The organism is Pseudomonas sp. 8AS (assembly GCF_902506505.1).
GTDB lineage: Bacteria > Pseudomonadota > Gammaproteobacteria > Pseudomonadales > Pseudomonadaceae > Aquipseudomonas.
This window is the reverse complement of sequence record NZ_LR733406.1, coordinates 957,863-1,012,868: the sequence shown is the minus strand read 5'-3', so window position 1 is coordinate 1,012,868 and position 55,006 is coordinate 957,863. Positions and strand designations below refer to the sequence as shown.

54 protein-coding genes and 4 tRNA genes (2 of these 58 cut by a window edge) are annotated in these 55,006 nt (G+C 66.3%); 37 read left to right on the top strand and 21 right to left on the bottom strand.

What is annotated here, in order from left to right; genetic code table 11:
• From GV001_RS04680 to GV001_RS04665, 4 genes are all read left to right on the top strand, one after another.
• Positions 1 to 88: the 3' end of a cation diffusion facilitator family transporter gene (locus GV001_RS04680; protein ID WP_160078484.1), read on the top strand. The gene continues 797 nt to the left of window position 1, outside the view; the window shows 88 of its 885 coding nt (coding positions 798-885); its start codon lies off the left edge, out of view; it ends in the stop codon at positions 86 to 88.
• 348 nt (positions 89 to 436) lie between these two features.
• The gene (locus tag GV001_RS04675) at positions 437 to 916 is read left to right on the top strand and encodes an Lrp/AsnC family transcriptional regulator (RefSeq protein ID WP_160078483.1); all 480 of its coding nucleotides are present in this window, start codon (positions 437 to 439) and stop codon (positions 914 to 916) included.
• 96 nt (positions 917 to 1,012) lie between these two features.
• Positions 1,013 to 1,228, top strand: a complete 216-nt coding sequence (locus GV001_RS04670; protein ID WP_160078482.1) for a DUF2788 domain-containing protein — start codon at positions 1,013 to 1,015, stop codon at positions 1,226 to 1,228.
• An 86-nt stretch (positions 1,229 to 1,314) separates the two neighbouring features.
• Positions 1,315 to 1,707 carry a globin gene (locus GV001_RS04665; protein WP_160078481.1) on the top strand — a complete coding sequence of 131 codons (393 nt, stop codon included), beginning with the start codon at positions 1,315 to 1,317 and terminating at the stop codon, positions 1,705 to 1,707.
• 22 nt (positions 1,708 to 1,729) lie between these two features.
• On the opposite strand, the gene GV001_RS04660 is transcribed toward GV001_RS04665, so the two are convergent.
• On the bottom strand, positions 1,730 to 2,263 hold the full coding sequence (locus GV001_RS04660) for a pseudouridine synthase (protein WP_256664982.1): 534 nt from the start codon (positions 2,261 to 2,263) through the stop codon (positions 1,730 to 1,732).
• A 239-nt stretch (positions 2,264 to 2,502) separates the two neighbouring features.
• Between GV001_RS04660 and GV001_RS04655 the strand changes: the two genes are divergently transcribed.
• The gene (locus GV001_RS04655; RefSeq protein ID WP_160078479.1) at positions 2,503 to 3,528 is read left to right on the top strand and encodes an NAD(P)-dependent alcohol dehydrogenase; all 1,026 of its coding nucleotides are present in this window, start codon (positions 2,503 to 2,505) and stop codon (positions 3,526 to 3,528) included.
• On the top strand, positions 3,525 to 4,004 hold the full coding sequence (locus GV001_RS04650; RefSeq protein WP_372238506.1) for a GNAT family N-acetyltransferase: 480 nt from the start codon (positions 3,525 to 3,527) through the stop codon (positions 4,002 to 4,004). Before GV001_RS04655 ends, GV001_RS04650 begins: the two co-directional genes overlap by 4 nt.
• 186 nt (positions 4,005 to 4,190) lie before the next feature.
• Here GV001_RS04650 and amn read toward each other — a convergent pair whose 3' ends face one another.
• From amn to GV001_RS04630, 4 genes are all read right to left on the bottom strand, one after another.
• A complete protein-coding gene (gene amn, locus GV001_RS04645; protein WP_160078478.1) occupies positions 4,191 to 5,666 on the bottom strand; it encodes an AMP nucleosidase in 1,476 nt (491 codons plus the stop codon).
• Between the two features lie 111 nt (positions 5,667 to 5,777).
• A complete protein-coding gene (locus tag GV001_RS04640) occupies positions 5,778 to 7,427 on the bottom strand; it encodes an acyl-CoA dehydrogenase family protein (protein ID WP_160078477.1) in 1,650 nt (549 codons plus the stop codon).
• Position 7,428: 1 nt separating this feature from the next.
• Positions 7,429 to 8,064 (bottom strand): TetR/AcrR family transcriptional regulator, encoded by a 636-nt coding sequence (locus tag GV001_RS04635; protein WP_160078476.1) that lies wholly within the window; start codon positions 8,062 to 8,064, stop codon positions 7,429 to 7,431.
• A 107-nt stretch (positions 8,065 to 8,171) separates the two neighbouring features.
• Positions 8,172 to 10,574 carry a hybrid sensor histidine kinase/response regulator gene (locus tag GV001_RS04630; protein ID WP_160078475.1) on the bottom strand — a complete coding sequence of 801 codons (2,403 nt, stop codon included), beginning with the start codon at positions 10,572 to 10,574 and terminating at the stop codon, positions 8,172 to 8,174.
• Positions 10,575 to 10,775: 201 nt separating this feature from the next.
• On the opposite strand from GV001_RS04630, the gene GV001_RS04625 reads away from it, so the two are divergent.
• The 4 genes from GV001_RS04625 to GV001_RS04610 all read left to right on the top strand — a co-directional run bounded on the left by GV001_RS04625 (position 10,776) and on the right by GV001_RS04610 (position 14,231).
• Complete coding sequence (locus GV001_RS04625; protein WP_160078474.1) at positions 10,776 to 11,573, top strand: hydroxymethylpyrimidine/phosphomethylpyrimidine kinase; 798 nt, start codon at positions 10,776 to 10,778, stop codon at positions 11,571 to 11,573.
• A 10-nt stretch (positions 11,574 to 11,583) separates the two neighbouring features.
• The gene (gene thiE, locus GV001_RS04620; RefSeq protein WP_160078473.1) at positions 11,584 to 12,219 is read left to right on the top strand and encodes a thiamine phosphate synthase; all 636 of its coding nucleotides are present in this window, start codon (positions 11,584 to 11,586) and stop codon (positions 12,217 to 12,219) included.
• 17 nt (positions 12,220 to 12,236) lie between these two features.
• A complete protein-coding gene (gene hemL, locus GV001_RS04615; RefSeq protein WP_160078472.1) occupies positions 12,237 to 13,520 on the top strand; it encodes a glutamate-1-semialdehyde 2,1-aminomutase in 1,284 nt (427 codons plus the stop codon).
• A gap of 153 nt (positions 13,521 to 13,673) precedes the next feature.
• A complete protein-coding gene (locus GV001_RS04610; RefSeq protein ID WP_160078471.1) occupies positions 13,674 to 14,231 on the top strand; it encodes a tetratricopeptide repeat protein in 558 nt (185 codons plus the stop codon).
• A 27-nt stretch (positions 14,232 to 14,258) separates the two neighbouring features.
• Here the strand turns inward: GV001_RS04610 and GV001_RS04605 are convergent, their stop codons facing one another.
• Complete coding sequence (locus tag GV001_RS04605) at positions 14,259 to 14,582, bottom strand: DUF1820 family protein (RefSeq protein WP_160078470.1); 324 nt, start codon at positions 14,580 to 14,582, stop codon at positions 14,259 to 14,261.
• A gap of 133 nt (positions 14,583 to 14,715) precedes the next feature.
• Here GV001_RS04605 and miaB point away from each other — a divergent pair, with 133 nt between their 5' ends.
• From miaB to lnt, 5 genes are all read left to right on the top strand, one after another.
• Positions 14,716 to 16,044 (top strand): tRNA (N6-isopentenyl adenosine(37)-C2)-methylthiotransferase MiaB, encoded by a 1,329-nt coding sequence (gene miaB, locus GV001_RS04600; RefSeq protein WP_160078469.1) that lies wholly within the window; start codon positions 14,716 to 14,718, stop codon positions 16,042 to 16,044.
• 97 nt (positions 16,045 to 16,141) lie between these two features.
• Entirely contained in the window at positions 16,142 to 17,149 is a 1,008-nt protein-coding gene (locus GV001_RS04595) for a PhoH family protein (RefSeq protein WP_160078468.1), read from the top strand.
• On the top strand, positions 17,142 to 17,600 hold the full coding sequence (gene ybeY, locus GV001_RS04590) for an rRNA maturation RNase YbeY (protein ID WP_160078467.1): 459 nt from the start codon (positions 17,142 to 17,144) through the stop codon (positions 17,598 to 17,600). The genes GV001_RS04595 and ybeY overlap by 8 nt, the downstream gene beginning before the upstream one ends.
• A gap of 51 nt (positions 17,601 to 17,651) precedes the next feature.
• Positions 17,652 to 18,491, top strand: coding sequence for an HlyC/CorC family transporter (locus GV001_RS04585; protein WP_160078466.1), 840 nt, complete (start codon positions 17,652 to 17,654; stop codon positions 18,489 to 18,491).
• Positions 18,492 to 18,666: 175 nt separating this feature from the next.
• Positions 18,667 to 20,211 (top strand): apolipoprotein N-acyltransferase, encoded by a 1,545-nt coding sequence (gene lnt, locus GV001_RS04580; protein ID WP_160083174.1) that lies wholly within the window; start codon positions 18,667 to 18,669, stop codon positions 20,209 to 20,211.
• Between the two features lie 70 nt (positions 20,212 to 20,281).
• Here the strand turns inward: lnt and GV001_RS04575 are convergent, their stop codons facing one another.
• The gene (locus GV001_RS04575; RefSeq protein WP_160078465.1) at positions 20,282 to 21,043 is read right to left on the bottom strand and encodes a YdcF family protein; all 762 of its coding nucleotides are present in this window, start codon (positions 21,041 to 21,043) and stop codon (positions 20,282 to 20,284) included.
• Between the two features lie 45 nt (positions 21,044 to 21,088).
• A complete protein-coding gene (locus GV001_RS04570) occupies positions 21,089 to 21,544 on the bottom strand; it encodes a hypothetical protein (RefSeq protein ID WP_160078464.1) in 456 nt (151 codons plus the stop codon).
• Between the two features lie 177 nt (positions 21,545 to 21,721).
• Here GV001_RS04570 and leuS point away from each other — a divergent pair, with 177 nt between their 5' ends.
• From leuS to GV001_RS04545, 5 genes are all read left to right on the top strand, one after another.
• Positions 21,722 to 24,334, top strand: a complete 2,613-nt coding sequence (gene leuS, locus GV001_RS04565) for a leucine--tRNA ligase (protein WP_160078463.1) — start codon at positions 21,722 to 21,724, stop codon at positions 24,332 to 24,334.
• Positions 24,335 to 24,404: 70 nt separating this feature from the next.
• Entirely contained in the window at positions 24,405 to 25,016 is a 612-nt protein-coding gene (gene lptE / locus GV001_RS04560; RefSeq protein ID WP_160078462.1) for an LPS assembly lipoprotein LptE, read from the top strand.
• Positions 25,017 to 25,088: 72 nt separating this feature from the next.
• On the top strand, positions 25,089 to 26,123 hold the full coding sequence (holA, locus tag GV001_RS04555) for a DNA polymerase III subunit delta (protein ID WP_160078461.1): 1,035 nt from the start codon (positions 25,089 to 25,091) through the stop codon (positions 26,121 to 26,123).
• 107 nt (positions 26,124 to 26,230) lie between these two features.
• Positions 26,231 to 26,386 (top strand): alternative ribosome rescue factor ArfA, encoded by a 156-nt coding sequence (arfA, locus tag GV001_RS04550; protein ID WP_160078460.1) that lies wholly within the window; start codon positions 26,231 to 26,233, stop codon positions 26,384 to 26,386.
• Between the two features lie 45 nt (positions 26,387 to 26,431).
• Positions 26,432 to 27,715 (top strand): lytic murein transglycosylase, encoded by a 1,284-nt coding sequence (locus tag GV001_RS04545; protein ID WP_160078459.1) that lies wholly within the window; start codon positions 26,432 to 26,434, stop codon positions 27,713 to 27,715.
• A 101-nt stretch (positions 27,716 to 27,816) separates the two neighbouring features.
• On the opposite strand, the gene GV001_RS04540 is transcribed toward GV001_RS04545, so the two are convergent.
• Entirely contained in the window at positions 27,817 to 30,135 is a 2,319-nt protein-coding gene (locus tag GV001_RS04540) for a DUF1631 domain-containing protein (protein ID WP_160078458.1), read from the bottom strand.
• 311 nt (positions 30,136 to 30,446) lie between these two features.
• Between GV001_RS04540 and nadC the strand changes: the two genes are divergently transcribed.
• The gene (gene nadC / locus GV001_RS04535; RefSeq protein ID WP_160078457.1) at positions 30,447 to 31,295 is read left to right on the top strand and encodes a carboxylating nicotinate-nucleotide diphosphorylase; all 849 of its coding nucleotides are present in this window, start codon (positions 30,447 to 30,449) and stop codon (positions 31,293 to 31,295) included.
• 264 nt (positions 31,296 to 31,559) lie between these two features.
• On the opposite strand, the gene GV001_RS04530 is transcribed toward nadC, so the two are convergent.
• Positions 31,560 to 31,635, bottom strand: a tRNA-Thr gene (locus GV001_RS04530).
• 34 nt (positions 31,636 to 31,669) lie between these two features.
• A complete protein-coding gene (locus tag GV001_RS04525; protein ID WP_160078456.1) occupies positions 31,670 to 33,364 on the bottom strand; it encodes a PglL family O-oligosaccharyltransferase in 1,695 nt (564 codons plus the stop codon).
• A 172-nt stretch (positions 33,365 to 33,536) separates the two neighbouring features.
• Between GV001_RS04525 and GV001_RS04520 the strand changes: the two genes are divergently transcribed.
• From GV001_RS04520 to yacG, 6 genes are all read left to right on the top strand, one after another.
• Complete coding sequence (locus GV001_RS04520; protein ID WP_160078455.1) at positions 33,537 to 33,956, top strand: pilin; 420 nt, start codon at positions 33,537 to 33,539, stop codon at positions 33,954 to 33,956.
• A 110-nt stretch (positions 33,957 to 34,066) separates the two neighbouring features.
• Positions 34,067 to 35,770 (top strand): type IV-A pilus assembly ATPase PilB, encoded by a 1,704-nt coding sequence (gene pilB, locus GV001_RS04515; RefSeq protein WP_160078454.1) that lies wholly within the window; start codon positions 34,067 to 34,069, stop codon positions 35,768 to 35,770.
• 3 nt (positions 35,771 to 35,773) lie between these two features.
• Positions 35,774 to 36,991 (top strand): type II secretion system F family protein, encoded by a 1,218-nt coding sequence (locus GV001_RS04510; protein ID WP_160078453.1) that lies wholly within the window; start codon positions 35,774 to 35,776, stop codon positions 36,989 to 36,991.
• Between the two features lie 2 nt (positions 36,992 to 36,993).
• Entirely contained in the window at positions 36,994 to 37,863 is an 870-nt protein-coding gene (locus tag GV001_RS04505; RefSeq protein WP_160078452.1) for an A24 family peptidase, read from the top strand.
• The gene (gene coaE / locus GV001_RS04500; protein ID WP_160078451.1) at positions 37,864 to 38,475 is read left to right on the top strand and encodes a dephospho-CoA kinase; all 612 of its coding nucleotides are present in this window, start codon (positions 37,864 to 37,866) and stop codon (positions 38,473 to 38,475) included.
• A complete protein-coding gene (gene yacG / locus GV001_RS04495) occupies positions 38,472 to 38,666 on the top strand; it encodes a DNA gyrase inhibitor YacG (RefSeq protein WP_160078450.1) in 195 nt (64 codons plus the stop codon). The genes coaE and yacG overlap by 4 nt, the downstream gene beginning before the upstream one ends.
• 97 nt (positions 38,667 to 38,763) lie before the next feature.
• On the opposite strand, the gene GV001_RS04490 is transcribed toward yacG, so the two are convergent.
• The 4 genes from GV001_RS04490 to GV001_RS04475 form a co-directional block, all read right to left on the bottom strand.
• Positions 38,764 to 38,979 (bottom strand): hypothetical protein, encoded by a 216-nt coding sequence (locus tag GV001_RS04490; RefSeq protein ID WP_160078449.1) that lies wholly within the window; start codon positions 38,977 to 38,979, stop codon positions 38,764 to 38,766.
• A 102-nt stretch (positions 38,980 to 39,081) separates the two neighbouring features.
• Complete coding sequence (locus GV001_RS04485) at positions 39,082 to 39,771, bottom strand: energy-coupling factor ABC transporter permease (RefSeq protein ID WP_160078448.1); 690 nt, start codon at positions 39,769 to 39,771, stop codon at positions 39,082 to 39,084.
• Complete coding sequence (locus tag GV001_RS04480; protein ID WP_160078447.1) at positions 39,768 to 40,235, bottom strand: FAD/FMN-containing dehydrogenase; 468 nt, start codon at positions 40,233 to 40,235, stop codon at positions 39,768 to 39,770. Before GV001_RS04480 ends, GV001_RS04485 begins: the two co-directional genes overlap by 4 nt.
• On the bottom strand, positions 40,232 to 40,654 hold the full coding sequence (locus tag GV001_RS04475; protein WP_160078446.1) for a GNAT family N-acetyltransferase: 423 nt from the start codon (positions 40,652 to 40,654) through the stop codon (positions 40,232 to 40,234). The genes GV001_RS04480 and GV001_RS04475 overlap by 4 nt, the downstream gene beginning before the upstream one ends.
• A 96-nt stretch (positions 40,655 to 40,750) precedes the next feature.
• On the opposite strand from GV001_RS04475, the gene GV001_RS04470 reads away from it, so the two are divergent.
• From GV001_RS04470 to GV001_RS04455, 4 genes are all read left to right on the top strand, one after another.
• Complete coding sequence (locus GV001_RS04470) at positions 40,751 to 41,380, top strand: DUF1780 domain-containing protein (RefSeq protein ID WP_160078445.1); 630 nt, start codon at positions 40,751 to 40,753, stop codon at positions 41,378 to 41,380.
• Positions 41,377 to 41,889, top strand: coding sequence for an MOSC domain-containing protein (locus GV001_RS04465; protein WP_160078444.1), 513 nt, complete (start codon positions 41,377 to 41,379; stop codon positions 41,887 to 41,889). The genes GV001_RS04470 and GV001_RS04465 overlap by 4 nt, the downstream gene beginning before the upstream one ends.
• A 24-nt stretch (positions 41,890 to 41,913) precedes the next feature.
• Positions 41,914 to 42,087 carry a DUF3094 family protein gene (locus tag GV001_RS04460; protein ID WP_160078443.1) on the top strand — a complete coding sequence of 58 codons (174 nt, stop codon included), beginning with the start codon at positions 41,914 to 41,916 and terminating at the stop codon, positions 42,085 to 42,087.
• A 63-nt stretch (positions 42,088 to 42,150) separates the two neighbouring features.
• Positions 42,151 to 43,449 (top strand): NAD(P)/FAD-dependent oxidoreductase, encoded by a 1,299-nt coding sequence (locus tag GV001_RS04455; RefSeq protein ID WP_160078442.1) that lies wholly within the window; start codon positions 42,151 to 42,153, stop codon positions 43,447 to 43,449.
• Between the two features lie 118 nt (positions 43,450 to 43,567).
• Here the strand turns inward: GV001_RS04455 and GV001_RS04450 are convergent.
• The 3 genes from GV001_RS04450 to GV001_RS04440 form a co-directional block, all read right to left on the bottom strand.
• Positions 43,568 to 43,643: transfer RNA gene (locus GV001_RS04450), tRNA-Lys, on the bottom strand.
• A gap of 6 nt (positions 43,644 to 43,649) precedes the next feature.
• Positions 43,650 to 43,726: transfer RNA gene (locus GV001_RS04445), tRNA-Pro, on the bottom strand.
• Between the two features lie 10 nt (positions 43,727 to 43,736).
• Positions 43,737 to 43,812, bottom strand: a tRNA-Asn gene (locus tag GV001_RS04440).
• 212 nt (positions 43,813 to 44,024) lie between these two features.
• On the opposite strand from GV001_RS04440, the gene GV001_RS04435 reads away from it, so the two are divergent.
• Together GV001_RS04435 and GV001_RS04430 are read left to right on the top strand one after the other, a co-directional pair.
• Positions 44,025 to 46,394, top strand: a complete 2,370-nt coding sequence (locus tag GV001_RS04435) for a DUF1631 domain-containing protein (protein WP_160078441.1) — start codon at positions 44,025 to 44,027, stop codon at positions 46,392 to 46,394.
• A complete protein-coding gene (locus tag GV001_RS04430; RefSeq protein ID WP_160078440.1) occupies positions 46,395 to 46,727 on the top strand; it encodes a PilZ domain-containing protein in 333 nt (110 codons plus the stop codon). It abuts the gene before it with no gap.
• A 104-nt stretch (positions 46,728 to 46,831) separates the two neighbouring features.
• On the opposite strand, the gene clpB is transcribed toward GV001_RS04430, so the two are convergent.
• The 3 genes from clpB to rluD form a co-directional block, all read right to left on the bottom strand.
• Entirely contained in the window at positions 46,832 to 49,396 is a 2,565-nt protein-coding gene (gene clpB, locus GV001_RS04425) for an ATP-dependent chaperone ClpB (RefSeq protein ID WP_160078439.1), read from the bottom strand.
• Positions 49,397 to 49,522: 126 nt separating this feature from the next.
• Entirely contained in the window at positions 49,523 to 50,251 is a 729-nt protein-coding gene (pgeF, locus tag GV001_RS04420; protein WP_160078438.1) for a peptidoglycan editing factor PgeF, read from the bottom strand.
• On the bottom strand, positions 50,251 to 51,222 hold the full coding sequence (rluD, locus tag GV001_RS04415) for a 23S rRNA pseudouridine(1911/1915/1917) synthase RluD (RefSeq protein WP_160078437.1): 972 nt from the start codon (positions 51,220 to 51,222) through the stop codon (positions 50,251 to 50,253). Before rluD ends, pgeF begins: the two co-directional genes overlap by 1 nt.
• A 147-nt stretch (positions 51,223 to 51,369) precedes the next feature.
• On the opposite strand from rluD, the gene GV001_RS04410 reads away from it, so the two are divergent.
• The 4 genes from GV001_RS04410 to GV001_RS04395 form a co-directional block, all read left to right on the top strand.
• A complete protein-coding gene (locus GV001_RS04410) occupies positions 51,370 to 52,389 on the top strand; it encodes an outer membrane protein assembly factor BamD (protein ID WP_160078436.1) in 1,020 nt (339 codons plus the stop codon).
• A 138-nt stretch (positions 52,390 to 52,527) separates the two neighbouring features.
• The gene (locus tag GV001_RS04405; protein ID WP_160078435.1) at positions 52,528 to 52,767 is read left to right on the top strand and encodes a PP0621 family protein; all 240 of its coding nucleotides are present in this window, start codon (positions 52,528 to 52,530) and stop codon (positions 52,765 to 52,767) included.
• Between the two features lie 4 nt (positions 52,768 to 52,771).
• On the top strand, positions 52,772 to 54,349 hold the full coding sequence (locus GV001_RS04400) for a PAS domain-containing sensor histidine kinase (RefSeq protein WP_160083172.1): 1,578 nt from the start codon (positions 52,772 to 52,774) through the stop codon (positions 54,347 to 54,349).
• A 2-nt stretch (positions 54,350 to 54,351) separates the two neighbouring features.
• On the top strand, positions 54,352 to 55,006 hold the beginning of the coding sequence (locus GV001_RS04395; RefSeq protein ID WP_160078434.1) for a sigma-54 dependent transcriptional regulator. It continues 686 nt past the right edge of the window; 655 of the gene's 1,341 nt are visible here — the first part of the coding sequence; its start codon is at positions 54,352 to 54,354; its stop codon lies beyond the right edge, outside the window.

Genomic DNA, 55,006 nt, shown 5'->3' with positions numbered 1-55,006 from the left:
CGAGCAGGTGGAAAACGCCATTCGCGGCGAGTTCGCCCAGGCCGAGGTGCTGGTGCACGCCGACCCGCTGGATGTGGTCAGGCGCTGACGCCGCGCCCAGCGACCTGCGCCGGCAAATTGCAGGCAAGAAAAAGGGGAGGCCCGTGGCCTCCCCTTTTTCTTGTCCGGCACTAGCGTTCGTGGCGCTGCTTTCCTCGCCCGCCTGGTTGGGCGGTGCGGACCCGGGAGCCTGCGCGATCCGGTAGGACCGCCGGCGCCGCGGCACCTGATTGGGCGCCGCGGGTGGACATCAACGTCCGGGCCATGAAACTGGGGAGAAGCTTAACCGCCAGGGCGCGACCAAGGATTGCTAATATTGCTCAGCAAAGCATTACTTGCGCAATTTTTACTCATTGATAGAGTGATAAGCGCAATCTGACAACAAGGAAGCCCTGGAATGAACAAGCTCGACCGCTACGACCTGCGCATCCTCGCCGAATTGCAGCGCGATGCGCGCATCTCCAACCAGGAGCTGGCCGAGCGCATCGGCCTGTCGCCCTCACCCTGTTCGCGGCGGGTCAAGCAGCTGGAGGACGACGGCTACATCGTGCGCCAGGTGGCCCTGCTCGATCGCAAGAAGCTCGGTCTGAGCCTCACCGCCTTCGTCCTGATCGGCATGGACCGGCACACCCCCGAGCGCTTCGAGCACTTCCAGGCGGTGATCCGCCAATGCCCGCAGGTGCTCGAATGCAGCCTGGTGACCGGGATGGACGCCGACTACCAGCTCAAGGTGGTGGTGCCGGACATGGACCACTACCAGAAATTCCTCCTCGGCCAGCTGACCCGCATCGAGGGTGTGACCAGCGTGCGCTCCAGCTTCGTCCTCGATCAGGTACTGGCCAGCACCGAGCTGCCGCTCGAGCACCTGCGCGAGTGACGCGCACGGGGCCGACCAAGGTCTGCTGCCAGCTCGGCCGCAGGCGCGTATAATCGCCGCCCGCTGTCTATCCCAGCTATTGCCGAAGAGGTCGCCGTGGAAACCGAAGAGTTCGAAGCCCTGATGATGTACGTCCTGGTTGGCGGGCTGATGGTGTTCATGGCCTTCATCATCTGGGACCTGGCGAAGAAGTCCAAGGCCGGCCGCCTGGGTACCGCCGTGCTGTTTCTCGGCCTCGGCCTGTGCCTGTTCGGCTTTGCCGCCAAGCCGGTGATCACCTACATCATCGAGGTGGCCCGGGGCATCGAGTAGTCCGCCCCGCGCAGCACCCCACTATTGAACGCGCTGACCGCAGCCCCGGCTGCGGCGCCGTCGTTATTCGCTGTTCAGGAGTTTCAATGAAAGCCACCGATCTGGTCATGCAGAGTTATGGACGTTGCTGCGCCAGCGCCACCTTCTTCGACGATTTCTACCGCTACTTCCTCGCCAGCTCGCCGCAGGTGCGCGACAAGTTCACCAACACCGACATGCCGGCCCAGAAGCAGCTGCTGCGCCAGGGCATCCTCAATCTGGTGATGTACGCCCGCGGCATGCCCGACACCAAGCTGCGCGCCCTCGGCGAAAGCCATGCGCGCGGCCGCCTGGACATCCGCCCGGAACTCTACGACCTGTGGCTGGACGCCCTGCTGATGAGCATCGCCGCCCACGACGGCCAGTTCAGCGAAAGCATCCGCAGCGCCTGGCGCGAGGTGCTGAACAAGGGCATCGGCGTGATCAAGTCCGGCTACTGATCAGCGGCTTTCCCACCACCGCTCAGTCCAGCCGGGGCGGCAGTTCGCGCCACTGCCCCGGCGCCAGCCCCTCCAGGCTCCAGGGGCCGATGCGCACACGCACCAGGCGCAGGGTCGGCAGGCCCACGGCAGCCGTCATGCGCCGCACCTGGCGGTTGCGCCCCTCGCGAATCACCAGTTCCAGCCAGGCGGTCGGCACGCTCTTGCGAAAGCGCACCGGCGGAGTGCGCTCCCACAGCTGCGGCTCCGCCAGGCGGCGCGCCTCGGCCGGCAGGGTCGGCCCGTCGTTGAGCTGCAGGCCCTCGCGCAGCTGGCGCAGCTGTTCCTCGCTCGGTTCGCCCTCCACCTGCACCCAGTAGGTCTTGGCCAGCTTGTGCTTGGGGTCGGCGATCTGCGCCTGCAGGCGGCCATCGTTGGTCAGCAGCAACAGGCCTTCGCTGTCGCGGTCCAGGCGCCCGGCCGGGTAGACGCCGGGCACCGCGACGAAATCCTTGAGGGTGGCGCGGCCCTGCTCGTCGTTGAACTGGGTCAGCACGTCGAACGGTTTGTTCAGCATCAGCAGCCGCGGCGCGGCCGGCGGCGCCTTGGCCTGCCGCCGCGGGGCCGGTTTGCCGGCGGGGCGCGGCGGGGCGTTGGGACGAGGAGGACGCGGCATGCGGATTCCAAACTGAGGAAAAGGAGCGCCAGTTTACCCGAGGCGTAGCCCGCATCATCAGCCTGGCTGATGGACCACCCGGCGGACGTCGACAACGACTAAGCTGCTCGGGTCGACTCATCTGCCCGAAGGATTGCCCCATGAACAGCGAACTCGCCACTTTCACCGGCTGGGCCGCCACCGCCGCCGGCGCGCCCCTCGAACGCCACCAGTACGACCCGGGCCCGCTGGGCGCCGAAGAAGTCGAGGTGGCCGTGGAATACTGCGGCATCTGCCACTCCGATCAGTCGATGATCGACAACGAGTGGGGCAATGCCCGCTACCCCTTCATCCCCGGCCATGAAGTGGTCGGCACCATCGTCCGCCTGGGCGAGCAGGCGCGCGGCCTCAAGCTCGGCCAGCGGGTCGGCATCGGCTGGTACAAGGGTAGCTGCATGCACTGCGGCTCGTGCATGGAAGGCTCGCACCAGCTGTGCGGCAAGGTGCAGCCGACCATTGTCGGCAGCCACGGCGGTTTCGCCGATCGCCTGCGCGCCCACTGGGCCTGGACCATCCCGCTGCCGGACGGGCTCGACCCGGCGCTGGTCGGCCCGCTGTTCTGCGCCGGCTCCACGGTATTCGCCCCGCTGCTGGAATTCGACGTCAAGCCCACCGACCGGGTCGGCGTGGTCGGCATCGGCGGCCTCGGCCACCTGGCCCTGCGCTTTCTCAATGCCTGGGGCTGCGAGGTCACCGCCTTCACCTCCTCGCTGAGCAAGCAGGACGAGGCCAGGCGCCTGGGCGCGCACAAGGTGGTGGCCTCCACCGACAGCGCCGCGCTCAAGGCGATGGCCGGCAGCCTGGACTTCCTGCTGGTCACCGCCAGCGCCGACCTGGACTGGAATGCGCTGATCGGCACCCTGGCCGGCAAGGGCCGCCTGCACTTCGTCGGCATCGTGCCGAGCGCGATCCCGGTGCACGTGTTCAACCTGATTCCGCGCCAGCGCAGCCTGTCCGGCTCGCCGGTGGGTTCGCCGGCGAGCATGAAGACCATGCTCGAATTCTGCGCCCGCCACCAGATCCTGCCGCAGGTCGAGCACTTCCCGATGAGCCAGGTGAATGCCGCCATCGACCACCTGCGTGCGGGCAAGGCGCGCTACCGGGTGGTGCTGGACGCCAGCCGGTGAGCGGCCTGTTCCACTGGCACCGCGACGCGCCCTGGCATCTGGGCGCGGTCGACGGCACCGACCGCCCGCGCCTGCTGCAGGTGTGGGAAGCGGCGGTGCGCGCCACCCACCACTTCCTCGGCGAGGAGGACATCCAGTTCTACAAGCGCATGCTGTGCGAGCAGTACTTCGACCTGGTGCGCCTGGCCTGCTTGCGCGACGGGCACGGCCGGGTGCTGGGCTTTTCCGGCACCGCCGAGGACAGGCTGGAGATGCTCTTCGTCGACCCCGACCAGCACGGCCGCGGCCTGGGCAAGGCGCTGCTGCGCCACGCCATCGCGCACGACGGCGTGCGTCTGGTCGACGTCAATGAACAGAATCCCCAGGCCCTGGCCTTCTACCTCAGCCAGGGCTTCGAGCAGATCGGCCGTTCAGCGCTGGACGGCGCCGACCGGCCGTATCCCCTGCTGCATCTGCGGCTGCGCGGGAGAGCCTGACGCCGCGGGCCCTGTACTCAGGCTGCCGCGCCGGCCCATCGCAATAGCCCCACATGGGTATCGCTACGCTCAACCCATCCTACCCAGCTAAGGCCCGGCGCGTGTCGCGCGGGGTGCACCGTGCGCACCATGGACCCGCGCGGGTTTTGCGGTGCGCACAGCCTGCGGCAGATTCGCTGCCACGCCCTAGCGGAACGGCGGCTCGTCGAAGCTGCGCAGCTTGCGCGAGTGCAGCGAGTCGAGCTGGCAGCGCAGCAGGTCGAGGGCGGCGATGCCGATCGACAGGTGCTGGCTGACCGCACGCTGGTAGAAGCCGCTGGCCGAGCCGGGCAGCTTCATCTCGCTGTGCAGCGGCTTGTCCGATACGCACAGCAGGGTGCCGTAGGGCACGCGCAGGCGATAACCCTGGGCGGCGACGGTACCGCTTTCCATGTCTACCGCCACCGCCCGGGCCAGGTTGATCAGCGGCCGCTCGTGGGCCCAGTGCAGTTCCCAATTGCGGTCGTCGTAGGTCAGCACGGTACCGGTGCGCAGGCGCCTCTTCAGGGTCTCGCCACGCTCGCCGGTGACGCTGGCGGCCGCTTCCTGCAGGGCCTGCTGCACCTCGGCCAGGGCCGGGATGGGAATGTGCGGCGGCAGCACCCGGTCCAGTATTCCGTCCCGGCGCATATAGGCGTGGGCCAGCACGTAGTCGCCGATGGTCTGCGATTGGCGCAGGCCGCCGCAGTGGCCGATCATCAGCCAGCAGTGCGGGCGCAGCACGGCCAGGTGGTCGGTGATGTTCTTCGCGTTGGACGGGCCGACGCCGATATTGACCAGGGTGATGCCGTGGCCGTCGGCGGCGATCAGGTGGTAGGCCGGCATCTGGTAGCGGTGCCAGACCACCGCGTCGGCCACGGCCTGGGCATCGTCCTCGCTGGTGCCGCGCTCGATGATCACGTTGCCCGGCAGCACCATGCGCACGAAGCGCGGGTCGTCGCGCAGGCGCTCCAGGCCGTGGCGGATGAACTGGTCGACATAGCGGTGGTAGTTGGTCAGCAGGATCCACGGCTGCACGTGACGCCAGTCGCTGCCGGTGTAGTGCTGGATGCGCTTGAGGGAGAAGTCGGTGCGCGCCGCGTCGAACAGCGCCAGCGGCAGGTCGCTGCTGTCGCCCCAGTCGAACAGGCCGTCGGCCACCGAGTCGGTGGCGGCGGACAGGTCGGTGCTGGGAAACACCCGCGCCAGCTCGGCGGCGCTCACCCCGGAGCCGGCCAGCTCGTCGCCCTGCTCGACCACGTAGGGATAGGGAATGTTCTGCTGGCTGAGGCCGACCTCGACGGTGACGGTGAAGTCGTCCATCAGCGGGCGCAACTGATCGAGCAGGTAGCCGCGAAACGCATCCGGGTGGGTCACGCTGACCCGGTAGGTGCCGGGCAGCTGCACCTTGGCGTAGGCGCGCACGGTGCTCGGCACCTCGCCCTGGCAGTGATAGGTCAGGCGCAGTTCCGGGTAGCGGAACAGGGCGCGCTGGCCGGCGCTGGGCTGGGTGCGTTCCTTGAGGTAGTTCTTCAGTGCCTGGCTCAGCGCCTCGGTGGCCTGGCGATGCAGGGCCGCGAGGCGCTCGACGGCCTCCTCGGCGGTGGCGACGATGACGAATCCGGCGGGCGAAATAACGGTCACGGGGCAGCTTCCTGACTGGAAATACCGCCCTATCTTGCGCCTTTGCCGCCACCGCCCGCCAGCCGGGCGATGCTCCAGGCGGCGGGTATGGCGGCAGCGGCAGCCGGCTGCTTAGACCAGATGCGGCGTGCTGCGCGCCACCAGCGCCGGAGCATCCACGCCGCGCGGCAGGGTGCCGTAGACCCGTCCGCCGCCGCCCAGGCGGCTGGCGATGAAGGCGTCGCTCACCGTGGCATTGCCGGCCTCCAGCAGCAGCTTGGCCTGCAGGGCCACGGCCACGTCCTCGGTCAGCTGGCGGGCGCGGTACTGGATGTCGCCGGTGTCGCGGAAGGCCGCCTGCAATTGCGCGATATGGGCTTTCAGCCGGGCATCGCCGTGGCCGTCGCCGAGCTCGGCGAACAGCGCGTCGAGCACGCCCGGCTCCTTGGACAGCGCACGCAGCACATCCAGGCACTGCACGTTGCCCGAGCCTTCCCAGGTGGAGTTGACCGGCGCCTCGCGGTACAGCCTTGGGAGGATGGTGTCCTCGACGTAGCCGGCGCCGCCCATGCATTCGGCGGCCTCGTTGATCATGGCCGGCGCGCGCTTGCAGATCCAGTACTTGCCGATGGCGGTGACCAGGCGGGCGAACTTCGCCTCCTGCGCGTCGTGCGGGTGGTCCAGGGCGCGGCCCATGCGCAGGGTCAGGGCCAGCGCCGCCTCGCTTTCCAGGGCCAGGTCGGCCAGCACGTTCTGCATCAGCGGCTGCTCGGCCAGCACGCGGCCGCCGACCTGGCGGTAGGCGCAGTGGTGCGCGGCCTGGCTCAGGGCCTGGCGCATCAGGCTGCTGGAGCCGACCATGCAGTCGAAGCGGGTCAGCGCCACCATCTCGATGATGGTCGGCACGCCGCGGCCCTCCTCGCCGACCATCCAGGCCAGGGCGCCACGGAATTCCACCTCGCTGGAGGCGTTGGCCCAGTTGCCCAGCTTGTTCTTCAGCCGCTGCACGTAGAACTGGTTGCGCGTGCCGTCCGGGCGGTGGCGCGGCAGCAGGAAGCAGGTCAGGCCCTTGTCGGTGTAGGCCAGGGTGAGGAAGGCATCGCACATCGGCGCCGAGCAGAACCACTTGTGCCCGACCAGTTCGTAGGCCTGGCCCGGGCCACCGGCCCCCACGGCATGGGCGCGGGTGGTGTTGGCGCGCACATCGGTGCCGCCCTGCTTCTCGGTCATCGCCATGCCGATGGTGACGCCGGCCTTCTGCGCCATCGGCACGTTGCGCGGGTCGTATTGGGTAGCGAGGACCTTCGGCAGCCAGGTCTCGGCGATGTCCGGCTGCAGCTTGAGCGCCGGCACTGCGGCGAAGGTCATGGTCAGCGGGCAGCCGCTGGCGGCCTCGGCCTGGCTGTGCAGGTAGGTCAGCCCGGCACGGGCGACATGGGCACCGGCGCGCGGGTCGGTCCAGGGCAGCGACGGCAGGCCGTGCTCGATCGCCGTGCGCATCAGCTCGTGGTAGGCGGGGTGGAATTCCACCAGGTCGATGCGGTGGCCGTAGCGGTCGTGGCTCTTGAACACCGGCTTGTTCTCGTTGGCGAGGAAGCCGGCCGCCATCAGCGGCCCGCCGGCCAGGGCGCCGTAGGCATCCAGGCGGTCCTCGGCCCAGCCGCCGCCGAAGCGGCGGATCCACTCCTGCAGGGGCAGGTCGACGCGATAGAGGTTGGCGCCATCCAGGGGCGGCACCTGGTTGAACACTTCGTGGGTTTCGGCGAACTGCTGCAGGGACATATCAGGACTCCGGGGCGCCGACGGCGCGCAGGCAGAAGGTGATCAGGGCTTGGCTGACGCGGGTCAGCTCCAGGGTCGGCAGGCCGGCGGCGCGGGCGGCACGGGCCGGTGGCGAGAGCGGGCCGACCAGGGCTTCGGCGATGGCGCCGACCAGGCAGGCGGCGCTGAGGCCGAGCTGCGCCACGCGGAACTCGCCGCAGCGCACGCCCTCGGCGAGCAGCTCGATGAACAGCTCGGCATAGGCCTCGCGGAACAGCAGGCGCTGCTCGTCGACTTCCGGCTCGACCGGTTCGGCGATCAGGGCGAAGGCCAGGCGCCGGCTGTGCCAGGCGCGGGCGGCGAACTGTTCGAGGCCGGCGGCCAGGCGCTGGGTCGGCGTGCCGGGGCCGCGGAGGATCTCGCCGAGCACCTCGACCTCGATGCGGCAGGCCTTGCTGAAGACTTCCGCGGCCAGTTCGCCCTTGCCGCTGAAGTGGCGGTACAGGCTGCCAGTGGCCACCCCGGCATCGGCAGCCAGGGCCTGCATGGTCAATGCAGCGAAGCCGCCTTCGCTGACCCGCGCCAGGGCGCAGGCGAGGATGCGCTCGCGCATTGCCTGGTCACGGTCGAGGCGGGCCGCGGTCACTCGATAGCTCATGAGCTGAATCCTTGTTCATGAATCCAGCTCAGTGAATCACGATTCAGATCTTGAGAGAAGGCGGCACTTCAGCCAAAAATGCGCCGAAAAATCCTACTGCGCGCGACTCAGGCGACCGGCGGCGCATCTACCTGCGCCCGGCACAGCACCCAGTCGTGCAGCAGGCTCTGCAGCTCGACGAACTTCACCGGCTTGGCCAGGTAGTCGCTCATGCCGGCGGCCAGGCAGCGCTCGCGGTCGCCGCTGTGGCTGTGGGCGGTGATCGCCAGCACCGGCAGCTCGGCGCAGCCCGGCAGGGCACGCAACGCGCGGCAGGTGGCGAAGCCGTCCATCACCGGCATCTGGCAGTCGAGCAGCACCGCGTCGACCGCCTCGCTGCGCAGGTACTCCAGCGCCTCGGCGCCGTTGTCGGCGGTGCGCACGCGGTAGCCGAGCTTGAGCAGCATGCCGCGGGTGACCAGCTGGTTGATCGCATTGTCCTCGACCACCAGCACCCGGCACTGTTCCGGACGGCGCAGGGGCTGGCCGCCGCCCGGCCGGCGCGTGGCGACCTGTTCGTGACTCTGCACCGGCAGGCTGAGCTGCAGGTTCAGCTCGAAGACGCTGCCCTGGCCCGGCAGCGAGCGGTGCTGCAGGCTGCCGCCGAGCAACTCGACCAGCTTGCGGCAGATCGCCAGGCCGATGCCCAGCCCGCCGTACTGGCGGGTCATCGAGCCGTCCAGCTGGAGGAAGCGCTGGTACAGGTTGCCCTCGGCCGGCGTGGTGAAGCCGATGCCGCTGTCGACCACCTCGATGCGCAGCGGCATGCTCGCCGCCAGCGGCCCGGCCGCGGTGACGCGCAGGGTCACGCCGCCCTGGTGGGTGAACTTGATCGCGTTGTCGAGCAGGTAGCCGAGGCTCTGCGCCAGCTTGCCGGCATCGCCCTCGAGGGTGTCGGGCAGGCTGTCGTCGAGCTCGACGAGGAAAGCCAGGCCCTTCTCCGTGGCGCGCGGCGAATACTGCGCACGCAGGCCGTCGAGCAGGCCGCGCAGGCTGAACGGTTCGCGCCGCGGGTAGAGCTTGCCGGCCTGCAGCTCGGTGAGGGCGAGGATGTCGCCCACCATGCGCATCATGTCGCGCGCCGAGCTGGCGGCGGTCTTCTGGTACTGCTCCAGCTCCACGTCCAGCTTGAGGGTCTGCATCAGTTCCAGCGAGCCGATCACCCCGTTCATCGGCGTGCGCAGTTCGTGGGTCACGGTGGCGAGGAACTCGTCCTTCAGCCGGTTGCTGGTGGCCAGCTCGCGGTTGAGGACTTCCAGCTCGCGGCCGGACCCTTGGAGGATGCGCGCGCGCTCCTCCTTCATCGCATTGATGCGGTCGGCCAGGGCCAGGGACAGCAGGCCGACCTCCAGCGCCGAGCCGATCTGGCTGGCATACATGGTGAGGAACAGGTTGGGCAGGTAGCCCAGCACCATCAGGGTGTTGACCAGGCCGCCGAGCAGGAAGGCGCTCCAGGCGAAGATGAAGTAGCGCGCCACGCGCATGCCGCGCACCCAGGCGAGGATCGCGGCGCTGAAGATCACCACGGTGAAGCCCAGCGCCAGGTAGGTCGCCATGCGCAGCGCCAGGGCGTAGCTGGCGGTGAGCGCCAGGGTCATGACCAGGGCGCCGCAGGCCATCATCAGCAGCAGGGCGCGGTCGACCCAGGGGCTGTGCTCGGCGGTATGCAGGAAGCTGCGGGCGAACTGGCAGCCGAACAGCGCCGCCGAGCCGATCAGGAACGGCGTGGCGGCGTTCGCCCACCAGGGATTGTTCGGCCAGAAGTACTCGATACCGGCGCCGTTGACCGAGACCTGGTAGAGGCCGAAGGAACCGATATAGAAGATGTAATAGAGGTAGCTGGTATCCCTGACGCTCAAGAAGATGAACAGGTTGTAGATCAGCATCACCAGCAGCACGCCGTAGATGATGCCGAGCACGTAGATGCGCTTGGGCTGTTCTTCCAGGTAGGCCTGCGGCGACCACAGGGTCAGCGGCGCCTGCATCGAGCCCTGGCTTTCCAGACGCAGGTAGAGGCGCTGGGTCTGCCCCGGCGGCAGATCGAGGGCGAACAGGTAGTTGTTCTGCTTGATCTGCCGGCTGGCGAACGGCAGGGCGTCACCGGTGCGCTGAGCCAGGCGATAGCCGGCGGCGCCATCGGGCACGTAGAGATCCAGGTGATCCAGCGGCGGGTAGGCCAGCTCCAGGTACCAGGGCTGCGCCTTGCCGGGCTGGCGCGGCCGGTACTGCAGGTCGAGGCGCAACCAGAACACCGAGCGCGAGTAGCCGGCATTCAGCACCGCCTGCCGGTGCTGGCGGAAGCTGCCCTGCAGGGCCGGCGAGCTGATCTCGGCGATGCTGGCGTCGCCGCGCACATCCTCGAACACGTGCATCACCGCACCGAGCGGCAGGCGCCGGGTGTCTTCGTCGAACTCGACAGCACCGGCCAAGGCCGGCAGCAGGCATAGGAGCCAGAGGAAAATGCAGCGCATGCCGCTCCGCCAGAGCCCGCGACGACGCCCAGGCCAGCCGGCCCGCAGGCGCCTCCCAGGCACGCAATGATTGAGTGTGGCGCACTCTAGCAGCCCGCATACATAACTGAGAAGTCAGGTTGCAAGCGCGGCAGTCGCTCGTGCGCCGCCGGGTCGATGCCACGGGGCGGGAGCACGGGTTTGGTGGTAAGCTCGCGCGCCATGAACAGACATAACTCCCGCCCCGTCGTCCTCTGTCTGTCCGGCCATGACCCCAGTGGTGGTGCCGGCCTGCAGGCGGACATCGAAGCCCTGCTCGCCCAGGGCTGTCACGCCGCTCCCGCCGTCACCGCGCTGACCGTGCAGGACACGGTCAACGTCAGCGACTTCCGCGTACTCGACCGCGAATGGGTGCTGGCCCAGGCCCACGCGATCATCGCCGACCTGCCGGTAGCCGCAGTCAAGCTGGGCATGCTCGGCTCGGTGCAGATGGTCGACACCGTGGTCGAGATCATGCAGCGGCTGCCCTGCATCCCGCTGGTCTGCGACCCGGTGCTGCGCGCCGGCGGTGGCGGCTCGCTGGGCAAGGACGACGTCGGCTACGCCATGCGCGAGCGCCTGCTGCCGGTCGCCGCCATCGCCACGCCGAACCTGCCGGAAGCGCGCATCCTCGCCGAACTGCCGGACGGCTCCGCCGACCAGTGCGCCGAGAAGCTGCTGCCGTTCTGCCAGTACCTGCTGATCACCGGCGGCCATGGCGACGAAACGGAAATCCACAACCGCCTGTACGGCCGCGACGGCAGCCGCCACGACTTCACCTGCGCGCGCCTGCCGGGCAGCTACCACGGTTCCGGCTGCACCCTGGCCAGCACCCTGGCCGGGCGCCTGGCCCTCGGCGAGGAAGTGATCAGCGCCGTGCGCTCGGCCCTCGACTACACCTGGCGCACCCTGCGCGACGCCGAGCAGCCGGGCCACGGCCAGTTCGTGCCGCGCCGCCTGCCGCTGGACTTCTCCCTGTGAGTAGCCGTTCGTGAGCACGCCGCTTCGCGGGCTGTATGCCATCACCGACAGCCAGCTGCTGGCCGATGGCCGCCTGCTGCCCTATGTCGAGGCGGCCCTGAAGGGCGGCGCCCGCCTGCTGCAGTACCGCGACAAGTCCGCCGATGCCGCCCGCCGTCTGCGCGAGGCCGAGGCCCTGCGCGAGCTGTGCCTGCGCTACGGCGCCGGGCTGATCATCAATGACGATGCCGAGCTGGCCGCGCGCCTGGGCGTCGGCCTGCACTTGGGCCAGGGCGACGGCTCGCTGGCCGCCGCCCGCGCCCTGCTCGGGCGCCGGGCGATCATCGGCGCCACCTGCCACGCCCAGCTGGAGCTGGCCGCCACCGCCAGTCGCGAAGGCGCCAGCTACCTGGCCTTCGGCCGTTTCTTCAACTCCAACACCAAGCCTGGTGCACCCGCCGCCACCCCCGAGCTGCTGACCCAGGCCCGCGCGCACTTCAATGTGCCGCTGGTGGCCATCGGCGGCATCACCCTGGATAACGCCGGCGGTCTGATCCGCGCCGGCGCCGACCTGCTGGCCGTGGTCCACGCCCTGTTTTCCGCCCCCTCTGCCGCCGAGGTGGAGAGGCGCGCGCGCGCGTTCAGCGTGCTGTTCCCGTCCTCCTGATTCGAGAGAGCCCTGTCATGTCCCGTTCCGAAACCCTGTTCGCCAACGCCCAGAAGCACATCCCCGGCGGCGTCAACTCGCCGGTGCGCGCCTTCAAGAGCGTCGGCGGCACCCCGCTGTTCTTCAAGCATGCCGAAGGCGCCTACGTCACCGACGAGGATGACAAGCGCTACGTCGACTACGTCGGCTCCTGGGGCCCGATGATCCTCGGCCACAGCCACCCGCAAGTGCTCGACGCGGTACGCCAGCAGCTGCAGCACGGCCTGTCCTACGGCGCGCCGACCGCCATGGAAACCGAGATGGCCGACCTGGTGTGCAGCATCGTGCCGTCGATGGAGATGGTGCGCATGGTCAGCTCCGGCACCGAGGCGACCATGAGCGCCATCCGCCTGGCCCGCGGCTACACCGGCCGCGACGCGATCATCAAGTTCGAAGGCTGCTACCACGGCCACTCCGACAGCCTGCTGGTGAAGGCCGGCTCCGGCCTTCTGACCCAGGGCGTGCCGAGTTCGGCGGGCGTGCCGGCGGATTTTGCCAAGCACACCCTGACTCTGCCGTTCAACGACCTGGCCGCCGTCGAGCAGTGCCTGGCCGAAGTCGGCTCGACCGTCGCCTGCATCATCGTCGAGCCGGTGGCCGGCAATATGAACTGCGTGCCGCCGGCCCCGGGCTTCCTCCAGGGCCTGCGCGAGCAGTGCGACAAGCATGGCGTGGTGCTGATCTTCGACGAAGTGATGACCGGCTTCCGCGTCGCCCTCGGCGGCGCCCAGGCGCACTACGGCGTGACCCCGGACCTGTCGACCTTCGGCAAGATCGTCGGCGGCGGCATGCCGGTCGGCTGCTTCGGCGGCAAGCGCGCGATCATGGGCTGCATCGCCCCGCTGGGCCCGGTCTACCAGGCCGGCACCCTGTCAGGCAACCCGCTGGCCATGGCCGCCGGCCTGACCACCCTCAAGCTGATCAGCCGTCCGGGCTTCCACCAGGAACTCAGCGACTACACCAGCCGCATGCTGCAAGGCCTGCAGGATCGCGCCGATGCCGCCGGCATCCCCTTCGTTACCACCCAGGCGGGTGGCATGTTCGGCCTGTACTTCAGCGGCGCAGACGACATCGTCACCTTCGACGACGTGATGGCCAGCGATGCCGAACGCTTCAAGCGCTTCTTCCACCTGATGCTGGAAGGCGGCGTGTACCTGGCCCCGAGCGCCTTCGAGGCCGGCTTCACCTCGATCGCCCACGGCGAAACCGAGCTGCAACTGACCCTGGACGCCGCCGAGCGCGCCTTCGCCGCACTCAAGTGACGGCCGGCGGCGGGGCAATCCCGCCGCCTTTACCGGCACAAATGCCCGCAAAGACTTTGTAACGGCGCACCGGCTTATCACATAATGTGACGGCCGGCGCGTTCCGCCGGCCGGGCTTGGAGCCCGTCGGTTTCGCGAGGCACTGTAATTCCCATGAAATGCACCGGCCGCGCCCTGATCCTGGGCTGCCTGTTGCTTGCCCCTTCCCTGCCGGCCCATGCGGAAGGCGACGCCTTGCTGATCCCCGCGCTCGGCCGCTGCTCGCTGAACACCGCCCCGGAAGATCTACCGCAAGCCCTCGCCGCCTGCCAGCAGGCCGCCCAGCAGGGCGACGCGGCCGCACAGTACGAACTGGGCGAATTCCATTACGACGGCACGCGCGCGCCGCGCGACCTGGCGCAGGCCCTGCACTGGTTCGAGCAGGCCTCGCTGCAAGGCAATGCCCAGGCCCAGTTGCGCCTGGGCAGCATGTTCTTCCGCGGCGAAGGCGTCCCGGCCAACAACGTGCAGGCCTATATCGTGCTGAAGATGGCCGCGATCAACGGTTCGGACGAGGCCATGGACAGCGCCGACCAGGTCGCCGCGCAGATGAACCGCGAAGAGCTGCAACTGGCCAGCCAGGTCCTCGGGCAGATCTTCCGCAACTACCTGCTGGAACTGCAGTCCATCGACACCGCACCGGCCTTCACGCCGAGCCAGCCCGACCAGTGACCCTGCCCGGCGGCGCCTGACACCGCCTTACTTGTCCGGCATCGGCATGGGGAAGGGCATCACGTTGCCGCTGCCCTTGGCCTCGCTGATCTTGGGCGTGCCCAGGCGCTCGACCTCGTCGATGCGGATGATCGCGTGCATCGGCACGAAGCTGCGCACCACGCCGTCGAACTGCGCCTTGAGTTTTTCCTCGCTGGGGTCGACCACCACCTGGGTGCGCTCGCCGAAGACGAACTCCTCGACCTCCAGGAAGCCCCACAGATCGCTTTGATAGATCTGCTTGGCGTACATCTCGTACACCTGGCCCTGGTTGAGGAAAATCACCTTGTAGATAGGTTCACGCTTGCTCATGGACGACGGGGAAACACCGGGAATAAAAGGGGGTGCAAAGCATAGCATAGCCACCGGACAGGCAAGCCTAGGAAGCACGCCGTGCGCGCCCTATAATGCGCGGTTCAATCGAACCACCCGCGACGAAGACCCCATGGCCAAGAAGCTCTATATCGAAACCCACGGTTGCCAGATGAACGAGTACGACAGCTCGCGCATGGTCGATCTGCTGGGCGAACACCAGGCCCTGGAAGTCACGGAGAATCCGGCGGAAGCCGACGTGATCCTCCTCAATACCTGCTCGATCCGCGAAAAAGCCCAGGACCGGGTATTTTCCCAGCTGGGCCGCTGGCGCGAGCTGAAACTGGAAAACCCCAACCTGGTGATCGGCGTCGGCGGCTGCGTGGCCAGCCAGGAAGGCGCCGCCATCCGCGACCGCGCGCCCTATGTCGACGTGGTGTTCGGCCCGCAGACCCTGCACCGCCTGCCGGAAATGATCGACGCCGCGCGCTCAACCAAGACCGCCCAGGTCGACATCAGCTTCCCCGAGATCGAGAAATTCGACCGCCTGCCCGAGCCGCGCATCGACGGCCCCAGCGCCTTCGTCTCGATCATGGAAGGCTGCAGCAAGTACTGCACCTTCTGCGTGGTGCCCTACACCCGCGGCGAGGAAGTCAGCCGCCCGCTGGACGACGTGCTGGCCGAGATCATCCACCTCGCCGAGCACGGCGTGCGTGAAGTCACCCTGCTCGGGCAGAACGTCAACGGCTACCGCGGCCCGACCCGCGACGGCAGCATCGCCGATTTCGCCGAACTGCTCTACCTGGTCGCCGCCATCGACGGCATCGACCGTATCCGCTACACCACCAGCCACCCGCTGGAGTTCTCCGACGCGCTGATCCAGGCCCACGCGGAGATCCCGGAACTGGTCAAACACCTGCACCTGCCGGTGCAGTCCGGCTCCGACCGCATCCTGGCGGCGATGAAGCGCAACCACACGGCGCTGGAATACAAGTCGCGCATCCGCAAGCTCAAGGCGGCGGTTCCGGACATCTTGATCAGCTCGGACTTCATCGTCGGCTTTCCGGGGGAAACGGAAAAAGACTTCGAGCAGACCATGAAGCTGATCGAGGAGGTCGGCTTCGACTTCTCCTACTCCTTCGTCTACAGCTCGCGCCCCGGCACCCCGGCCGCCGACCTGCCCGACGACACCCCGGAAGAGGTCAAGAAACAGCGCCTGGCCCTGCTCCAGCACCGCCTCAGCCAGCAGGGCTTCGAGAACAGCCGACGGATGGTCGGCAGCGTGCAGCGCATCCTGGTCAGCGACTACTCGAAGAAGGACCCGGGCATGCTCCAGGGCCGCACCGAGAGCAACCGCGTGGTCAACTTCCGCAGCGCCAACCCGGGCCTGATCGGCCAGTTCGTCGACGTGCATATCGACGACGCCCTGCCCCACTCCCTGCGCGGCAGCCTGCTCGACTAATGGCTACTCTTTCTCCGCGCCCCCATGCTTTCACCCTGGGGCGCGCGGGGTTATCCTTCGATCATCATCCCAGCCGACTGGCGGCCAAAAAACCACTTTGAACGCGCCCATAGAACCGCATCGTTTCACCCTCGAACCCTTCGAAGCACGCCGCTTCGCCAATCTCTGCGGGCAATTCGACGAGCACCTGCGCTTGATCGAACAACGCCTGGCCATTGAAATCCGCAACCGCGGCAATCAATTCGAGCTGATCGGCGAACCGCACCACACCCACTCTGCAGAAAACCTGCTGCGCCGCCTGTACCGGGAAACCAAGGGTACCGAGCTGTCGCCGGATCTGGTGCACCTGTTCCTGCAGGAGTCGGGGATCGAGGAACTCAACAGCGACCCACGCAGCACCGGCGGCGTCACCCTGCGCACCAAGAAAGGCGTGATCAAGCCGCGCGGCGCCAACCAGCAGCGCTACGTGAAGTCGATTCTGGACAACGACATCAACTTCGGCGTCGGCCCGGCCGGCACCGGCAAGACCTACCTGGCGGTGGCCTGCGCGGTCGACGCGCTGGAGCGCGAACAGGTGCGACGCATCCTGCTGGTGCGCCCGGCGGTCGAGGCCGGCGAGAAGCTCGGTTTCCTCCCCGGCGACCTGGCGCAGAAGATCGACCCCTACCTGCGCCCGCTGTACGACGCGCTCTACGAGATGCTCGGCTTCGAACAGGTGGCCAAGCTGATCGAGAAGCAGGTGATCGAGATCGCCCCGCTGGCTTACATGCGCGGGCGCACCCTTAACAACAGCTTCATCATTCTCGACGAGAGTCAGAACACCACCCTCGAGCAGATGAAGATGTTCCTCACCCGCATCGGCTTCGGTTCGACGGCCGTCATTACCGGCGATATCACCCAGGTCGACCTGCCGCGCGGCACCAAGTCTGGCCTGACCCACGTGATCGAAGTACTGCGCGACGTGCCCGGCATCACCTTCACCCACTTCAAGCCCAAGGACGTGGTGCGCCACCCGCTGGTGCAGCGCATCGTCGAAGCCTACGAGCGCTTCGAGGAGCGTCAGCCGAGCAAGATCGAGCACCGGGACAGCCAGCGCGATGCTTGAACTCGACCTGCAGAATGCCTCGGCCGCCAGCCAACTGCCGAGCGAGGCGCAATTTCGCCGCTGGTGCGAACTGGCCCTGCGCCAGCGCACGGCCGACTCCGAGCTGACCATTCGCCTGGTTGACGAAGCCGAAGGCCGCGAGCTGAACCACAGCTTCCGGCACAAGGACTACGCCACCAACGTGCTGTCCTTCCCCGCCGATGTGCCGGATGGGCTGCTGGACATCCCACTGCTCGGCGACCTGGTGATCTGCGTGCCGGTGGTCGAGCGCGAAGCCTCCGAACAAGGCAAAACCAGCGAGGCGCACTGGGCCCACCTGGTGATCCACGGCTGCCTGCACCTGCTCGGCTACGACCACCTCGAAGACGAGGAAGCCGAGGAGATGGAAGCCCTGGAACGGCAATTGCTGGCCGAACTGGGCCACCCCGACCCGTACGCCGCCGACGAATAACTGCCAACACCCTAATAACTGCCCAACGAAGAAGGCCCTGAGACACACACCATGAGCGAAGACCGATCGAGCAACGAGCAGAAGTCCTGGCTGAACAAGCTGACCCAGGCTTTTGCTCATGAGCCGAGAAACCGCCAGGAGCTGCTGGAAGTGCTGCGTGACGCACACCAGAACAAGCTGCTCGACAGCGAAGCGCTGGCCATTGTCGAGGGCGCCATCCAGGTCGCCGACCTGCAGGTGCGCGACATCATGGTGCCGCGCTCGCAGATGGTCAGCATCAAGGCCTGCCAGACGCCGCAGGAATTCCTCCCGGCGATCATCGACTCGGCCCACTCGCGCTACCCGGTGATCGGCGAAAGCATCGACGAGGTGATCGGCATCCTGCTGGCCAAGGACCTGCTGCCGCTGATCCTGCAGGACGGCAGCAAGCCGTTCAACATCAAGGACCTGCTGCGCCCGGCCACCTTCGTGCCGGAGTCCAAGCGCCTCAACGTGCTGCTGCGCGAGTTCCGCGCCAACCACAACCACATGGCCGTGGTCATCGACGAATACGGCGGCGTGGCCGGACTGGTGACCATCGAGGACGTGCTGGAGCAGATCGTCGGCGAGATCGAGGACGAGCATGACGTCGAGGAAGACAGCTACATCAAGCCGCTGCCGTCCGGCGACTTCCTGGTCAAGGCGCTGACGCCGATCGAGAACTTCAACGAAGCCTTCGACACCGGCTTCCCCGACGACGAGTTCGACACCGTCGGCGGCCTGGTGATGAGCGCCTTCGGCCACCTGCCCAAGCGCAACGAAATCACCGAGATCGGCGAATACCGCTTCCGTGTGCTCAACGCCGACAGCCGCCGCATCCACCTGCTGCGCCTGACCCCACTGGAGCGTTAAGCGCTTCGCCCCGCAGCCCGGGCGCAATCCGGGCTGCGCACTGGCAAAAGCGGCCCCGGCCGCGACAACACTGCCCGCCACGACCAGGCATCGCCACCCAGAACCGCTCGACTTCCAGCCTCCCCGCCCATCCAGTACCCTTGCCCGCCTGATTTCCCCTGATCAAGGACGCATGATGCGCTGGATCACCCAACCCGGCTGGCCGGGCAACCTGCTGGCCATCGCCGCCGGCGCCCTCACCACCCTGGCGCTCGCCCCCTTCGATATCTGGCCGCTGGCCATCGTCTCGATCGCCCTGTTCTACCTCGGCCTGCGCGACCTCAAGCCGCGCCAGGCACTGCTGCGCGGCTGGAGCTATGGCTTCGGCCTGTTCCTCAGCGGCACCAGCTGGGTCTACGTCAGCATCCACGACTATGGCGCCGCCTCGCCGCCACTGGCCGCAGCGCTGACCCTGGGCTTCGTCGGCGGCCTCGGCCTGCTATTCGCCCTCAGCGGCTGGCTGTGGGCGCGCTGGCTGCGCCGCAACGAGGTGCCACTGGCCGACGCCCTGGCCTTCGCCGCCTTGTGGCTGGCCCAGGAAGCGTTCCGCAGCTGGTTCCTCACCGGCTTTCCCTGGCTGTATGCCGGCTACAGCCAGCTGCACGGCCCGCTGGCCAGCCTGGCGCCGATCGGCGGCCTGTGGCTGCTGTCCCTGAGCCTGGCCCTGAGCGCCGCGCTACTGGTCAACCTGCCGCGCCTGCGCGGCAGCAAGGCGCAGCTGGCCACGGCCCTGGCCCTGCTGCTGGCACCGTGGCTGACCAGCCTGGCCCTGCAGGGGCACAACTGGACCCAGGCCAAGGGCGCGCCGCTGAAAGTCGCGGTGATGCAGGGCAATGTCGAGCAGAACCTCAAGTGGGACCCGGCCCAGCTGCGCGTCCAACTGGAGCTGTACCGCGACCTGACCCTGGGCAGCCAGCCGGCCGACCTGATCATCTGGCCGGAAACCGCCGTGCCGGTGCTCAAGGAGTTCGCCGAAGGCTACCTGCAGTTCATGGGCCGCGTCGCCCAGGAGCGCCAGGCCGCGCTGATCACCGGCGTGCCGATCCGCCAGGCCAACGAGCAGGGCGAGAAGCGCTACTACAACGGCATCACCGTGGTCGGCGACGGCCAGGGCACCTACCTCAAGCAGAAGCTGGTGCCGTTCGGCGAGTACGTGCCGCTGCAGGACGTGCTGCGCGGGCTGATCGCCTTCTTCGACCTGCCGATGTCCGACTTCGCCCGCGGCCCGGCCGACCAGGCGCTGCTGCAAGCCAAGGGCCTGCAGATCGCGCCGTTCATCTGCTACGAGGTGGTCTACCCGGAATTCGCCGCCGGCCTGGCCGCGCGCAGCGACCTGCTGCTGACCATCAGCAACGACACCTGGTTCGGCACCTCCATCGGCCCCCTGCAACACCTGCAGATGGCACAGATGCGCGCACTGGAGGCCGGGCGCTGGATGATCCGCGCCACCAACAATGGCGTCACCGCGCTGATCGACCCGCAGGGGCGCATCACCGCGCAGATCCCGCAGTTCCAGAAGGCCGTGCTGTATGGCGAAGTACAGGCCATGCAGGGCCTGACGCCCTATCTGGTCTGGCGCGCCTGGCCGCTGGCCGGGGTGTGCCTGGCCCTGCTCGGCTGGGCCCTGTGGGCACGGCGGCGCGAGCCAAACGACCAGGCCATGAGCCCGGCTCAACTGTAGATTGCGGTTGAGCGCAGCGAAGCCCAACACCCCGCACGTTGGGCTTCGGGGCTGCGCCCCTCAACCCAACCTACCGATACAGCAGCGGATAGACCGCCAGCCCCAGCGCCTCGTTGAGCAGCCGGGTGCTCTGCCACAGCGCCTTGCCTTCCGGCAGCCAGCCGCCCAGCGGCCGCGCATTGGCCACGCCGAGAAAGCCCAGCGGCGCCGCCACCACCTGCAGCCCGGCCCGCTCGAAACACCAGCGCGAACGCGGCATGTGCGCCGCCTGGGTCACCAGCGCCACCCGCCGGATACCCTGCTCGCGCAACAACTCCGCCGTGTATTGGGCATTCTCCCAAGTGGTGCGGCTGCGCTCCTCGCGCCAGCGGGTCGCCACGCCGAAATCACGCTGCAGCACCTCGGCCATCAACCCGGCTTCGCTGGGCGGCTCGCCATAATGCAGGCCGCCACTGATCAATACGGGCAATCCGGAGGCGCGATGCAGGCGCGCGGCATAGCGCAAGCGCTCCAGCGCCGTGGCGCTGGGCTGGTCGCTGCCCCAGGCCGGATCGGCCTCCTCGCGCCCGGAGCCGAGCACGACTATCACCTCGGCCCGCTGCGCCAGTGCCACCCACTGCGCCTCGGCCAGGGCCGGCTCACGCTCCAGGGCGCGCGCGGCGTACTCGACCACCACCGGCAGGCTCATCATCCACAGACCGCCGACGCCCAGCACCAGCAGCACCACAGCCAGACGCGGGCGGGCCGCCGCGCACAGCCAGGCCAGCACGATCAGCAGCAACAGGCCGCCAGGGGGAAGAAGCAATTGCTTGAGAATAAAGCGCAGTTCCATGGGCACCTCCAAGTGCCCGCGCAGCCTAGCAGAGGCGCGCCGGAATCAGTGCGCGTGCCCGGTGCGAAACAGCTTGGAGCCGCAGGCACTGCAGGGCAGCACACCCTCACCGCGCAACCACTCGGCGGATGCCCCGCACAGCGCGCAGCATAATTGCTGGCGCCGCTTGAGCAGCGGCCTGAGCCTGGCCTGGGCACGCAGCGCGGTCTTGCTCGTGCCCGGCGGACGCAGAACCTTGGTCGGGCGGGACGCCGGCATCTGCTCGATCTGCGCCAGCTCCTCGGCTGCCGCATGCCAGCCACGCAGCCAGTTGAGGTCACGATCCAGGTAGGCGCGGATCAGCTCCAGCTCTGCCGGCGTCAGGCCGCGCAACTCCAGCTCGACCGGTGCCATGTCGCGCAGGCGAGTGGCGGTTTCCGCCTCATCCAGAGCCAGGGCAAGACGCTGCAGCAGCCGCTCATAAAGCCCGCCTCCTGCCTCTGCACGCCGCAACTCTGCCATCCATCACCTCGCCCGGACGCCACCAGCCCGCCCCTTACAGCCAAGCTTAGCGCCAGCCCCGCGGCAGACCGCGTGCCGCGACAAACGGCGGCGCACAATCTGGGTTTCCCTAGGCCGCCGGGGGTCATGTATGCTACCGCGTTTCCTGTAAGCCCCCTTTTTGCCAGCCAAGTAGCCATGCACGAACAGTATTCGCCCCGTGATATCGAAGCCGCCGCGCAGTCCCACTGGGACTCGCAGAAATCCTTTGTCGTGAGTGAACAGCCGGGCAAGGACACCTTCTATTGCCTGTCGATGTTCCCCTACCCCAGCGGCAAGCTGCACATGGGGCACGTGCGCAACTACACCATCGGTGACGTGATCGCCCGCTACCAGCGCATGCAGGGCAAGAACGTGCTGCAGCCGATGGGCTGGGACGCCTTCGGCATGCCGGCGGAAAACGCCGCGATGAAGAACCAGGTCGCGCCGGCCAAGTGGACCTACGAAAACATCGACTACATGAAGACCCAGCTGAAATCGCTGGGCCTGGCCATCGACTGGACCCGCGAAGTCACCACCTGCAAGCCGGACTACTACCGCTGGGAACAGTGGCTGTTCACCCGTCTGTTCGAGAAGGGCGTGATCTACCGCAAGAACGGCACCGTCAACTGGGACCCGGTCGACCAGACCGTACTGGCCAACGAACAGGTCATCGACGGCCGCGGCTGGCGCTCCGGCGCGCTGATCGAGAAGCGCGAAATCCCCATGTACTACTTCAAGATCACCGCCTACGCGGAAGAGCTCTTGAGTAGCCTGGACGAACTGGATGGCTGGCCCGAGCAGGTCAAGACCATGCAGCGCAACTGGATCGGCAAGAGCTTCGGTGCCGACATCGTGTTCGACTACGACGCCGCCAGCGTCGGCATCGACGGCCAGCTCAAGGTCTACTCGACCCGCCCCGACACCCTGATGGGCGCCACCTATGTGGCCGTGGCAGGCGAACACCCGCTGGCCCAGCGCGCCGCCGCGAGCAATCCGGCCATCGCCGCCTTTATCGCCGAATGCAAGGCAGGATCGGTTGCGGAAGCCGATATGGCCACCATGGAGAAGAAGGGCGTGGCCACCGGCCAGTTCGTCATCCATCCGCTGACCGGCGACAAGCTGCCGGTGTTCGTCGCCAACTACGTGCTGTGGGGCTACGGCGAAGGCGCGGTGATGGCCGTGCCGGCACACGACGAGCGCGACTTCGAGTTCGCCCACAAGTACGACCTGCCGATCAAGCAGGTCTACGCCGCCGCGGACAAGGCCTACGACGCCAGCCAGTGGCAGGACTGGTACGGTGACAAGGCCGGCCTGACCACCCTCAATTCCGGCAAGTACGACGGCAAGGACTTCAGTGCCGCCTTCGACGCCATAGTCGGCGACCTGGAAGCCAGTGCCCACGGCGCGCGCAAGACCCAGTTCCGCCTGCGCGACTGGGGCATCAGCCGCCAGCGCTACTGGGGCTGCCCGATCCCGATCATTCACTGCGACGCCTGTGGCGACGTGCCGGTGCCGGAAGATCAGCTGCCGGTGGTACTGCCGGAAGACGTGGTGCCGGACGGCGCCGGTTCGCCGCTGGCACGCATGCCGGAGTTCTACAGCTGCACCTGCCCGAAATGCGGCGCGGCGGCCAAGCGCGAAACCGACACCATGGACACCTTCGTCGAGTCGTCCTGGTACTACGCCCGCTATGCCTCGCCGCAATACACCGGCGGCATGGTCGACCCGCAGGCGGCCAACCACTGGCTGCCGGTGGACCAGTACATCGGCGGCATCGAGCACGCCATCCTGCACCTGCTCTACGCGCGCTTCTTCCACAAGCTGATGCGCGACGAAGGCCTGGTCAGCTCGAACGAGCCGTTCAAGAATCTGCTGACCCAGGGCATGGTGGTCGCCGAGACCTACTACCGCACCCTGGAAAACGGCGGCAAGGACTGGTTCAACCCGGCCGACGTGGAAGTCGAGCGCGACGCCAAGGCCAAGGTCATAGGCGCTCGCCTCAAGTCCGACGGCCTGCCGGTGGAAATCGGCGGCACCGAGAAGATGTCCAAGTCGAAGAACAACGGCGTGGACCCGCAGGCCATGATCGACGCCTACGGTGCCGACACCTGCCGTCTGTTCATGATGTTCGCCTCGCCGCCCGACATGAGCTGCGAATGGTCGGACGCCGGCATCGAAGGCGCCAACCGCTTCCTGCGCCGCGTCTGGCGCCTGGCCCACAGCCTGGTCAGCGGCGGTCTCCCGACCCCGCTCGGCAAGCATGCCCTGAGCGACGAGCAAAAGGCCGTGCGCCGCGCCATCCACCTGGCCATCAAGCAGGCCAGCAGCGATATCGGCCAGCACCACAAGTTCAACACCGCCATCGCCCAGGTGATGACCCTGATGAACGTGCTGGAGAAGGCGCCGAGCGAGGCCGCCCTGGATCGCACCCTGCTGCAGGAAGGCCTGCAGACCGTGGCCCTGCTGCTGGCGCCGATCACCCCGCACATCAGCCACGAGATCTGGCGCAGCCTGGGCCACAACGGCGCGATCATCGACGCCCAGTGGCCGCAGGTCGACGAATCGGCCCTGGTGCAGGACAGCCTGACCCTGGTGATCCAGGTCAACGGCAAGCTGCGCGGCCAGATCGAAGTGCCGGCCGCGGCCTCCCGCGAGGAAGTCGAAGCCGCCGCCCGTGCCAACGAGAACGTCCTGCGCTTCACCGAAGGCGTGACCATCCGCAAGGTCATCGTCGTACCGGGCAAGCTGGTCAACATCGTGGCTAATTGAAAACGGTTGCCAACTGATTAAGCTCGGCGCCATGCCCGCATGGCGCCGTGACTCTCCAAGGGGATAGAGAATGATGAAACGGAATCTGATGGTAATCGGCCTGGCTGTTCTGCTCAGCGCCTGCGGCTTCCAGCTGCGCGGCACCGGCACTGCCGACTTCGCCCTCAAGGAAGTCGACCTGCAGGCACGCAACGCCTACGGCGACACGGTCAAGCAGGTGCGTCAGACCCTCGAAAACAGCGGCGTCAAGGTACACACCGGTGCACCCTACACGCTGAGCCTGGCGAACGAGAAGGAAAGCCAGCGCACCGCCAGCTACACCAGCAACGCGCGCAGCGCCGAGTACGAGCTGACCACCACCCTGGACTACGAGATCCGCGGCGAGAAGAACCTGCTGCTGCTCAACGACCAGCTGGAAGTGCAGACCACCTACGTCCACGACGAGAACAACCTGATCGGCTCCGACCAGGAATCCGGCCAGCTGCGCCAGGAAATGCGCCGCGAACTGGTGCAGCAGATGGTCCTGCGCCTGCAGCTGATCACCCCGGCCCAGCTCGAGCAGCTGCAGCAGGAAGCCGAAGCTAAGGCCCAGGCCGAAGCCGAGGCCGCTGCGGCCGCCCGCCGTGCCGAGCAGGAGTCGGCACCGCTGCAGTCGCCGATCCAGCTGCCGATCAGCCAGTAAGCAGACAAGGGCCGGGTAACCGGCCCTTGTCGCAAGTGATGAAGCCCGACCCGCGATGAAACTCGGCTTTCGATGAAACTGAATCCCGCCCAACTCGGCAAACACCTGCAAGGCAGCCTCGCCCCGGTCTACGTGATCAGCGGCGACGAACCGCTGCTGTGCCAGGAAGCGGCCGACGCCATCCGCGCCGCCACCCGCACCCAGGGTTTCAGCGAGCGCGAGGTGTTCCACGCCGAAGCCAACTTCGACTGGGGCCTGCTCTACGAAGCCGGCGCCAGCCTGTCGCTGTTCGCCGAGAAGCGCGTGATCGAGCTGCGCATCGCCAACGGCAAGCCCGGCGACAAGGGCACCGCCGCCATCCTCGAATACCTCGGCCGCCCGCCGGAAGACACCCTGCTGCTGATCAGCCTGCCCAAGCTCGACGGCAGCACGCAGAAGACCAAGTGGGCCAAGGCCCTGATCGAAGGCCCGCACAGCCAGTTCCTGCAGATCTGGCCGGTCGAGGCCAGCCAACTGCCGCAGTGGATTCGCCAGCGCCTGGCCCAGGCCGGCATGACCGCCAGCCAGGAAGCCCTGGAGCTGATCGCCGCGCGGGTGGAAGGCAACCTGCTGGCCGCCGCCCAGGAAATCGAGAAACTCAAGCTGCTCGCCGAGGGCAACCAGATCGACATCGCCACCGTGCAGGCCGCGGTGGCCGACAGCGCCCGCTACGACGTGTTCGGCCTGATCGAGGCGGTGCTCGGCGGCGATGCGGCCCATGCCCTGCGCATGCTCGAAGGCCTGCGCGGCGAAGGCCAGGAGGCGCTGTTCATCCTGGTGATGCTGGCCCGCGAACTGCGCCAGCTGGCCGGCCTGGCCCAGCAGATCGGCCAGGGCGTGCCCCAGGACAAGGCCTTCGCCGCCGCCCGCCCGCCGATCTGGGACAAGCGCCGACCGCTGGTCAGCAAGGCCCTGCAACGCGACTCCGCGGCGCGCTGGAACCAGCTGCTGATCGACGCCCAGCGCATCGACGCCCAGGTCAAGGGCCAGGCCCCCGGCGACGCCTGGAGCAGCCTGGGCCGCCTGGTGCTGCTGATGGCCGGCCAGCGCCTGCCGCTCAGCGAATAAGCCGGGCCTTTCTCTACCACGCAACATCAGTCACCTACTGGACATTTTTTGACCAACGGCGCATCCTCCGCGCGCTCGCATCCCGCGAGCCTCAACGAGGACATGCCATGGCCAAGAATGCCAAGCGGCCGAACAAGGCCAAATCCCTAGTCGCCCAACCCCTGTTCCGCTGCCGCCAGGAACAGGCGAAGAAAGGCAAAGGCAGCTACCGCCGCGAAGCCTCCCAGCAAAACTGGGAGGCTTCGTGCTTTATGGCGGCGTGAAATGTTAAGGTCGCGCCTTGTTCGCCAAGACCCGAGATTCGCGCAATGCCCCATGTCGCCAATGGCCGCCGGTACGCCCTGCTCATCGCCGCCACCCTCCTCGGCGCCTGCGCCGAAACCCCGCCCCAGGCCAGCCAGACACCGCTAGCCAGCCCGGCCAGCAAGGTTGCGAGCGCCCCCGCCGCGCCGCTCGCCACGGCAGTAGAGCCGACTCCGGCGATCAGCTTTGCCGACTGGCAGCAGAGTTTTCGCGACAAGGCCCTACGTGCCGGCATCCAGGCCGAGCTGTTCGACCAGGCCTTCAGCGGCATAAGCCCCGACATGAGCGTGGTCAAAGCCGACCGCAGCCAGCCCGAATTCACCCGCCCGGTGTGGGAATACATCGAAGGCGCCACCTCGCCGATCCGCCTGCGCAAGGGCCAGGCCCTGCTCGCCGAACACGCCGACACCCTGGCCGCCATCGAGCAGCGCTACGGCGTCGATCGCGAGACCCTGGTGGCGATCTGGGGCATGGAAAGCAGCTTCGGCCAGTTTATGGGCGAGCAGTCGGTGATCCGCTCGCTGGCCACCCTGGCCTACGAGGGACGTCGCCCGCAGTTCGCCGAGGAGCAGCTGCTGGCGGCCCTGCAGATCCTGCAGAGCGGCGATATCCAGCCCGGGCGCATGCTCGGCTCCTGGGCCGGGGCCATGGGCCAGACCCAGTTCATCCCCACCACCTACCTGACCCATGCGGTGGACTTCGACGGCGACGGGCGCCGCGACATCTGGAACTCCAGCGCCGATGCCCTGGCCTCCGCCGCCCACTACCTGCAGGCCTCCGGCTGGCAGTTCGGCCAGCCCTGGGGCATGGAAGTCGCCCTGCCCAGCGGCTTCGACTATGCCCTGGCCGACGAAGCCGTGCGCATGCCGGTGAGCGCCTGGATCGAACGTGGCGCCAAGGTGCCCGCCGTGGCGGTGCGCCCCGACGCCCAGGCCTACCTGTTGCTGCCCGCCGGCCACCGCGGCCCGGCCTTCCTGGTGCTGGAGAACTTCCGCGCCATCCTCAGGTACAACAACTCCTCGTCCTATGCCCTGGCCGTGGCCCTGCTCGGCCAGCGCTTCAACGGCGGCGGGCAGATCCTCGCCGACTGGCCGAGCAGCGACCGCCCGCTGGGCCGCAGCGAGCGCATGCAGCTGCAGGAGGGTCTGGCGGCCAAGGGCTACAGCCCGGGCCCGACGGACGGCATCATCGGCGCCAACACGCGCAAGGCGATTCGCGCCTTCCAGCAGAGCCAGGGCCTGCCGGCCGACGGCTACCCGACCCCGGCGCTGCTGCAGCGCTTGCGCTAACCGGCGCCACGAAACCTGCCTCCCGTCCGGCACGCCCGCCACCGCCAGTGCACAAATGAAAACGCCCGACACGAGTCGGGCGTTTTCGGCCACGCTGAAGGTCAGGCGCCCTTGAGCTTGCGCAGGTTGCCGATCACCGACTCCAGGGCCCGGTCGAACAGCAGGGCATCGTCCAGCATGCGGATCGCCGCGCGGCGGAACTCCACGGCCAGGCCCATGCGCGTCTTCTCCAGCACCTTCATGCCGGTGCGGTTGACGAAGATGTACTTGCCGGTCGGCTTGATGATGGCCGCCAGCTTGCAGCGCAGCTTGTGCTCCTCGTCTTCCATGATCTCCACCCAGCTGCCGACGCGCAGGCTGTCGACCTGCTGCAGGGTTTCGTCGTCATCGGGCAGATTGATCTCGGGCTCGCGTTCGCGCTGCTCGCCCGGGGCCAGCAGGATGATCTCCTCGACCACCTCGACCATGGCCGGCAGCGCCGGCTCGGGCTCCGCAGCCGGCAACTCGAGCAAGGCATCGAGATCGTCCGGCAGCTCATCCCCAGCCTCTTCAGCCAGAGGCATCGCAAGCGCTTCGGGCTCGACAGGCGCGCGCGTGAAGCGCTGGAAGGCCTGCACATGCACGGACTCCAGCTGACTGAAGAACTCACTGGTGACGAACGGATCGATCGCCGCCCCGGCCAACCCCTCGCGCAGGGCCTTGAGCAGGTTCGGCACCAGCTCCAGCAGACGCTGGCGGTCTTCCGGCTCCTCGTGCGGCTCGACGCTCCAGACCAGGTCATCCATCACTGCCAGCGCCGCCTGCCACTCGGCAGACTCGGCACCGTGCTTCAGGCAGCTCAGCTGCAGCACCTTGCTCCAGCCTTGCTGCAGCAGGAGCACCACCACTTCGGGCAGGGTCTTGCCCAGCAGGCGGGCATTCAGCGCCTGCTCAACCTGCTGGCGCGCCAGCTCGGCCTTGGCCCGGCCCTCCTCGGCATCGCGGGTGCGCTGTTCGAGCAGCTCGCTGCGGCGCCGCTCATCGCCGGTGAAGGCGAGGAACTCGGCGAGCAGGTCGGCGAAAATGCTCGGATCGTCGGTGAAGTCATTGAGCAGGCGCTGGACCACCTGCTCGATGCGCTGGAACAGGCTGTCGCGCCGGGCATCGTCCTGGGTGCTCCAGCCCAGCGCCGCCGAGGCGATCTCGTTGAGCAGGCGCCTGGCCGGGTGGCTGCCACGGCTGAAGAAGGTCTTGTCCAGCACCGCGACCTTGAGCATCGGGATCTGCAGGCGGCCGATCAGCGCCTTGAGCGAATCCGGCAGGGTGCGGTCGTCCAGGATGAACTCGAACAGCATGGACACCAGGTTGATCACATCCTCATCGACCTCGCCGACCACGCGCGCCTTGCCGCTCTTGGCGCTGGCGCGGGTCAGCAACAGCTCCAGCTGGTTGCGCAGGTCGAAGTCATCGGCGGCCGGCGCCCCATCGGCCGGCAGGCGCTGCTGCATATGCGAGAGCAGGCGCATCAGATCGTTGCTGGAAATCGGCAGCGCATCGGCCGGCACCGCACGACGCGGCACGGCCGCGGTCCCGCGTACGTGAGAAAGCAGTTCCTGCAGCGCGCCGAAGACCTCCTGCACGCCCTCATCGGCGAAAGCGGCGCCGCCATCACTCGCCGCAGCCGTCTCCCGGGCGGCCCGGTTGCCCGGCGCCTCGCGGCCCGGGGCGTTGCGTCGGGCCGGCAGTGCGGACTTCAGCTCCGGCAGCACGCCGGCCTCGACCAGCTGCTGGTTGGCCGCGGCATACAGCTGGTCGAGATCGGCCAGCACATACTTCTCGAAGAGCTTGAGCACGATCAGCTTGACGCGAATTTCCACCCCGAGCCCGGCACAGGCGGCCATGAACTGCTCGCAGAGCACGCGCGGGCCCAGCGGATTGCTCTTGTCATCGAGCTTCTGGCTGACGATGGCATTGCAGCGGGTGGTCAGGTGGCCCAGCGCCACCCCGTCGCGGCTGATCACCCGCGCCACCATGGCATCCAGGGCAACCGCCTCCTCCAGCACATCGTCCTGTACCAGCGACAGACTCTCGAAGGACACGCCACCCAACTGCGGGGCCTGGCCTACCTGGTACTGACTGACGACCGCGAAGCTCTCGAAGACCTTCTGCAGGAAGCTCCGCTCGATCGTCTTGCGCTTGAGACGCAAATCGCGCATCGCTTCGAAGAAGGCATTCTGTTCGGCATTGCTCGCCGCCCGATCGGCCATGTCGAAGAGTGTGTCGTCGGCATTGTCGAACAACGCCTGCAGCGCCTGCTTGAGCTGCAGAGCAGCCTTGTCGCGCACCTGGATAAGGGCCACGGGAAGCCTTCCTGCCTGCGTAGTTGGCGAATGCTCAGGGGCGACCCTGTTCAGGTGCACCACTTTCGCGTCGGTCTGCATTACGAGTCTCCCGCAGGAGCCAGCTCGGGCGGCCTGCAAACAATCAACGGGGGGGCGCTGAATCGCCAAATGCATGGCGTCAAAAAATTATGGCAAGTTTCATTATCAAGCAGGGATGCAGAATGACCAAATCACACTCGTTCCGGACATGACCCAGATCACAGCCCGCACAAGACAAGCCTACGAACGGTCGGCAACTGTCGAGTGCCACACCTTATCGGTCTAGCAGAAAGAGCACAGATTCCCCGCCACCCACCTGCACCAGCCGCCGGCTATCTCTATAATCGCGCCATCCGACAGCGGAGGCAGCCATGCCCAACCTTACCCTTGCCGAACTCGGCGCCGAGATCCAGGCCAATGTCCGTTGCGCCCTGCACGAAGACATCGGCAGTGGCGACATTACCGCCCAGCTCATTCCCGCCGAACGCCAGGCCCGCGCCACCATCATCACCCGCGAGAGCGCGGTGATCGCTGGCACCGCCTGGGTCGACGAAGTGTTCCGCCAACTGGATTCGCGCGTGAGCGTGCGCTGGCAGGTCGCCGACGGCGAGCGTGCCAGCGCCAATCAAGCGCTGTTCCATCTGGAAGGCCCGGCCCGCGCCCTGCTCAGCGGCGAACGCAGTGCACTGAACTTCCTGCAAAGCCTGTCCGCCGTCGCCACCCGCAGCCAGCACTTCGCCGATATGGTCCGCGGCACCGCCGTCAAACTGCTCGACACCCGCAAGACCCTGCCCGGCCTGCGCCTGGCGCAGAAGTACGCCGTCACCTGCGGCGGCTGCCACAACCACCGCATCGGCCTGTACGACGCCTTCCTGATCAAGGAAAACCACATCGCCGCCTGCGGCGGCATTGCCCAAGCCATTGCCAGCGCCCGACAGATCGCCCCCGGCAAGCCGGTGGAAGTCGAGGTGGAAAGCCTGGCGGAGCTGCAGCAAGCCCTGGATGCCGGGGCCAACATCATCATGCTGGATGAACTGAGCCTGGGCGACATGCGCACCGCCGTCAGCCTCACCGCCGGCCGCGCCAAGCTGGAAGCCTCCGGCGGCATCAACGAAAGCACCCTGCGCACCATCGCCGAAACCGGCGTCGACTATATCTCCATCGGCAGCCTGACCAAGGACATCAAGGCCATCGACCTGTCGATGCGACTGAGCCTGTAAAAGCACCAGCCACAAAAAAGCCCCGCTTGCGGTAATGCTGTTCACTTAAGCATCTGAGGCTTGACGGGACACTCCAGAAACCCGCTGCCAGTCATCTGGCAGCGGGTTTTTTGTGTTTTTCAGCCATGCCGAGAGGGCCGGCGCTGAAAAATTGACCCACAAAAGCTAGAAAGCAGACCAAGAAAAACGCCGCGCCCCCAATGGGAGTCGCGGCGTTTTTCTTAAGTGAACAGCATTACGCCAATTGGCGGGCTTTTTCATATGTGGTGCCGGAGACAGGAATCGAACCTGCGACCTTCGCGTTACGAGTGCGCTGCTCTACCAACTGAGCTACACCGGCGGAACCCTTTGAAAAACTAGCATTTATTCCATATTCACTTCAACAGCTGCGAAAGATCCTTGCCTGGGAACCCCTTGGCGATAGCAGCTGTCTCATCCTTGAGCTGTTGATCATAAAGACCGCCGTAATAAAGGCGCATATCGTGAATCACCTTCTGCGCTCGTTCACTGTCCCCCTGCAGCGCATAAACGATGGCCAAGCGTATCAGCACCTGATGATTAGGCCTGTAAGCCTGCAACCGCTCCAGCACCCCTCGCTCAAAATCGAGCGTTGCCGGTGACAGCTCAAAATTCGCCAGATAAATGAAATAGGCGTAAGGCTCCAGCAGAGGATCGGCAGACATGGCGTTGATGAATTGATATTCAACCGCCTCCACCTTCTCACGAACGAGATACTGCTTGAACGACCAATAGAAGCGCTCGACATACGGAACATAGATCAGAGCAAGAACCAGAGTCAGAAGCCCTACGACAACCCCGACAGGCCGCCCAAGGCGGAACTTCAGCTCCCAGCCCCTCCCTCCAAGAACTCCAAGCAGCAGTAGATTCAAGATGAAGAAAGGCATCATCCACAGGGGAAATTCGAACAGCCCATAAATGGCAAATGCAAGCAGAATGGACACGGCCAGAATGCGCTCACGCTGGCGCGAGGCATGCCATAGGCCAAGAACAGCCATGGCGACCATCACCAGCAGCCACAAGCCGCCCAAGAGGCCGAACTCCACCAACAACTGCACCACGGAGTTGTGCGAGTGGAGAAACAACCCCGGCGGCGATGCGATGCCAAGCTCCACATGCTTGACAAAGGCGGCGCCCGCGTAATTACCCGCACCCACCCCCATCAGCCAGTGATCCAAGAACAACTGCCAAGCCACTCGCCACTCCAGCAACCGCCCGGAGCTATCCAGACCACGCCCAGCCATGTCAAAAAGAGACTGATCAAGACGTGCCCCACCGAAATAAGCCGACAACAGCTCATCGACGACACCCATGACAGGGCGCAACAGCAGATAGGCAAACAACCCGGCGGCGATCACCGCAATAAAACGCCAAGCAGCAGTGGCACGCCCACTCCAGAGCGCCACAGCCAGCACCGCAGCCCAAGCCACAAGGACCGAACGCCCTCCCGAGGCAGCGATGCAATAAAGCAGCAACAACCCCAACAAGAGCAGCCAGGCGAAGCCGATGCGCCGCCTCTCGAATAGCCAGGCCAGCGCAAAAATACCCATCAAGGAGACATAGGCAAAAAAGTTGGCATGCCCAACCAAGCCGATCATGCGATTGGATGGCACATCGGGAACCAGCCAGCCCAGGCCGGACCACAGCAGGTTGTAGTGACGCAGCACCCCGCCGACAGCACTCACGACAGCCAGGCCGGCCAGGATACGCGCCAACAGCAACCCCGGCTTATCACTGGCCCAATCCACCTGGCCGCCGATCAACAGCGCAGCCAACCCGCTCAGCCAAAACACCAGGTAGCCAACCTCTCCCGAGACGAAGGCTGCCGCATGCCATGCGCCATTAAGCGCCAGCAACAGGCCATAGCCCAGCCAGAGCAGCAGCCAGGGCGAAAGGCAAATCCCGGGCGCCGACCAGAACAGGCCTGCCAGCAAGGCCAGCACAGCCAGCCCGACAAACAGCTCCTCGATAAAATTGGGCATCGGAAACAGATGCAGCGGCCAGCACAAGGCCAGCGCCACCGCCCCAAGCCCCAGCCCCCATAGTTTCATACTCAAACCTTGATCCAGCACAATTCGCCACTCACTGACATTTATTGTCACCTGCCAAGCGGCAAGCCCCGCATCGCAAGCCCCCAAGCGGCCATTTCAAGACCTGGCAAGACTCTTGCTTGAAGCATGTCAGCTGCCGATGCAGTCGTAAACACATCCACGGAGAAACTCTATGAAAGCGCAAAAAGGCTTTACCCTGATCGAACTGATGATCGTCGTTGCGATCATCGGCATCCTGGCCGCCATCGCCATCCCGGCCTACCAGAACTACATCGGCCGCTCCGAAGCGGCAACCGGCCTGGCCGCCATCGCCCCGCTGAAAACCGGTGTTGAAGATGCCTACGCCCAAGGCCTCTCCGGCGCCAGTATCGACCTGGCTCGCCTGGGCACCGCATCCACCGCCAGCCCACTGGGCACCATTTCTGTATCCACCGCATTCGCCAGCACTGGCGCAGGCGCTCTTAACTTCCTCTTTGGCACTTCCGGCCCGAAAACAAGCGGCAAGTACATTCGCTTGACTCGCGACACCACTGGCACCTGGACCTGCAGCACCGACCTGGATGCAGACTTCAAGCCGCGTAACTGCAACTAATCAGTTACGCTCCAAAAACAAGGGCGCCCTCGGGCGCCTTTGTTTTTCTTGCCAAGCCGTTTAGCCTAAGCTGCCCTAGCCAGCCAACCGCCAGCCAAGACCTCCGCCCCATGAATGAACCTCTGAACCTGAGCGGCCTCGCCAAGCACATCGCGCTCGCCGGCCTGCTGGACGACCACACCGCAGCACAAGCCCAGCAACAGGCCATGCGCAACAAGATGCCCCTGGTTACCTATCTGGTGCAGAACAAGCTGGTCAAGAGCCGCGCCCTGGCAGAAGTGGCCGCAGAACAGTTCGGCACCCCCTTTATTGACCTGAGCAGCATTGACAAGGAAGCCCAGCCGCGCGAACTGGTCAGTGAAAAGCTGGTTCGCCAGCACCGGGCCCTGCCGCTGTTTCGCCGCGGCAACAAACTCTTCATCGGCATATCCGACCCGACCAATCACCAGGCCATTACCGATATCCAGTTCAGCACCGGCCTCAACACCGAGGCGGTACTGATCGAGGACGACAAACTGGGCGATGCCATCGAGAAGTTCTTCGACGCCGGCTCAAGCGGCATGGAAGACCTGGCCGACATCGACCTGGATGGACTGGATGTCGAGGCGGTTGACGACTCCGCCGCAGACAAAGTCGGCGGTGAAGCGGCCGACGACGCCCCTGTCGTTCGATTCGTCAACAAGATGCTGCTGGACGCCATCAAGAGTGGCTCATCCGACCTGCACTTCGAGCCCTACGAAAAAGTCTACCGGGTACGCTTCCGCACCGATGGCATTCTGCACGAAGTGGCTCGCCCCCCGATTCAGCTTGCCAGCCGGATCAGTGCTCGCTTGAAAGTGATGGCAGCGCTGGACATTTCCGAGCGACGCAAACCCCAAGACGGCCGTATCAAGATGAAAATCTCGAAAAACAAGGCCATCGACTTTCGCGTCAACACCTTGCCCACCCTATGGGGCGAGAAGATAGTCATGCGTATTCTCGACCCCAGCAGTGCGCAAATGGGGATCGATGCGCTGGGCTACGAGGAAGAACAGAAAGAGCTGTACCTTGCGGCCCTCAAGCAGCCTCAAGGCATGATCCTAGTGACCGGTCCGACCGGCTCCGGCAAAACCGTCTCCCTGTATACCGGCCTCAACATTCTCAACACGGTGGATGTGAATATCTCCACCGCCGAAGACCCCGTGGAAATCAACCTCGAGGGCATTAACCAGGTCAACGTCAATCCCAAGCAGGGCATGGACTTCACCCAGGCACTGCGCGCCTTCCTGCGCCAGGATCCGGACATCATCATGGTCGGCGAGATTCGTGACCTCGATACGGCCTCGATCGCGGTAAAGGCAGCACAGACCGGCCACATGGTCATGTCCACCCTGCACACCAACAGCGCCGCCGAAACCCTGACCCGCATGCGCAACATGGGCGTGCCGTCGTTCAACATTGCCACATCGGTCAACCTCATCATCGCGCAGCGCCTGGCGCGCAAACTCTGCGGCAGCTGCAAGAAGGAAGTAGAGGTTCCTCACGACACGCTCATCAAGGAAGGCTTCCCCGAAGCCAGGATCGGCACATTCAAGATCTATGGCCCGGTCGGCTGCGAGAACTGCAAGGGCGGCTACAAGGGTCGCGTCGGTATTTATGAAGTGGTTAAAGTTACGCCGGCACTGCAGCGGATTATCATGGAAGAAGGGAATTCCATAGAAATTGCCGCACAGATGCGGAAAGATGGCTTCAATGATTTGCGCACCTCCGGTTTGGTAAAGGCCATGCAAGGCGTTACCAGCCTCGAGGAAGTCAACCGGGTAACCAAGGATTAAACCATGGCGGGAAAAGCACTACAAAACAGTGTCTTCAAATGGGAAGGGACTGACAAGAAAGGTGCCAGAATCAAAGGGGAGCTAAGCGGGCAGAGTCCTGCCTTGGTCAAAGCCCAACTGCGCAAGCAGGGAATCAACCCACTTCGAGTAACCAAGAAAGGCAAGAGCCTGTTCGGCGCAGGCAAAAAAATCAAACCCATGGATATTGCCCTGTTCACGCGACAGATGGCGACCATGATGAAGGCCGGCGTCCCCTTGCTGCAATCCTTCGACATTATTGGAGAAGGCCTCGACAACCAGAACATGCGCAAACTGGTCGACGAGGTAAAACAGGAAGTAGCGGCAGGCAATAGCTTTGCCACCTCCCTGCGCAAAAAGCCGGAGTACTTTGACGACCTGTACTGCAACCTTGTCGATGCCGGTGAACAGTCCGGCGCACTCGAGAGCCTGCTGGATCGCGTTGCCACCTACAAGGAAAAGACCGAGGCATTGAAGGCCAAGATCAAGAAAGCAATGAACTACCCGATTGCCGTAATCGTCGTGGCGATCATTGTTTCCGCCATCCTGCTGATCAAGGTAGTACCGCAGTTTCAAGACGTTTTCAGAGGTTTTGGCGCTGAACTGCCAGCATTCACTCAGATGGTCATTGATCTATCGGAGGCATTGCAAAGATGGTGGTATGTCGTACTTTTCGTGATCTTTGCCGCAGCCTTCACGTTGAAAGAGGCACACAAGAAATCGAGAAAGTTCCGCGACCAAGTCGACCGCTTCGTTCTTAAAGTGCCTATTGTCGGCGATATCATCTACAAATCCGCAGTCGCACGCTTTGCCCGCACACTCTCCACCACCTTCGCCGCCGGCGTGCCGCTGGTCGAGGCTCTGGACTCGGTAGCCGGCGCTACAGGCAACGTCGTTTTCGTCAATGCGGTGAACAAGATCAAGCAAGACGTATCCAGCGGCACCCAGCTCAACTTCTCCATGCGAACGACCGGCGTCTTCCCGGCAATGGCCATACAGATGACCTCGATTGGCGAAGAGTCTGGCGCACTGGACTCCATGCTCGACAAGGTTGCGACCTTCTACGAGGATGAAGTGGACAACATGGTGGACAGCCTGACCAGCCTCATGGAGCCCATGATCATGGCTGTACTTGGCGTGCTGGTTGGCGGCTTGGTGATTGCAATGTATCTGCCGATCTTCACACTGGGCTCTGTTGTGTAAATATGCATTTATTCGACTTTCTGGCCGGCAACTTGCCGGCCTTTGTTTTCTGCACCCTGCTCCTCGGCCTGCTGATCGGCAGCTTCCTCAACGTGGTGGTTTATCGCCTGCCGAAGATGATGCAGCGCGACTGGCGCCTGCAGGCGCGGGACGTGCTCGAGCTGCCTGAAGAGCCGGCCGGCGAGACCTTCAACCTGATCCTGCCGCATTCGAGCTGCCCGCATTGCGGGCACCAGATCAAGCCGTGGGAGAACATCCCGGTCGTCAGCTACCTGTTCCTGCGCGGCAAGTGCTCCAGCTGCAAGGCGCCGATCAGTAAGCGCTACCCCCTGGTGGAGCTGGCCTGCGGCCTGCTGTCCGCCTATGTCGCATTCCATTTCGGCTTCGGCTGGCCGGCAGCCGCCATGCTGCTGCTGACCTGGGGCCTGCTGGCGATGAGCCTGATCGACTGCGACCACCAGCTGCTGCCGGACGCCCTGGTGCTGCCGCTGCTGTGGCTGGGCCTGATCCTCAATCACTACGGTCTGTTCACCAGCCTGGAGGACGCCCTGTGGGGCGCGGTGGCCGGCTACCTGAGCCTGTGGTCGGTGTACTGGCTGTTCAAGCTGCTCACCGGCAAGGAAGGCATGGGCTATGGCGACTTCAAGCTGCTGGCCATGCTCGGCGCCTGGGGCGGCTGGCAGATCCTGCCGCTGACCATCCTGCTGTCGTCCCTGGTCGGCGCCGTGCTCGGCGTGATCATGCTGCGCCTGCGCGACCAGGAAACCAGCACGCCCATCCCCTTCGGCCCCTATCTGGCGATTGCCGGCTGGATTGCACTGCTCTGGGGTGATCAAATAACCGGAGCCTATTTGCAATTTGCCCGGCTTTGAATGAACACACCCTGGATTCTCGGCCTGACCGGCGGTATCGGCAGCGGTAAAAGCGCGGCGGCCCAGCATTTCATCGACCTCGGCGTGCATCTGGTCGACGCCGACCATGCCGCCCGCTGGGTCGTCGAGCCTGGTCGCCCGGCCCTGGCCCGTATCGTCGAGCGTTTCGGCCCGCAGGTGCTGCAAGCCGACGGCCAGCTGGACCGCGCCGCCCTGCGCCAGCTGATCTTTCAGGACCCGCAGCAACGGCGCTGGCTGGAAAGCCTGCTGCACCCGCTGATCGGCGAGGAAATCCGCAATTACCTGGCGCGTTCGGAATCGCCCTATGCGATCCTGGTTTCGCCGCTACTGATCGAATCCGGGCAGACCGCCATGACCAGGCGAGTTCTGGTGGTGGATGCCCCCGAGGACCTGCAGCGGCAGCGCACCATGGCCCGCGACCAGGTCTCCGCCGCCCAGGTCGAGGCCATTCTCAAGGCCCAGGCCGCCCGCGACGAGCGCCTGCGGCATGCCGACGACGTACTATTGAACGACCGCGACCCGGCCTGGCTACGCAGCGAAGTCGAACGCCTGCACAATTTCTACCTGACCCTGCGAGGAGGACAACCTTGAGCAGCACCGTCGAATGCCCAACCTGCGGCGCCCCCGTCGAATGGGGCCCGCAAAGCCCAAGCAGGCCCTTCTGCAGCGAGCGCTGCAAGCTGATCGATCTTGGCGCCTGGGCCAGCGAGGCCCACGTGATTGCCGGCGACCCACTGGAAGACGAGCTGTTTTCCGGCGAACTGCCACCCCGCGAGCATTGAGCCCCCGAGACCCCACGCCACACTCAGCAACCTCACGCGAATTTGCATAGGGTGCGCCACGCGGCGCACCCTACGGCCCGTCACGGCAGCACAGCTCCTAGGGCCGCATAAAGCCGTAGTCGCGCTGATCATCCAGGTTATCGGCCAGGAACTGCAGCTCGGCGGCCAGGTCGGCCGGCTGACGCAGCCGCTGGTTGCCGGCCACCACCGCGCTGAGTAGGGCCCGCAGGGCGAGCAGCGGCTCGATACCCTGCTCCTGCGCCCGCTGCAAACTGCCCTCGATTTCACCGCGCGCCCACTCGTGTACACCCATGTCGCTGCCTCCGCTGTTTTGCCGAGCTTGCGCCGGCGGCGTCGACGGCGGTTGATCCAGGTCAACCCAGGGAGCCCGATCCAGCCGCTGAAGCATGCACCATCAGGAAGACGGGGGCTCGTCCTTCCACGGCGCCGACAGGTAGCGCGTGCGGTTGAAGGTCTCCAGCCAGTCCGGATAGAACACCACCAGGCCACTGACCAGCGTGCCGTTGATGAAAGCCTCGGGAAACATGATCAGCCAGAGGTAGCCGGCGAAGTCATCCAGCCACGGCGGCATCACATACAGCCCATCGAGCCACAGCACGCCGAGCCCGGCCAGCAAGCTGAACAGTACGGCCAGGGCCGCCGGGAAGAAGCCGCAACAGAAGATATAGACGAACAGGTTGCGCGGCTGCCGCCGCTCCACCAACAGCGCACAGAGCTCGGTGACCAGCACCGGGATCAGCACCAGCAATATGCCGTTGAGCCCCAGCGCCGCCAGGTCCTGCCGCCCCATGGCCAGCAGCCCCAGCTGCGCCGCCAGGCCGCAGAGCACGGCCAGCGGCCAGTCCAGCAGCAGGGTGACCACGGTCATGCCGATGAAGTGGTAGGACAGGCCGGAGGCGAAATCGCGGCGCACCAGCCACAGCAGGAACAACGCCAGCACCGTACCGAACAGCAGGTGCTGGCGCCGCTGATCGCTGAACAGCTCGACCCAGGGCGCACGCCACACGGCCCAGAGCAGCAGCGGCAGATAGACCAGCCAACCGAGCCAGAGGCTGGTCGCCGACAGCAGCTCGGCACCGATCACGGGGCGATCTGCTCCAGCGCGGCTGCCAACGCCGCCGCCTCGGTGAAGCTGCGCTGCGCCTGCAGATGGCCGGCGCGCAGGTCGAGCCAGAGCACCGCCCCCGCCTCGCCCGGATAGCGCGGCGCCACCCGCGCCTGCGAATCAAGCAGCACGCGGTAGCTGTAGTCGCGCATCGCCGGCACAGCGAACAGGCTGGCGACCAGCCCGGGCATGCGACTGATATCGGCCAGGAAAACCGCCCGGCGCTGCTCCAGATAGCCCTTGGGCCGCCCCTGCAGCGCCGCCTCGAGCAGCTTGGCCCCGGCCATGTCGCGCGCCACCAGCAACACCTGCAACTCGTCATCCAGGGTGTAGGGCTGCTCGAACTGATCCAGCAACGTCCAGGGCACCAGTTTTTCTCCAGGCTCCAGCGCCATGGCCGGCACGCACAGCAGCCCCACCAGCAACATCAACCAGACTCTCATGCGCCACTCCTCGTGGAAAATACCTGGATATCCTCGCGCGCCGCCCAGCCGGCCTGGGCCAGCCAGAAGGCCAGCGCCTGCGGGGCATCGCGCAAGACGAAGACATGGGACTTGCCGATCCCCTGCGCCGCCAGGCGCGCCAGCGCCTCGGCCAGCAGCGCCCGCGCCAGGCCGCGACCCCGCCACGGCAGGTCCACCACCAGATGCTGCAGGTAACCGCGCCGGCCATCATGCCCGGCCAGCAGGCAGCCCGCCAATTGCCCGTCGACCTCGGCCAACAGGCTGTGCCCGGGATTGCGCGCCAGATAGGCGCAGAATGGCGCCAACTCATCCTCCGGGCGCAGGCAGATGCCCGGCGTGCGCCGCCAGAGCGCGACGAGCTGCGGGTGGTCGGCGGGGGTGATGGAGCGGATCGACATAGAGCGGCCTCGCAAGCGACAAGCCAGTCTACACCGCTCAGGCGCAGGCTTCAGCGCCCCGCTGCCGCGGGACGAATTTGCGGTTATGCTGCGCCCATGGACGATTCAGACTACCTGCGCCTGCTGACCCGGCAGGCCGAACAGGCCAATGACTTCCTTACCAACGCGCGCAAGTGGGAACGCGAGCGCTGGGTCTGCCAGCGCCTGCTGCTCGGCCTCAACGTGCCGTTCCGCCACGACGAGTTCGGCGCGGCCCGTCAGGAGCCGCCGGACGTGCTGTTTCGCGAAGCCAATTTCGAGGTGTTCTTCGTCCTCGATCAGGGCCGCCGCCTGAATGACGAATGGCGCGCCGAACTGGAACGCCGCCGCAGCGCCCTATCCCTCAGCCAGCTGCTGCGCCGCGAGCCGCGCCCCCGGCGGATCGCCGCCAGCGAACTGCAGGGACGCCTGGCGCCGACCCTGCGCAAGAAGGCGCACAACTACCGCGAACGCGGCATCGACCTGGGCGAGCTGGACCTGCTCGCCTACATCAACCTGAAGCGCGACATGCCCGACTTCAACAGCCACTTCCCGCCGCCCGGCGAATACCTGCGCCAGGGCTGGCGCTCGCTGTCCCTGGTCGGCCCGAGCTACGCCCGCGTGCTGTTCGCCCATGCCGACGCCCCCGACTTCCTGCGCAGCAACCTCGGTCGCACCGTGCTGTTCGACGTCGGCATCAGCCTGTGAGCCCGCTGCAAGAACTGCTCGCCCGGGTGCCGCAACAAGGCCGGGTGCGCTGGATCGGCGTGCGCCCGCAGGCCGGCGGCGCCATGCTCGAACTGGACGCGGTGGAGGCGCGCCGCGAAGCCGGCCTGACCGGCGACCACGCCCGCCCCGGCCCCCGCAACGCGCGCCAGGTCACGCTGATCCAGTGGGAACACCTCGCGGTGATCAACGCATTGCTCGGCCGCACGCCCGAGCGGCCGATCTGCGCCGCCGACCTGCGGCGCAATATCGCCATCGCCGGCATCAACCTGTTCAGCCTGAAGAACCGCCGCTTTCGCATCGGCCAGGCCATCCTGGAAACCACCGGCTGGTGCCAGCCCTGCGCCAAGCTGGAGGAGCGCCTGGGCCCCGGCACTTTCCAGGCCATGCGCGGCCACGGCGGGATCACCGCCCGCGTGCTGCACGGCGGCATTATTCGCCTGGACGACCCGCTGTGCGTTGAGCCGCTCGTCGACGCAGGGCTAGAATGAGCCCACTTTCTCGCGAGGTGCGCCATGTCCAGCCGCTTGAGCCCCGAAGACCAGCAGCGCGTCGATCAGTACCTGAGCGCGCCACAGCACCGGGTCGAGCGCCCGCCCTTCCGGGTCTGGCGCCTGCTGCTGGTCATCCTGCTCGCGGTCATCGTGCTCGGCGTGCTGAGCCGCCTCCTGAGTCGTCTGGTGCTATGAGCTGCTTAGCGCTCGCCCGGCCGGACTCCACCCCGGATTCCCCAAGCCTTATGAGATACCCCCATGCACCATCGCATCGTGATCGTCGGCGGCGGCGCCGGCGGCCTGGAGCTTGCTACCCGCCTGGGTAGAACCCTGGGCAGGCGCGGCCAGGCCAGCATCACCCTGGTCGACGCCAACCTCACCCACATCTGGAAACCGCTGCTGCACGAAGTCGCCTCCGGCTCGCTGAACTCCTCCGAGGACGAGCTGAACTACGTGGCCCAGGCCAAGTGGAACCACTTCCAGTTCCAGCTCGGGCGCATGAGCGGGCTGGACCGTGCTCGCCGCAGCATTCGCCTGGCCGCCACCCTGGACGAGCACGGCGCCGAGCTGCTGGCCGCCCGCGAGCTGGGCTACGACAGCCTGGTGATCGCCGTCGGCAGCACCACCAACGACTTCGGCACCCCCGGCGCGACCGAGCACTGCATCTTCCTCGACACCCGCGAGCAAGCCGAGCGCTTCCACCGCCAGCTGCTCAGCCACTACCTGCGCGCCCACGCCGGCAAAACCGACGACGGCCAGATCAGCGTGGCCATCGTCGGCGCCGGCGCCACCGGCGTCGAACTGGCCGCCGAACTGCACCATGCCGCCCATGAGCTGGCGGCCTACGGTTTGAACAACATCCAGCCGCAGAACATGCGCATCACCCTGATCGAGGCGGGGCCGCGCGTGCTGCCGGCACTGCCGGAGCGGATCAGCCAGCCGGTGCACCAGACCCTGGAAAAGCTCGGGGTGACCGTGCTGACCAACAGCGCCGTCAGCCAGGTCAGCGAGCAGGCCCTGCTCGTCGCCCAGGGCATCGAGGTGCAGGCCAGCCTCAAGGTCTGGGCCGCCGGCATCCGCGCCCCGGCGTTCCTCAAGGAACTGGACGGCCTGGAGTGCAACCGCATCAACCAGCTGCTGGTGCGCCCGAGCCTGCAAACCACGCTGGACGACAACATCTTCGCCTTCGGCGACTGCGCCGCCTGCCCGCTCGGCGACGGCGGCGAACGCAGCGTCCCGCCGCGCGCCCAGGCCGCGCACCAGCAGGCCTCACTGCTGGCCAAATCGCTCAGGCTACGCCTGCAGGGCAAGCCGCTGGCGGCCTTCCGCTACCAGGACTACGGCTCGCTGATCTCCCTGTCGCGCTTCTCCGCGGTGGGCAACCTGATGGGCAACCTGATGGGCAGCGTCAAGCTGGAAGGTTGGCTGGCGCGGATGTTCTACATCTCGCTCTACCGCATGCACCAGATGGCCCTGTACGGCACCTTCCGCACCCTGCTGCTGATGCTCAGCGACCGCATCGGCCGCAGCACCGAGCCACGCCTCAAGCTGCACTGATTGCGCGCTGCGCGCCTGCCCGGGGCAACCCGGCCAGGCGCGCAGGCACGAAAAAAAGACAACAAAAAACCCGCACTAGGCGGGTTTGTTGTTTCCCGAGGCAGGCCCGGGAAGATGTTGGTGGGTCGTGTAGGATTCGAACCTACGACCAATTGGTTAAAAGCCAACTGCTCTACCAACTGAGCTAACGACCCTGAAAATGGTCGGGGTAGGGGGATTCGAACTCCCGACATCTTGCTCCCAAAGCAAGCGCGCTACCGGACTGCGCTATACCCCGATAAGAAAGTTGGCTCCGCGACCTGGACTCGAACCAGGGACCCAATGATTAACAGTCATTTGCTCTACCGACTGAGCTATCGCGGAACGTATCACCTTCCAGCTCATCAACAGGCTTCGGCGTTTACCGCTTCCCGCATCTGAGGCGCGCCATTTTACGTTTTCGCGAGCCCCTGTCAAGCCTTGAAATCACTTTCTTAACAACGCCTTGCGCGCCGACTTCCGGCTACTATGTGTCTACCACCCGAACGACATCACTGCAGGAAGCGCGGACCGGCAAGGCCCGCACAGGAAAGCCCATGAGTACCCCGGATACTCCGCATATCCCCTCACGCCCCACCGGTCGTGGCATCCCGCCACGCTTCGGCGAGCTGCTGCAGGACTGCCGCACGCTGCTGGTTAAGCGGCTGGCTGAAGACCTGAGCGGCGTGTTCGGCCGGGTCGACGACACCCTCTTCGACTGCGCGGACAAGGCCGAGAACAACCGCGTGCAGGCGCTGTTCTTCGACAGCATGCGCGAGATCCGCAAACTGCGCCCGCTGATCGAACGCAGCTACCACCAGCAGATCGCGCAGAACTTCGCCGACTTCCTCGCCGGCAGGCTCAAGGCCGCCGAACCGATCGGCATGCTGGATGCCGAGCAGCTGGCACTGGTGCAGAACGAGGACTACGAAGAGAGCCTGCAGGTCATCAACATGGTCAGCCGGGTCAAGGCGCGCAGCGCACGCGCCCTGTATGCCCTCGAGCAGCGCCTGGCCCTGCTCAACAATGGCCACAAGCTCGGCGAGGACAGCAACCCCTTCGGCCCGCCGGCCATCGCCCGCGCCTTCCGCCAGGCCCTGGCGCCGCATCCCTTGCCGCTGCGGATCAAGATCATCCTCTATACCCTGTTCGACCAGCAGGTGATGCACGGCCTCGAGCCCCTGTACGAAGCCCTCAACCAGCGCCTGATCGACGCCGGCATCCTGCCCAACCTGAAGTACAGCGCGCAGCGCAGTTCCGGCGCCGCCCCCGCACCGGCCACCCCGGGTGCAGCCGCCCGGACGCCTGCCGCGCCGGGCGCGGCACACCGTACCCCGGCACAAGCCGCGCCCCCCACCCCGTCAGCCGAGCTGCTGCATGCCTCCATCGAGCCGCATTACGCCGCCCCGGCGGACCTCAGCAGCCCGCCGCCCGAGGATCCCGCCCAGCTGTTCGGCGGCCTGGCCGCGCTGCTCGGCGAACGCCGCGAACGCAATGCCGATGCCCCGCTGCTCGGCGGCACTCGCAGCATTGCCAGCTTCGCCCCGCGCTCCGCCACCAGCACCTACAGCGCCAGCGAACTGCTCGACGCCCTGAACCGCCTGCAGCAGCAGTCGAGCCACGACCTCAGCCAGCGCCTGCAGCGCCCGCAAGCCGTCGAGGGCCTCAAGGCCGACCTGCAGCAACAGCTGGAAACCCATAGCCAGCGGCCCGGCCAGCAGAAGCTTTCGGACCAGGAAGCCGACGTGGTCGACCTGGTCGGCATGCTGTTCGACTTCATCCTCGACGATGACAACCTGCCGGATGCCTGCAAGACCGCCCTGTCGCACCTGCATACGCCCTACCTGAAGGTGGCGCTGCAGGACAAGGCGCTGTTCACCCAGCACCATCATCCGGCGCGGCGCCTGCTCAACAGCATGGCCCAGGCCGGTGTGCTGTATGGCGGCGAAGGCGACGAACGCGGCCTGCTGGCGAAGATGCACTGGGTGGTGGAGCGGGTGATCCACGGCTTTGCCGGCGACCTGCTGCTGTTCGACAGCCTGCTCGAGGAGTTCAACGAGTTCGTCGCCACCCTCCAGCACAAGGTCGAACTGCGCGAGCGGCGCGCCGTCGAGGCGGCCAAGGGTCGCGACAAGCTGCTCGGCGCGCGCCAGCTGGCCGTCGACGCCATCAACCAGGCGCTCAAGGAGCGCGAGCTGCCGACCATCATCCGCAACTTCCTCGAACTGACCTGGACCGACGTGCTGGTGTTCGTCCTGCTCCGTCACGGCGAACACAGCGGCGAATGGCGGCGCTCCTGCGAAGTGGCCGAGCAACTGGCCTGGAGCGGCACCCTGCTGGACGCCGCCGGCAGTGCCCGCCTGCAAGGCCTGCGCGTCGCCCTGCTGGATGACCTGCGCAAGGGCCTGGAGCTGCTCGGCGGCTACCACGAAGACGGCATCCGCCGCCTGCTGCAGGACATCGTCGCCTGCCAGTACGCGGTGCAGGCCAGGCAGCCGCAGGTGGCCGCCCAGCTCAAGGCCACCCTGCAGGAAAGCCCGCTGGGCATGATGCTGGGCGAGGACGCCGCCCTGGCCGCACCCACCCACCACAACGAGAATCTGTCGGCGCGCGCCCAGGCACTGCTCGAGGAATTGCAGCAGCTGGAGTTCGGCACCTGGTTCGAGTTTGGCCAGGGCACGGAAACCCGCACCCTCAAGCTGTCCTGGTTCAGCCCGACCACGCACAACTACATGTTCGTCGACCACAGCGGCCAGCGCGTGGCGATCAAGCCGATCAAGCAACTGGCCAGCGAAATGGAACAGGGCCTGGCACGCATCGTCGCCCCCGAGCGCGAGAAGCCGCTGATGGACCGCGCCCTGCATGCCATCTACCGCGTCCTCCAGCGCTTTACCGGGCGCACCACCGAAGTCGACCAAGGAGCCTGAATGGACGATCGTCGCCAGCACAGTCGCCACACCACCGAACTCAGCCTGGAAGTGCTCGACTTCCACTCCGGCAAGCGCCTGGGACGCATCGTCGACCTGTCCGCCGACGGTTTCATGCTGGTCAGCGACGTGCCGCTGGAGGCCGACTCGGTGTGGGAGTGCCGCCTGGTACTGGGCGAGCCGCTGCAGGGCATCCACGAGATCCGCCTGGGTGCCGACTGCCTGTGGAGCCGTCCCGGCGCCAATGGCCAGCACGGCTGGAGCGGCTTCCACATCATCGACCTGGCCGACGACCAGGCGAGCGCGCTGGAGATCGTGCTGCAGCACCTGTGAGCCCGTCCATGCGGCACCTGGACTCGAGCATTGCGCCGACTCCAGACGCCTGCATGCAACCATGAAAAAGCCCCGCTTGCGGGGCTTTTTCATCACGACAAGACTCAGACGAAGACGATCTCCTCGTCCTTGACGGTCGCCTTGATCGTCACCCCCGGAGTGAAGGTGCCGGCCAGGATCAGCTGCGCCAGCGGGTTCTCGATCCAGCGCTGGATCGCCCGCTTCAGCGGTCGCGCGCCATAGACCGGGTCGTAACCGACGGCAATCAGCTTGTCCAGGGCCTCGGCGCTCAACTCCAGGCTCAGCTCGCGCTCGGCCAGGCGACCGCGCAGGCGCTGCAGCTGGATCTCGGCGATGCCGGCGATCTGCTCGCGACCCAGCGGCTCGAACACCACCACCTCGTCGATGCGGTTGATGAACTCGGGACGGAAGTGGCTGCTCACCGCATCCATCACCGCCGCCCGCTGCGCCTCGCGGTCGCCGACCAGCTCCTGGATCTGCGCCGAGCCGAGGTTGGAAGTCATGACTATCACGGTGTTCTTGAAGTCCACGGTGCGCCCGTGGCTGTCGGTCAGGCGGCCATCTTCCAGCACCTGCAGCAGCACGTTGAACACATCCGGGTGGGCCTTCTCGACCTCATCCATCAGCACCACCGAATAGGGCTTGCGGCGCACGGCCTCGGTCAGGTAACCGCCTTCCTCGTAGCCGACATAGCCGGGCGGCGCGCCGATCAGGCGGGCCACGCTGTGCTTCTCCATGAACTCGGACATGTCGATGCGCACCAGCGCTTCCTCGGTATCGAAGAGGAACTCGGCCAGCGCCTTGCACAGCTCGGTCTTGCCCACCCCGGTCGGGCCGAGGAAGAGGAACGAGCCGCTCGGCCGGTTCGGGTCGGCCAGCCCGGCGCGCGAGCGGCGCACGGCGTTGGCCACGGCCACCACCGCCTCGTGCTGGCCGATCACCCGCTTATGCAGCAGGCCTTCCATCTTCAGCAGCTTGTCGCGCTCGCCTTCGAGCATCTTGCTCACCGGGATGCCGGTCCACTTGGAGACCACCTCGGCGATCTCTTCCTCGGTGACCTTGCTGCGCAGCAGCTGGTTCTCGGTCTTGCCGTGCTGGTCGACCATCTGCAGGCTGCGTTCCAGATCCGGAATGATGCCGTACTGCAGCTCGGCCATGCGGTTGAGGTCGCCCTTGCGCCGCGCCGCCTCCAGCTCCTGGCGCGACTGTTCGATCTTCTGCTGGATCTGCGCCGAGCCCTGCACCTCGGCCTTTTCCGACTTCCAGATGTCCTCCAGGTCGGCGTACTCGCGCTCCAGGCGGGCGATGTCCTCGTTGAGTTTTTCCAGGCGCTTGATCGCCGCCTCGTCGTCCTCCTTCTTCAGTGCCTGACCTTCGACCTTGAGCTGGATCAGGCGGCGCTCGAGGCGATCGAGCACTTCCGGCTTGGAGTCGATCTCCATGCGGATGCGGCTGGCGGCCTCGTCGATCAGGTCGATGGCCTTGTCCGGCAGCTGGCGGTCGGTGATGTAGCGGTGGCTGAGCTTGGCCGCGGCGATGATCGCGCCGTCGGTGATGGCCACCTTGTGGTGCACCTCGTAGCGCTCCTTGAGGCCACGCAGGATGGCGATGGTGTCCTCCTCGCTCGGCTCGTCGACCAGCACCTTCTGAAAGCGCCGCTCCAGGGCGGCATCCTTCTCGATGTACTGGCGGTACTCGTTGAGCGTGGTGGCGCCAACGCAGTGCAGCTCGCCACGGGCCAGGGACGGCTTGAGCATGTTGCCGGCATCCATGGCGCCCTCGGCCTTGCCGGCGCCGACCATGGTGTGCAGCTCGTCGATGAACAGGATGATCCGCCCTTCCTGCTTGCTCAGCTCGTTGAGTACCGCCTTCAGGCGCTCCTCGAACTCGCCGCGGAACTTGGCCCCGGCGATCAGCGCGCCCATGTCCAACGACAGCAGGCGCTTGTCCTTCAGCCCGTCCGGCACCTCACCGTTGACGATGCGCTGGGCCAGGCCCTCGGCGATGGCGGTCTTGCCCACGCCAGGCTCGCCGATCAGCACCGGGTTGTTCTTGGTGCGGCGCTGCAGGACCTGGATGGTGCGGCGGATCTCGTCGTCGCGACCGATCACCGGGTCGAGCTTGCCTTCCTCGGCGCGCTTGGTCAGGTCGATGGTGTACTTGTCCAGGGCCTGGCGCGATTCCTCGACGTTGGGGTCATTCACCGCATCGCCGCCGCGCAGGTTGCTCACCGCGTTTTCCAGGGCCTTCTTGCTCACCCCCTGGCCGAGCAGCAGCTTGCCCAGCCTGGTGTTCTCGTCCATGGCGGCGAGCAGCACCACTTCGCTGGAGATGAACTGGTCGCCCTTCTGCTGCGACAGGCGATCGGCCTGGTTGAGCAGGCGCGCCAGGTCCTGGGACAGGTTGACGTCGCCGGTGGGGTTCTGGATTTTCGGCAGCTGGTCGAGTTCCTTGGTCAGTGCCTGGCGCAGGCCATTGACGTCGAAGCCGACCTGCATCAGCAGCGGCCTGATCGAGCCGCCCTGCTGCTCGAGCAGTGCCTGCATCAGGTGCAGCGGCTCGATGGCCGGATGGTCGAGGCCCACCGCCACGGACTGGGCATCGGAAAGGGCAAGCTGCAGCTTGCTGGTCAAGCGGTCAATACGCATGGAGGTTCGTCCTTTCTATTGAGGGCGGGCCGGGGCGATGAGCGCCCCAGAAACGAAAAGCCCGCCGGGATGAAGCATAGATGAGGACAGTTTTTCGCGATTCAAGCGTGCCGGCGTTGATGCAGGTCAGTCGGCCAGCCAGATCAGCGAGGCGACGCGCCCGGTGCGGGCGGCGCGGCGGTAGGAATAGAAGCGCGCATCGCCGACCGTGCAGAGGCCGCCGCCGTACACGGCGGTGACGCCGCGAGCAGCCAGGCGGATGCGCGCCAGCCGGTAGATGTCGGCCAGGTACTTGCCGGCGTTGGCGCTGGGGGTGAAGGCCTGGGCAGCCTCGGCATGACTGGCCAGGAAGGCCTCGCGCACTTCCGCGCCGACCTCGAAGGCCTGCGGGCCAATGGCCGGGCCGAGCCAAACCAGCACCTCCGGTGCAGGCAGGGCCAGGGCATCCAGGGTGGCTTCCAGCACGCCGCCGGCCAGCCCGCGCCAGCCGGCATGGGCCGCCGCCACGCGGGTGCCGGCGCGGTCGCAGAACAGCGCCGGCAGGCAATCGGCGGTCAATACGGCACTAGCGATACCCGGGGTAGCGCTCCAGCTGGCATCGGCTTCGGCCACCCGAGCCGGATCGGCCTCGACCACCTGCACGCCATGCACCTGACGCAGCCAGGCCGGCTGGCAGTGCAAGGCGGACGTAAGGATCTGGCGGTTGCGGGCGACGGCCTGCGGATCATCCTCGACATGGTCGCCGAGATTGAGGCTGTCGAAGGGCGCGAGGCTGACACCGCCAGCGCGGGTGGTGACGCAGGCCCGCACGCTAGCGGGCGCAGGCCAGTCGGGCGTCAGCCACTCAGTACTCATCAGACGAAGGATTCGTTGTCCTGGCGCAGCAGGGACAGCATCCACACCAGGTCATCGGGCAACGGCGATTCCCACTTCATGCGCTGCCCGGTGATCGGATGGGTCAGTTCGAGGAAGCGCGCATGCAGGGCCTGGCGCGGGAACTCCTTGAGCGTCTGCACCAGGGTCGGGCTGGCGGCCGGCGGGATGCGGAAGCGGCCGGCGTACAGCGGGTCGCCGACCAGCGGGTAGCCAACATGGGTCATGTGCACGCGAATCTGGTGGGTGCGCCCGGTCTCCAGCTTGACCCGCACATGGGTGTGCGAGCGGAAGCGCTCGAGCACCCGATAATGGGTGACGGCCGGCTTGCCGCCGTCGATCACCGCCATGCGCTGGCGGTTGGCCGAGCTGCGGCCGATCGGGGCGTCGATCTTGCCGCCGGAGGTGATCACGCCGATACAGATGCACTCATAGATGCGACTGATCGAGCGCTTCTGCATCTGGTCGACCAGGCGGGTCTGCGCCTGCAGGGTCTTGGCCACCACCATCAGGCCGGTGGTGTCCTTGTCCAGACGGTGGACGATGCCGGCGCGCGGCACGTTGATGATGTCCGGCACATGGTGCAGCAGGGCATTGAGCAGGGTGCCGTCGGCGTGCCCGGCAGCCGGATGGACGACCAGGCCGGCCGGCTTGTCGATCACCAGCAGGTGCTCGTCCTCGTAGACGATGTTCAGCGCGATGTCCTGCGCGATCCACTCGCCCTGGGCTTCCTGCTCGGCCTCCAGGGCCAACACGGCGCCACCATGCACGATGTCACGCGGGCGCACTACGGCACCGTCGACGGTCAGGCGGCCATCCTTGATCCAGGTCGACAGGCGCGAGCGCGAGTACTCGTCGAACAGCTGGGCGGCGACCTGGTCGAGGCGTTGACCACCCAGTGCGGACGGCACTTCGGCGGTGAGTTGGATGAGCTGATCGGCGTCTTCGGACATGGGCTACTGCGGAGGGAGGTGCAGCTTTTGGTTTCGGCTGCACGCTGTGGTTAAATACGGCGTCTTTGCCCCGGCCATTGCGGGGCGCTCATCATAACAGGACGGTCCAGGCCAAGACAGCCGGCCGTCACAGGGACGCAAGCCGCCATGCAAGTGAAACACCTGCTGCTGATCGCCATGCTCGCCATCACCGCCGCGTGCTCTTCGAACAAGCCGGAAGTTGATGAAAACCTGAGCGAGACCGAGCTCTACCAGCAGGCTCAGGACGACCTGAACAGCAACAGCTACACCAATGCCGTGGCCAAGCTGAAAGCCCTGGAGTCGCGCTACCCGTTCGGCCGCTACGCCGAGCAGGCCCAGCTCGAGCTGATCTATGCCTACTACAAGAACGCCGAACCGGAAGCAGCCAAGTCCGCTGCCGAGCGCTTCATCCGCCTGCATCCGCAGCACGCCAATGTCGACTACGCCTATTACCTGAAAGGCCTGGCCTCCTTCGACCAGGACCGCGGCCTGATCGCCCGCTTCCTGCCGCTGGACATGACCAAGCGCGACCCGGGCGCGGCCCGCGACTCCTACAACGAGTTCGCCCAGCTCACCAGCCGCTATCCGAACAGCCGCTACGCCCCAGACGCCAAGCAGCGCATGATCTACCTGCGCAACCTGCTGGCCGCCTATGAAATCCATGCCGCGCACTACTACCTGACTCGCCAGGCCTATGTCGCCGCCGCCAACCGCGGCCGCTACGTGGTGGAAAACTTCCAGGAAACCCCGTCCGTCGGCGATGGCCTGGCGGTGATGACCGAAGCCTACCAGCGCCTGGAGATGACCGATCTGGCCGCCACCAGCCTGGAAACCCTGAAACTCAACTACCCGGACCACCCGAGCCTGGTCGACGGCAACTTCGTCCCGCGCGAAGAAGAAGCCGACAACCGCTCCTGGCTGGCCAGGGCCACCCTCGGCCTGATCGAATCCGACACCCCGCTGCCGCCGGGCGAAACCCGCGCCAGCCAGGACGTGATCCGCCAGTACGAAGACGCCGAGGAGCAAATCCCGGACGAACTGCAGCCGGAAAACCAGCAGGATGCCGAAGAGCAGCAGGACGAGGCCGCAAGCAACGACGGCGAGCGCTCCTGGTTCAGCTACATGACCTTCGGCGTATTCGACTGAATACCCTAGCGCAGCAACAGAGGGAGGCCATGAGCCTCCCTTTTTTCTGCCTGCCAGCCGGCAACTGCACGCTTTGCCTGCTGCATCCGTCGCCCGACCTTGGCTACACTGCCCGCCTGCCAACAAGAAGAGCCCATCATGTTTCGCTTGCTGTTCTGGATCGCCTTCATCGCGGCCGCCGTGTGGTTGTGGCGCCGCTTCAATCGCCCGCGCCCCGCGCAATCCCGGCAGGCGGCTCGCCACGACGAGCCGGCGCCGATGGTGCGCTGCGCCCAGTGTGGCGTCCATGTGCCCCAGGACAAGGCCCTGAGCCACGGGCAACGCTGGTATTGCTGCCAGGCGCACCTGCAGCAGGACAGCTCCCCAGGTGAACGCTGAGACCATGACCCTGGACGGCACTCATGGCCGCCGCGTCCTGCGCCTTTACCACCTGTACCGGGTCACGGTCGGCCTGGCCCTGGTCCTGCTGATATCCAGCGACCTGGACAAGGACCTGCTCGACCTGGCCCACGCCCAGCTGTTCCGCAACGGCAGCTGGGCCTATCTGGTGGTCAATATCCTGATCGCCGTGCTGATGCAGCAGCCACGGCATCTGCTACAGGTCTTCAGCATCGCCCTGGCCGATGTCCTGCTGCTCTCGGCGCTGTTCTATGCCGCCGGCGGCACGCCGAGCGGCATCGGCAATCTGCTGATCGTCTCGGTGGCCATTGCCAATATCCTGCTGCGCGGGCGGATCGGCCTGCTGATCGCCGCGGTGGCCGCCATCGGCATGATCTACCTGACCTTCTACCTGAGCTTCAGCCACCCGGCGGCCTCAGCCAACTATGTGCAGGCCGGCGCCCTCGGCGCCCTGTGCTTCGCCGCGGCGCTGTTCCTCCAGGGCCTGACCCGGCGCCTGCAGCAGAGCGAATCCCTCGCCGCGCAGCGCGCTGTCGACGTGGCCAGCCTGGAAGCCCTGAACGCCCTGATCCTGCAGCGCATGCGCACCGGTATCCTGGTGCTGGACAAACTGCATCGCGTCGTCCTGGCCAATCAGGGCGCGCTGACCTTGCTCGGGCGCGGCGACCTGACCGGCAAGGTGCTCGACCCGCACTGCCCGGAGCTGGTCCGGCGCCTGCAACAATGGCTGCACAACCCGACCCTGCGCCCGCAGAGCCTGCAGGCAGTGCCGGAAGGCCCGCTGCTGCAACCGAGCTTCATCCCCCTGCAGCGCGGCGCAGAGCTGCATACCCTGGTGTTTCTCGAGGACATCTCGCAGATCACCCAGCAGGCCCAGCAGCTCAAGCTGGCCTCCCTCGGCCGCCTGACCGCCGGGATCGCCCACGAGATCCGCAACCCGCTGGGCGCCATCAGCCATGCCGCCCAGCTGCTGCAGGAATCGGAGAGCCTCGATGGCCCCGACCGGCGCCTGGCGCAGATCATCCAGGACCACTCGCGGCGGATGAACCTGGTGATCGAGAACGTGCTGCAACTGTCGCGCCGGCGCCAGGCCGAACCCCAGTTGCTCGACCTGAAATACTGGCTGCACCGCTTCGCCAGCGAATTCCGCAACTCGGCAACCCTCAACCAGACCCTGCACCTGGAAACGCGTGGCAGCGGTCTGCAAACGCGAATGGACCCCCACCAGCTGACCCAGGTGCTGACCAATCTGGTACAGAACGGCATGCGCTACAGCGCCAAAGTCCACCAGCTCGGTCAGGTCTGGCTGCAGCTGTTCCGCGACCCGGAAAGCGACCTGCCGATCCTGGAAGTCCTCGATGACGGGCCCGGCATCCCGCCCGAACAGCTGCAACATATCTTCGAGCCCTTCTATACCACCGACAACAAGGGCACCGGCCTCGGCCTGTACATCTCCCGCGAGCTGTGCGAAAGCAACCAGGCCCGCCTCGACTACAAACCGCGCGAAGGCGGCGGCAGCTGCTTCCGCATCACCTTCGCCCACTCACGCAAACTGAGCTGAACATGAGCACCCGGCAAAGAGCCCTGATCGTCGACGACGAGCCCGACATCCGCGAACTCCTGGAAATCACCCTGGGGCGCATGAAGCTCGACACGCGCAGCGCACGCAACGTCAAGGAGGCCCGCGAATGGCTGGCCCGCGAACCCTTCGACCTGTGCCTGACCGACATGCGCCTGCCCGACGGCACAGGCCTGGAACTGGTACAGCACATCCAGCAGCGCCACCCGCAGGTACCGGTGGCAATGATCACCGCCTACGGCAGCCTGGATACGGCGATCAACGCGCTCAAGGCGGGCGCCTTCGACTTTCTGACCAAGCCGGTCGACCTCGGCCGCCTGCGCGAACTGGTGGCCACCGCCCTGCGCCTGCGCACGGCCAGCGATGAAGAAGGCCCGGTGGATACCCGCCTGCTCGGCGAGTCGCCGCCCATGCGCACGCTGCGCAACCAGATCCAGAAGCTCGCGCGCAGCCAGGCCCCCGTCTACATCAGCGGCGAATCCGGCAGCGGCAAGGAACTGGTGGCCCGGCTGATCCACGAGCAGGGGCCGCGGGGCGAACAGCCGTTCGTCCCGGTCAACTGTGGCGCCATTCCCTCCGAGCTGATGGAGAGCGAGTTTTTCGGCCACAAGAAGGGCAGCTTCACCGGTGCCATCGAAG

What these genes read in the sequence shown, in the direction of transcription:
- GV001_RS04675 (WP_160078483.1), top strand. Translation starts at nt 437, where the DNA reads ATGAACAAGCTCGACCGCTACGACCTGCGCATCCTCGCCGAATTGCAG.
- GV001_RS04665 (WP_160078481.1), top strand. Translation starts at nt 1,315, where the DNA reads ATGAAAGCCACCGATCTGGTCATGCAGAGTTATGGACGTTGCTGCGCC.
- GV001_RS04660 (WP_256664982.1), bottom strand. Translation starts at nt 2,263, where the DNA reads ATGCTGAACAAACCGTTCGACGTGCTGACCCAGTTCAACGACGAGCAG.
- GV001_RS04655 (WP_160078479.1), top strand. Translation starts at nt 2,503, where the DNA reads ATGAACAGCGAACTCGCCACTTTCACCGGCTGGGCCGCCACCGCCGCC.
- GV001_RS04640 (WP_160078477.1), bottom strand. Translation starts at nt 7,427, where the DNA reads ATGTCCCTGCAGCAGTTCGCCGAAACCCACGAAGTGTTCAACCAGGTG.
- GV001_RS04635 (WP_160078476.1), bottom strand. Translation starts at nt 8,064, where the DNA reads ATGAGCTATCGAGTGACCGCGGCCCGCCTCGACCGTGACCAGGCAATG.
- GV001_RS04630 (WP_160078475.1), bottom strand. Translation starts at nt 10,574, where the DNA reads ATGCGCTGCATTTTCCTCTGGCTCCTATGCCTGCTGCCGGCCTTGGCC.
- GV001_RS04625 (WP_160078474.1), top strand. Translation starts at nt 10,776, where the DNA reads ATGAACAGACATAACTCCCGCCCCGTCGTCCTCTGTCTGTCCGGCCAT.
- hemL (WP_160078472.1), top strand. Translation starts at nt 12,237, where the DNA reads ATGTCCCGTTCCGAAACCCTGTTCGCCAACGCCCAGAAGCACATCCCC.
- GV001_RS04610 (WP_160078471.1), top strand. Translation starts at nt 13,674, where the DNA reads ATGAAATGCACCGGCCGCGCCCTGATCCTGGGCTGCCTGTTGCTTGCC.
- GV001_RS04605 (WP_160078470.1), bottom strand. Translation starts at nt 14,582, where the DNA reads ATGAGCAAGCGTGAACCTATCTACAAGGTGATTTTCCTCAACCAGGGC.
- miaB (WP_160078469.1), top strand. Translation starts at nt 14,716, where the DNA reads ATGGCCAAGAAGCTCTATATCGAAACCCACGGTTGCCAGATGAACGAG.
- ybeY (WP_160078467.1), top strand. Translation starts at nt 17,142, where the DNA reads ATGCTTGAACTCGACCTGCAGAATGCCTCGGCCGCCAGCCAACTGCCG.
- GV001_RS04585 (WP_160078466.1), top strand. Translation starts at nt 17,652, where the DNA reads ATGAGCGAAGACCGATCGAGCAACGAGCAGAAGTCCTGGCTGAACAAG.
- lnt (WP_160083174.1), top strand. Translation starts at nt 18,667, where the DNA reads ATGCGCTGGATCACCCAACCCGGCTGGCCGGGCAACCTGCTGGCCATC.
- GV001_RS04575 (WP_160078465.1), bottom strand. Translation starts at nt 21,043, where the DNA reads ATGGAACTGCGCTTTATTCTCAAGCAATTGCTTCTTCCCCCTGGCGGC.
- GV001_RS04570 (WP_160078464.1), bottom strand. Translation starts at nt 21,544, where the DNA reads ATGGCAGAGTTGCGGCGTGCAGAGGCAGGAGGCGGGCTTTATGAGCGG.
- leuS (WP_160078463.1), top strand. Translation starts at nt 21,722, where the DNA reads ATGCACGAACAGTATTCGCCCCGTGATATCGAAGCCGCCGCGCAGTCC.
- lptE (WP_160078462.1), top strand. Translation starts at nt 24,405, where the DNA reads ATGATGAAACGGAATCTGATGGTAATCGGCCTGGCTGTTCTGCTCAGC.
- holA (WP_160078461.1), top strand. Translation starts at nt 25,089, where the DNA reads ATGAAACTGAATCCCGCCCAACTCGGCAAACACCTGCAAGGCAGCCTC.
- arfA (WP_160078460.1), top strand. Translation starts at nt 26,231, where the DNA reads ATGGCCAAGAATGCCAAGCGGCCGAACAAGGCCAAATCCCTAGTCGCC.
- GV001_RS04545 (WP_160078459.1), top strand. Translation starts at nt 26,432, where the DNA reads ATGCCCCATGTCGCCAATGGCCGCCGGTACGCCCTGCTCATCGCCGCC.
- GV001_RS04540 (WP_160078458.1), bottom strand. Translation starts at nt 30,135, where the DNA reads ATGCAGACCGACGCGAAAGTGGTGCACCTGAACAGGGTCGCCCCTGAG.
- nadC (WP_160078457.1), top strand. Translation starts at nt 30,447, where the DNA reads ATGCCCAACCTTACCCTTGCCGAACTCGGCGCCGAGATCCAGGCCAAT.
- GV001_RS04525 (WP_160078456.1), bottom strand. Translation starts at nt 33,364, where the DNA reads ATGAAACTATGGGGGCTGGGGCTTGGGGCGGTGGCGCTGGCCTTGTGC.
- GV001_RS04520 (WP_160078455.1), top strand. Translation starts at nt 33,537, where the DNA reads ATGAAAGCGCAAAAAGGCTTTACCCTGATCGAACTGATGATCGTCGTT.
- pilB (WP_160078454.1), top strand. Translation starts at nt 34,067, where the DNA reads ATGAATGAACCTCTGAACCTGAGCGGCCTCGCCAAGCACATCGCGCTC.
- GV001_RS04510 (WP_160078453.1), top strand. Translation starts at nt 35,774, where the DNA reads ATGGCGGGAAAAGCACTACAAAACAGTGTCTTCAAATGGGAAGGGACT.
- GV001_RS04505 (WP_160078452.1), top strand. Translation starts at nt 36,994, where the DNA reads ATGCATTTATTCGACTTTCTGGCCGGCAACTTGCCGGCCTTTGTTTTC.
- coaE (WP_160078451.1), top strand. Translation starts at nt 37,864, where the DNA reads ATGAACACACCCTGGATTCTCGGCCTGACCGGCGGTATCGGCAGCGGT.
- GV001_RS04490 (WP_160078449.1), bottom strand. Translation starts at nt 38,979, where the DNA reads ATGGGTGTACACGAGTGGGCGCGCGGTGAAATCGAGGGCAGTTTGCAG.
- GV001_RS04480 (WP_160078447.1), bottom strand. Translation starts at nt 40,235, where the DNA reads ATGAGAGTCTGGTTGATGTTGCTGGTGGGGCTGCTGTGCGTGCCGGCC.
- GV001_RS04475 (WP_160078446.1), bottom strand. Translation starts at nt 40,654, where the DNA reads ATGTCGATCCGCTCCATCACCCCCGCCGACCACCCGCAGCTCGTCGCG.
- GV001_RS04470 (WP_160078445.1), top strand. Translation starts at nt 40,751, where the DNA reads ATGGACGATTCAGACTACCTGCGCCTGCTGACCCGGCAGGCCGAACAG.
- GV001_RS04460 (WP_160078443.1), top strand. Translation starts at nt 41,914, where the DNA reads ATGTCCAGCCGCTTGAGCCCCGAAGACCAGCAGCGCGTCGATCAGTAC.
- GV001_RS04455 (WP_160078442.1), top strand. Translation starts at nt 42,151, where the DNA reads ATGCACCATCGCATCGTGATCGTCGGCGGCGGCGCCGGCGGCCTGGAG.
- GV001_RS04435 (WP_160078441.1), top strand. Translation starts at nt 44,025, where the DNA reads ATGAGTACCCCGGATACTCCGCATATCCCCTCACGCCCCACCGGTCGT.
- GV001_RS04430 (WP_160078440.1), top strand. Translation starts at nt 46,395, where the DNA reads ATGGACGATCGTCGCCAGCACAGTCGCCACACCACCGAACTCAGCCTG.
- clpB (WP_160078439.1), bottom strand. Translation starts at nt 49,396, where the DNA reads ATGCGTATTGACCGCTTGACCAGCAAGCTGCAGCTTGCCCTTTCCGAT.
- pgeF (WP_160078438.1), bottom strand. Translation starts at nt 50,251, where the DNA reads ATGAGTACTGAGTGGCTGACGCCCGACTGGCCTGCGCCCGCTAGCGTG.
- rluD (WP_160078437.1), bottom strand. Translation starts at nt 51,222, where the DNA reads ATGTCCGAAGACGCCGATCAGCTCATCCAACTCACCGCCGAAGTGCCG.
- GV001_RS04410 (WP_160078436.1), top strand. Translation starts at nt 51,370, where the DNA reads ATGCAAGTGAAACACCTGCTGCTGATCGCCATGCTCGCCATCACCGCC.
- GV001_RS04405 (WP_160078435.1), top strand. Translation starts at nt 52,528, where the DNA reads ATGTTTCGCTTGCTGTTCTGGATCGCCTTCATCGCGGCCGCCGTGTGG.
- GV001_RS04400 (WP_160083172.1), top strand. Translation starts at nt 52,772, where the DNA reads ATGACCCTGGACGGCACTCATGGCCGCCGCGTCCTGCGCCTTTACCAC.